The sequence below is a fragment of the Streptomyces sp. MS191 genome (assembly GCF_008042125.1).
In the GTDB taxonomy this organism is placed as follows: domain Bacteria; phylum Actinomycetota; class Actinomycetes; order Streptomycetales; family Streptomycetaceae; genus Streptomyces.
The window spans coordinates 1-53,384 of the sequence record NZ_RDBI01000032.1 but is presented as its reverse complement, the minus strand read 5'-3'; the positions used below and the strand labels follow the sequence as shown (position 1 = coordinate 53,384).

50 protein-coding genes and 1 riboswitch are annotated in these 53,384 nt (G+C 73.2%); of the genes, 28 read left to right on the top strand and 22 right to left on the bottom strand.

The window, feature by feature from the left end:
* The first annotated feature begins 411 nt into the window (after positions 1–411).
* Both EAO71_RS04040 and EAO71_RS04035 read left to right on the top strand, forming a co-directional pair.
* A complete protein-coding gene (locus tag EAO71_RS04040) occupies positions 412–2,106 on the top strand; it encodes a S8 family serine peptidase (protein WP_147976385.1) in 1,695 nt (564 codons plus the stop codon).
* A gap of 205 nt (positions 2,107–2,311) precedes the next feature.
* Positions 2,312–5,311, top strand: a complete 3,000-nt coding sequence (locus EAO71_RS04035) for a helix-turn-helix transcriptional regulator (RefSeq protein WP_261991983.1) — start codon at positions 2,312–2,314, stop codon at positions 5,309–5,311.
* A 60-nt stretch (positions 5,312–5,371) separates the two neighbouring features.
* On the opposite strand, the gene EAO71_RS04030 is transcribed toward EAO71_RS04035, so the two are convergent.
* Entirely contained in the window at positions 5,372–6,187 is an 816-nt protein-coding gene (locus EAO71_RS04030) for a caspase family protein (protein ID WP_147976383.1), read from the bottom strand.
* A 105-nt stretch (positions 6,188–6,292) separates the two neighbouring features.
* On the opposite strand from EAO71_RS04030, the gene EAO71_RS04025 reads away from it, so the two are divergent.
* The 3 genes from EAO71_RS04025 (at position 6,293) to EAO71_RS04015 (ending at position 13,774) form a co-directional block, all read left to right on the top strand.
* Complete coding sequence (locus tag EAO71_RS04025; RefSeq protein ID WP_147976382.1) at positions 6,293–7,189, top strand: DNA/RNA non-specific endonuclease; 897 nt, start codon at positions 6,293–6,295, stop codon at positions 7,187–7,189.
* 133 nt (positions 7,190–7,322) lie between these two features.
* On the top strand, positions 7,323–12,674 hold the full coding sequence (locus EAO71_RS04020) for a trypsin-like peptidase domain-containing protein (RefSeq protein ID WP_147976381.1): 5,352 nt from the start codon (positions 7,323–7,325) through the stop codon (positions 12,672–12,674).
* A 35-nt stretch (positions 12,675–12,709) separates the two neighbouring features.
* On the top strand, positions 12,710–13,774 hold the full coding sequence (locus tag EAO71_RS04015; protein ID WP_147976380.1) for a trypsin-like serine peptidase: 1,065 nt from the start codon (positions 12,710–12,712) through the stop codon (positions 13,772–13,774).
* A gap of 105 nt (positions 13,775–13,879) precedes the next feature.
* Here EAO71_RS04015 and EAO71_RS04010 read toward each other — a convergent pair whose 3' ends face one another.
* A complete protein-coding gene (locus EAO71_RS04010; RefSeq protein WP_147976379.1) occupies positions 13,880–15,325 on the bottom strand; it encodes a glyceraldehyde-3-phosphate dehydrogenase in 1,446 nt (481 codons plus the stop codon).
* Between the two features lie 354 nt (positions 15,326–15,679).
* Here EAO71_RS04010 and EAO71_RS04005 point away from each other — a divergent pair, with 354 nt between their 5' ends.
* Both EAO71_RS04005 and EAO71_RS04000 read left to right on the top strand, forming a co-directional pair.
* Complete coding sequence (locus tag EAO71_RS04005; RefSeq protein WP_147976378.1) at positions 15,680–16,921, top strand: glycoside hydrolase family 64 protein; 1,242 nt, start codon at positions 15,680–15,682, stop codon at positions 16,919–16,921.
* A gap of 151 nt (positions 16,922–17,072) precedes the next feature.
* The gene (locus EAO71_RS04000; protein WP_147976377.1) at positions 17,073–17,786 is read left to right on the top strand and encodes a CBS domain-containing protein; all 714 of its coding nucleotides are present in this window, start codon (positions 17,073–17,075) and stop codon (positions 17,784–17,786) included.
* An 81-nt stretch (positions 17,787–17,867) separates the two neighbouring features.
* Here the strand turns inward: EAO71_RS04000 and EAO71_RS03995 are convergent, their stop codons facing one another.
* Together EAO71_RS03995 and EAO71_RS03990 are read right to left on the bottom strand one after the other, a co-directional pair.
* Entirely contained in the window at positions 17,868–18,167 is a 300-nt protein-coding gene (locus tag EAO71_RS03995; protein ID WP_147976376.1) for a DUF1876 domain-containing protein, read from the bottom strand.
* Between the two features lie 127 nt (positions 18,168–18,294).
* Positions 18,295–19,116 (bottom strand): maleylpyruvate isomerase family mycothiol-dependent enzyme, encoded by an 822-nt coding sequence (locus tag EAO71_RS03990; RefSeq protein WP_147976375.1) that lies wholly within the window; start codon positions 19,114–19,116, stop codon positions 18,295–18,297.
* Between the two features lie 281 nt (positions 19,117–19,397).
* On the opposite strand from EAO71_RS03990, the gene EAO71_RS03985 reads away from it, so the two are divergent.
* Complete coding sequence (locus EAO71_RS03985) at positions 19,398–19,943, top strand: EF-hand domain-containing protein (RefSeq protein WP_147976374.1); 546 nt, start codon at positions 19,398–19,400, stop codon at positions 19,941–19,943.
* Between the two features lie 116 nt (positions 19,944–20,059).
* On the opposite strand, the gene EAO71_RS03980 is transcribed toward EAO71_RS03985, so the two are convergent.
* The 4 genes from EAO71_RS03980 to EAO71_RS03965 all read right to left on the bottom strand — a co-directional run bounded on the left by EAO71_RS03980 (position 20,060) and on the right by EAO71_RS03965 (position 26,010).
* Positions 20,060–21,316, bottom strand: a complete 1,257-nt coding sequence (locus EAO71_RS03980; RefSeq protein ID WP_147976373.1) for a DUF2254 family protein — start codon at positions 21,314–21,316, stop codon at positions 20,060–20,062.
* Positions 21,317–21,546: 230 nt separating this feature from the next.
* A complete protein-coding gene (locus EAO71_RS39610; protein WP_147976372.1) occupies positions 21,547–23,469 on the bottom strand; it encodes a glycosyl hydrolase family 8 in 1,923 nt (640 codons plus the stop codon).
* 154 nt (positions 23,470–23,623) lie between these two features.
* Positions 23,624–24,946, bottom strand: a complete 1,323-nt coding sequence (locus EAO71_RS03970) for an MFS transporter (protein WP_410093948.1) — start codon at positions 24,944–24,946, stop codon at positions 23,624–23,626.
* On the bottom strand, positions 24,943–26,010 hold the full coding sequence (locus EAO71_RS03965; protein WP_147976371.1) for an alpha/beta hydrolase: 1,068 nt from the start codon (positions 26,008–26,010) through the stop codon (positions 24,943–24,945). Before EAO71_RS03965 ends, EAO71_RS03970 begins: the two co-directional genes overlap by 4 nt.
* A gap of 425 nt (positions 26,011–26,435) precedes the next feature.
* Between EAO71_RS03965 and EAO71_RS03960 the strand changes: the two genes are divergently transcribed.
* Positions 26,436–27,446 (top strand): glutathione S-transferase family protein, encoded by a 1,011-nt coding sequence (locus EAO71_RS03960; RefSeq protein ID WP_147976370.1) that lies wholly within the window; start codon positions 26,436–26,438, stop codon positions 27,444–27,446.
* Positions 27,447–27,497: 51 nt separating this feature from the next.
* Here EAO71_RS03960 and EAO71_RS03955 read toward each other — a convergent pair whose 3' ends face one another.
* A complete protein-coding gene (locus tag EAO71_RS03955; protein WP_147976369.1) occupies positions 27,498–27,698 on the bottom strand; it encodes a hypothetical protein in 201 nt (66 codons plus the stop codon).
* A gap of 170 nt (positions 27,699–27,868) precedes the next feature.
* Between EAO71_RS03955 and EAO71_RS03950 the strand changes: the two genes are divergently transcribed.
* Positions 27,869–28,957: a mechanosensitive ion channel family protein gene (locus EAO71_RS03950; RefSeq protein WP_147976368.1), complete on the top strand. Its 1,089-nt coding sequence runs from the start codon at positions 27,869–27,871 to the stop codon at positions 28,955–28,957.
* Between the two features lie 201 nt (positions 28,958–29,158).
* Here EAO71_RS03950 and EAO71_RS03945 read toward each other — a convergent pair whose 3' ends face one another.
* The gene (locus tag EAO71_RS03945) at positions 29,159–29,434 is read right to left on the bottom strand and encodes an isoamylase early set domain-containing protein (RefSeq protein ID WP_147976367.1); all 276 of its coding nucleotides are present in this window, start codon (positions 29,432–29,434) and stop codon (positions 29,159–29,161) included.
* A gap of 264 nt (positions 29,435–29,698) precedes the next feature.
* Here EAO71_RS03945 and EAO71_RS03940 point away from each other — a divergent pair, with 264 nt between their 5' ends.
* Positions 29,699–30,433 carry a VOC family protein gene (locus tag EAO71_RS03940; protein WP_147976366.1) on the top strand — a complete coding sequence of 245 codons (735 nt, stop codon included), beginning with the start codon at positions 29,699–29,701 and terminating at the stop codon, positions 30,431–30,433.
* 244 nt (positions 30,434–30,677) lie between these two features.
* Positions 30,678–30,929, top strand: a complete 252-nt coding sequence (locus EAO71_RS03935; RefSeq protein ID WP_147976365.1) for a DUF6479 family protein — start codon at positions 30,678–30,680, stop codon at positions 30,927–30,929.
* Positions 30,930–31,086: 157 nt separating this feature from the next.
* Here EAO71_RS03935 and EAO71_RS03930 read toward each other — a convergent pair whose 3' ends face one another.
* The 8 genes from EAO71_RS03930 to EAO71_RS03895 are packed head-to-tail and all read right to left on the bottom strand — an operon-like array spanning position 31,087 to position 34,970.
* The gene (locus EAO71_RS03930; RefSeq protein WP_147976364.1) at positions 31,087–31,503 is read right to left on the bottom strand and encodes a gas vesicle protein K; all 417 of its coding nucleotides are present in this window, start codon (positions 31,501–31,503) and stop codon (positions 31,087–31,089) included.
* Positions 31,500–31,769, bottom strand: coding sequence for a gas vesicle protein (locus EAO71_RS03925; protein ID WP_261991982.1), 270 nt, complete (start codon positions 31,767–31,769; stop codon positions 31,500–31,502). The genes EAO71_RS03930 and EAO71_RS03925 overlap by 4 nt, the downstream gene beginning before the upstream one ends.
* Positions 31,750–32,640 carry a GvpL/GvpF family gas vesicle protein gene (locus tag EAO71_RS03920; protein WP_147976363.1) on the bottom strand — a complete coding sequence of 297 codons (891 nt, stop codon included), beginning with the start codon at positions 32,638–32,640 and terminating at the stop codon, positions 31,750–31,752. Before EAO71_RS03920 ends, EAO71_RS03925 begins: the two co-directional genes overlap by 20 nt.
* Complete coding sequence (locus EAO71_RS03915; protein WP_147976362.1) at positions 32,637–33,077, bottom strand: gas vesicle protein; 441 nt, start codon at positions 33,075–33,077, stop codon at positions 32,637–32,639. The genes EAO71_RS03920 and EAO71_RS03915 overlap by 4 nt, the downstream gene beginning before the upstream one ends.
* A 21-nt stretch (positions 33,078–33,098) precedes the next feature.
* Positions 33,099–33,344 (bottom strand): gas vesicle protein GvpG, encoded by a 246-nt coding sequence (locus tag EAO71_RS03910; protein WP_147976361.1) that lies wholly within the window; start codon positions 33,342–33,344, stop codon positions 33,099–33,101.
* Between the two features lie 45 nt (positions 33,345–33,389).
* Complete coding sequence (locus tag EAO71_RS03905; protein ID WP_147976360.1) at positions 33,390–34,109, bottom strand: GvpL/GvpF family gas vesicle protein; 720 nt, start codon at positions 34,107–34,109, stop codon at positions 33,390–33,392.
* A gap of 3 nt (positions 34,110–34,112) precedes the next feature.
* Positions 34,113–34,583 carry a gas vesicle protein GvpJ gene (gene gvpJ / locus EAO71_RS03900; RefSeq protein ID WP_147976359.1) on the bottom strand — a complete coding sequence of 157 codons (471 nt, stop codon included), beginning with the start codon at positions 34,581–34,583 and terminating at the stop codon, positions 34,113–34,115.
* Between the two features lie 27 nt (positions 34,584–34,610).
* The gene (locus tag EAO71_RS03895) at positions 34,611–34,970 is read right to left on the bottom strand and encodes a gas vesicle protein GvpO (protein WP_147976358.1); all 360 of its coding nucleotides are present in this window, start codon (positions 34,968–34,970) and stop codon (positions 34,611–34,613) included.
* Between the two features lie 210 nt (positions 34,971–35,180).
* Between EAO71_RS03895 and EAO71_RS37475 the strand changes: the two genes are divergently transcribed.
* The 12 genes from EAO71_RS37475 to EAO71_RS03835 all read left to right on the top strand — a co-directional run bounded on the left by EAO71_RS37475 (position 35,181) and on the right by EAO71_RS03835 (position 44,249).
* A complete protein-coding gene (locus EAO71_RS37475) occupies positions 35,181–36,245 on the top strand; it encodes a histone protein (protein ID WP_187282553.1) in 1,065 nt (354 codons plus the stop codon).
* Entirely contained in the window at positions 36,242–37,297 is a 1,056-nt protein-coding gene (locus EAO71_RS03885) for an SRPBCC family protein (protein ID WP_147976357.1), read from the top strand. The genes EAO71_RS37475 and EAO71_RS03885 overlap by 4 nt, the downstream gene beginning before the upstream one ends.
* Before the next feature lie 78 nt (positions 37,298–37,375).
* Positions 37,376–37,699 (top strand): plasmid stabilization protein, encoded by a 324-nt coding sequence (locus EAO71_RS03880; RefSeq protein ID WP_147976356.1) that lies wholly within the window; start codon positions 37,376–37,378, stop codon positions 37,697–37,699.
* Between the two features lie 344 nt (positions 37,700–38,043).
* A complete protein-coding gene (dhaK, locus tag EAO71_RS03875; protein ID WP_147976355.1) occupies positions 38,044–39,036 on the top strand; it encodes a dihydroxyacetone kinase subunit DhaK in 993 nt (330 codons plus the stop codon).
* A 190-nt stretch (positions 39,037–39,226) separates the two neighbouring features.
* Positions 39,227–39,793: a dihydroxyacetone kinase subunit DhaL gene (gene dhaL / locus EAO71_RS03870; protein ID WP_261991984.1), complete on the top strand. Its 567-nt coding sequence runs from the start codon at positions 39,227–39,229 to the stop codon at positions 39,791–39,793.
* Positions 39,790–40,194, top strand: coding sequence for a PTS-dependent dihydroxyacetone kinase phosphotransferase subunit DhaM (locus EAO71_RS03865; protein WP_147976353.1), 405 nt, complete (start codon positions 39,790–39,792; stop codon positions 40,192–40,194). Before dhaL ends, EAO71_RS03865 begins: the two co-directional genes overlap by 4 nt.
* 77 nt (positions 40,195–40,271) lie before the next feature.
* Positions 40,272–40,477, top strand: a riboswitch (cobalamin riboswitch).
* A gap of 29 nt (positions 40,478–40,506) precedes the next feature.
* Complete coding sequence (locus tag EAO71_RS03860) at positions 40,507–41,208, top strand: energy-coupling factor ABC transporter permease (protein ID WP_147976352.1); 702 nt, start codon at positions 40,507–40,509, stop codon at positions 41,206–41,208.
* Positions 41,205–41,609: an energy-coupling factor ABC transporter substrate-binding protein gene (locus EAO71_RS03855; protein WP_261991981.1), complete on the top strand. Its 405-nt coding sequence runs from the start codon at positions 41,205–41,207 to the stop codon at positions 41,607–41,609. Before EAO71_RS03860 ends, EAO71_RS03855 begins: the two co-directional genes overlap by 4 nt.
* 6 nt (positions 41,610–41,615) lie before the next feature.
* Positions 41,616–42,365 carry a cobalt ECF transporter T component CbiQ gene (gene cbiQ, locus EAO71_RS03850; protein ID WP_147976351.1) on the top strand — a complete coding sequence of 250 codons (750 nt, stop codon included), beginning with the start codon at positions 41,616–41,618 and terminating at the stop codon, positions 42,363–42,365.
* Positions 42,362–43,210, top strand: a complete 849-nt coding sequence (locus EAO71_RS03845) for an ATP-binding cassette domain-containing protein (RefSeq protein WP_147976350.1) — start codon at positions 42,362–42,364, stop codon at positions 43,208–43,210. The genes cbiQ and EAO71_RS03845 overlap by 4 nt, the downstream gene beginning before the upstream one ends.
* Positions 43,211–43,309: 99 nt before the next feature.
* A complete protein-coding gene (locus EAO71_RS03840) occupies positions 43,310–43,648 on the top strand; it encodes a YciI family protein (protein ID WP_147976349.1) in 339 nt (112 codons plus the stop codon).
* Positions 43,649–43,811: 163 nt separating this feature from the next.
* On the top strand, positions 43,812–44,249 hold the full coding sequence (locus tag EAO71_RS03835) for a glutaredoxin domain-containing protein (RefSeq protein ID WP_147976348.1): 438 nt from the start codon (positions 43,812–43,814) through the stop codon (positions 44,247–44,249).
* Positions 44,250–44,390: 141 nt separating this feature from the next.
* On the opposite strand, the gene EAO71_RS03830 is transcribed toward EAO71_RS03835, so the two are convergent.
* Together EAO71_RS03830 and EAO71_RS03825 are read right to left on the bottom strand one after the other, a co-directional pair.
* Positions 44,391–44,759, bottom strand: a complete 369-nt coding sequence (locus EAO71_RS03830; protein WP_147976347.1) for an ArsR/SmtB family transcription factor — start codon at positions 44,757–44,759, stop codon at positions 44,391–44,393.
* Positions 44,756–45,202, bottom strand: a complete 447-nt coding sequence (locus EAO71_RS03825) for an SRPBCC domain-containing protein (RefSeq protein ID WP_147976346.1) — start codon at positions 45,200–45,202, stop codon at positions 44,756–44,758. Before EAO71_RS03825 ends, EAO71_RS03830 begins: the two co-directional genes overlap by 4 nt.
* Before the next feature lie 197 nt (positions 45,203–45,399).
* Between EAO71_RS03825 and EAO71_RS03820 the strand changes: the two genes are divergently transcribed.
* From EAO71_RS03820 to EAO71_RS03810, 3 genes are all read left to right on the top strand, one after another.
* A complete protein-coding gene (locus EAO71_RS03820) occupies positions 45,400–47,424 on the top strand; it encodes an oxidoreductase (protein ID WP_147976345.1) in 2,025 nt (674 codons plus the stop codon).
* A 154-nt stretch (positions 47,425–47,578) separates the two neighbouring features.
* Complete coding sequence (locus EAO71_RS03815) at positions 47,579–48,127, top strand: PadR family transcriptional regulator (protein ID WP_147976344.1); 549 nt, start codon at positions 47,579–47,581, stop codon at positions 48,125–48,127.
* A gap of 139 nt (positions 48,128–48,266) precedes the next feature.
* Entirely contained in the window at positions 48,267–49,667 is a 1,401-nt protein-coding gene (locus EAO71_RS03810) for an FAD-dependent oxidoreductase (protein ID WP_147976343.1), read from the top strand.
* 121 nt (positions 49,668–49,788) lie between these two features.
* On the opposite strand, the gene EAO71_RS03805 is transcribed toward EAO71_RS03810, so the two are convergent.
* Complete coding sequence (locus EAO71_RS03805) at positions 49,789–51,126, bottom strand: DUF2252 domain-containing protein (protein ID WP_147976342.1); 1,338 nt, start codon at positions 51,124–51,126, stop codon at positions 49,789–49,791.
* Positions 51,127–51,297: 171 nt separating this feature from the next.
* On the opposite strand from EAO71_RS03805, the gene EAO71_RS03800 reads away from it, so the two are divergent.
* Complete coding sequence (locus tag EAO71_RS03800) at positions 51,298–52,050, top strand: GntR family transcriptional regulator (RefSeq protein ID WP_147976341.1); 753 nt, start codon at positions 51,298–51,300, stop codon at positions 52,048–52,050.
* Between the two features lie 40 nt (positions 52,051–52,090).
* Here the strand turns inward: EAO71_RS03800 and EAO71_RS03795 are convergent.
* The coding region (locus EAO71_RS03795; RefSeq protein WP_147976340.1) for an amino acid permease at positions 52,091–53,384 on the bottom strand (1,294 nt) is incomplete at its 5' end.

Here is a 53,384-nt window from a genome sequence, read left to right as displayed (position 1 = left end):
CCCCGTATCGGGTTCATCCCGGCTTTCCCTACTGTCTGCCGCACCGGCAGATCCCATCCCCCGAACCGCACCCCTCAGGTGCATTCAGGCCCTGTCAGGTGCATGCGGAGGGTGGGATCTGCCGGGGACGGCCTTGACCCGGGCCGTCGCGCCGGTGGCGGCGCATGGGCCCCCCAAGCCCAGGGAGCAGCGGACCGCGACCCCACTTCGCGCCCGAGGCTCCTGCGCCGCCGCCACTGCTCCGCACCTACGTCGTGCTCGAAAGGGAACACCTTGAACAGTTCCAGGCGGAGAGTCATATCCGTCGTGGTCGCGAGTGCCGCGATCATCGGCGCCGCTGCCACATCCACCGGGGCGTTCGCCGCCGCTCCGGTCGCCTCCACCCCGAAGCCGGCCCCGGCTTCGCAGGCGATGACCGCCCTTCCCACCGCCCCGGTCGAGAAGGTCATCGTCACCTACAAGTCCAAGACCGCCGAAGCCGGTTCCAACGCCGCCGCGAAGAGCGACGCGGCGGCGAAGGCGACCGAGACCGGCGAGGCCCTCTCCTTCGAGCGGCGCCTCGCCGGCGGCGCCGCGCTGGTCGACCTGGGCGACAGCGCCTCGAAGCAGGACGTGGCCGAGGTCATGGCCGCCTTCCGCGCCGACCCGCAGGTCGCCTCGGTGGAGCCCGACATCCGTGCCTACGCGATGGCGGTCACCCCGAACGACACGGACTACGCCAAGCAGTGGGACCTCTTCGAGGCCACCGGCGGCATGAACGTTCCGCCGGCCTGGGACAAGACGACCGGCACGGGCGTCACCGTCGCCGTCATCGACACCGGCTACGCCGCCCACTCGGACCTCGCGACGAACATCGTCTCCGGGTACGACTTCATCTCCACCTCCGCCGACGCCCGCGACGGCAACGGCCGTGACGCGGACTCGAAGGACGAGGGCGACTGGAACGCCACGGACGGCGAGTGCGGCACCGGCTCCAAGGCCAGCAACTCCTCCTGGCACGGCACCCACGTGGCCGGCACCATCGGTGCGGTCACCCACAACTCCAAGGGCATCGCGGGCATCGCGTACAACGCGAAGGTCCAGCCCGTGCGCGTCCTCGGCAAGTGCGGCGGCTCCTCGGCGGACATCGCCGACGCCATCACCTGGGCGTCCGGCGGCACCGTTCCGGGCGTGCCGGCGAACCCGACCCCGGCCAAGGTCATCAACATGAGCCTGGGCGGCGCCAGCTCCACCTGCCCGAGCGTCTACCAGAACGCGATCAACGGCGCCGTCTCGCGCGGTACCACCGTCGTCGTCGCCGCGGGCAACAGCAACGCCAACGCGTCCGGATTCACCCCCGCGAACTGCTCCAACGTCATCACCGTGGCGTCGACCAGCCGCGAGGGCAACCGTTCGTACTACTCGAACTACGGCACCATCGTGGACGTGGCGGCCCCGGGCGGCGAGACCCGCCGCGCCACCGACACTCCCGGCACCGTGACCACCCCCGAGAACGGCATCTACTCCTCGCTGAACTCGGGCACGACGACCCAGTCGGTCGAGAACTACAAGCCCTACCAGGGCACCTCGATGGCCGCGCCGCACATCGCCGGTCTCGCCGCGCTGCTCAAGTCGGCCAAGAGCACCCTGACTCCGGCCGAGATCGAGTCCGCGATCAAGACCAACGCGCGTCCGCTGCCCGGCACCTGCACCGGCGGCTGCGGCACCGGCATCGCCGACACGGCCAAGACCGTCGACGCCGTCACCACGACGCCGCCGGCCGGCACCGTCTTCACCAACGCGACGGACGTGACGATCTCCGACAACACCACCGTGTCGTCCTCGATCGCCGTCACCGGCCGCACCGGCAACGCCCCCGCCGCCCTCAAGGTCGGCGTGGACATCAAGCACACCTGGCGAGGTGACCTGGTCATCGACCTGGTCGCCCCCGACGGCACCGTGCGCAACCTGAAGGCGTCCTCCTCCTCGGACAGCGCCGACAACGTCCTGACCACCTACACGGTCGACGCGTCGAGCGAGCTGGCCAACGGCACCTGGAAGCTCCAGGTCCGCGATGTGGCCTCGGGTGACACCGGCTACATCGACTCGTGGAGCCTGACCTTCTGATCCACCCCTGAACCACCCCCCACAACAGCATTATTGCTGGTCAGCGACGCGTCCGTGGTCTACACCACGGGCGCGTCCTGGCATGTTGACACGTAATCGTTGTCCGAATGCCGGACAACAAGTCTGGACTGCGCGCGTACTCTCCGTATTCTCTGGGCCACAGGGGCTCACGGGGCCGCCCCGAGCACCGGAGGGTGGTGGACACGTGACGACTGCGCCGCACCGCCCTGCGCCGGTGGGCCGCGAGGAACTGCTCGCCCGTCTCGAGCGCGTGGTGCAGTCGCGAGGCCGCGCCCTGCTCACCGGACCCGCGGGGGTCGGCAAGACCGACGTCGCCCTGGCCGAGGCCGCCCTGGCGGAAGCCCGCGGCGAGACCGTGCTGTGGCTCTCGACCCTCCCCTCCGACCGCGACATACCCGGGGCGGTCGCCGCCGCCCTCGTGGCGTCGGTGGCGGCGACCGTGACGTGGCCGGGAACCGCCGCCCGGGCACCGGAGGACGACACCGCCGAAGCGGGTCCGGAATCCGGACACGGAGCCGACCCCGGGCCCGCCGCCGACCCCGGCGCCGCGCCCGGCTCCCCCGGGATCCCGGGCCAGGCCCGCGGCGCCCACCAGGGACACGGCGGCCAGAACGGCGTCCCGGCCCAGCCTCCCGCGTACACCGGGTCCGGCCCGCTCGCCGTCACCGCGTCCAGGATCTTCGACGCCCTGCCCGGTCCCCAGCGGACCGCGGTCGCCATGCTCTGCCGCGAGGCCCCGCTCCAGGACGGTGGCTGGGATCCGATCGCCCTGCGCCTCGGCATCGCACAGATCCTGCGCACGCTCACCGCCCGGGGCCCCGCGCTCCTCGTCGTCGACGGCGTCCAGCACATCGACGCCGACAGCGCCGATCTGCTCCGGTTCGCCCTGCACCTGGCGCCGCCCGCGCTCCGTGTCGTCGCCGTCGAGACGCCGGAGGCCTACGACACCGAGGAGACGTACGACACCCACCTGTGGGTGCCCTCGGAGGCCGACATCCTGCTCGTGCCGCCGCTGCAGGCCGACGAGATCGCCGAACTCCTCATCCACCACCGGCTGCCCTCCCGGATGGCCGGCCGCATCCACAAGGCGAGCGGCGGCAACCCGCGGCTCGCCCTGGCGGTCGGCCGATCGCTCGCCGACGCCCGCACACCCGTGCACCACGCCGAGGCGCTCACCCTCTCCGGCCGGGCCCGCGACCTGGCCCGCCAGCTCCTCGGCGCCGCCCCGCACGCGGTCCGCGAGACGCTGCTCCTCGCGGCGCTCGCGCTGCGGCCCTCCGCCACGCTGATCCGCCGGGCGGGTCGGCCCAACGCGGAGGCCGACCTCGCCGCGGCCGAGCGCGCCGACCTCGTCTCGCTCTCCGAGGACGGCACGGTCACCTTCACCGCCGGGCTGCTTCCCTCGACCCTCGTCCACGACGCCTGCTGGGCCGACCGCAGCGCCGGTCACGCCGCCCTCGCCGAGGTGGTGGACGATCCCGTGGAGGCCGTCCGGCACCGGGCGCTGGCCACCGACGTCCCCGACGAGAGGCTGGCCGCCGAGGTCGCCCAGGCGGCCGACCTGGCCCGGCGCCGCGGCAACAGCGCTCTGGCCGCCGAACTGGCCCTGCTCGCCGCCGAGTCGACCCCGGTCCAGCAGGGCACGCAGCGGATCTCCCGGCTGGTCGACGCCGCCGAGGAGGCCGCGCGCGCCGCCCGGGCCGACCTCGCGATGCGCGCCGCGACGGACCTGCTGGCCAGGGACGCGGCCCCCACCGACCGGGTCCGCGCGCGGCTGGCCGTACTCGACACCGCGGGCCAGGGGCTCACCGGACTCGACGACATGTACGTCCACGCCATGGAGGACTCCGAGGGCCACACCGCGCTCCGGGCCGCCGTCCAGCTCCGACTGGCCATCAAGTACGTGCTGGCCGACGGCGATCCGCTGCGCTCCCGGGCGGCGGCGGTCGAATCCGCCGCGCTGGCCGCCTCGATGGGCGATCCGCGGACGGCGACCCAGGCCCTGACCGTGCAGGCCCGCATGGACCGGGCGCTCGGGGTCCCGGACGCGGAGTCGATCCTGGCCCAGGCGCGGGCCCTGGAGCTGGCCGAGCGTCCGCTCGGCATCCGCAACGCCGCCCAGATCCTGACGATCCGTCATGCCCTGTTCGACGACCGGCTGTCCGACGCGCGCGACCAGATCCAGGCGCTGCTGCCGCTGGTGCAGAGACGCGGGTCGGTGGAGGACCGGATCGAGCTGTACCACACGCTGTCCGCGGTCGAGTCCCGGATCGGCGCGTGCGCGTCCGCCCTGGCGCACGCCGGACGGTCCCTCGCGCTGACCTTGGAGGCCGGGCTCTCCCCCGGGCCCGCCTGGTACACCCTCGCGCTCGCGGAGACCGCGGGCGGCAGCTTCGGCCGGGCGGCCAGCTACGCCCGGCGCAGTGTCCAGGCGTCCGAGGAGGAGGGCGACCGCGTCTTCCTCTCCCGCAGCCTCTACGCCCTGGGCCGGGTCCAGTTGGTCAACGGCGACGTCGCCTCGGCGCTGGAGACGCTGCGCCGGGTGCAGGCGGACGAGCGGGCCCAGTCGACCGTCGACCCCTCGATGCTGCGCTGGCACGAGGAGCTGGCCGAGGCGCTGCTGGCCACCGACGCGGCCGACGAGGCCGTGGCGCTGCTCGACGAGGTCCGCCCGGTCGCGGAGCGGCTGGGCCGGACGACCGTGCTGCTGGGCTGCGACCGCGCGTACGCCCTGTCGCTGGCGGCGGCCGGGAAGACCGACGAGGCGGCCGACCTGCTGACCGTCACGGCCGACCGGTTCGGCGAGGCCGGCCTGCCCCTGGAGCGGGGCCGGGCGCTGATCGCGCTGGCCCGCGTGGAGCGCAGACGGCGGCGCAGATCGGCGGCGCAGGGGGCGCTGCAGGCGGCGGCGTCGGTGTTCGAGCGGGCGGGGGCGGTCCCCTGGCTGGCGCTGACGAGCGAGACGAAGGCGGGCGAGCCCGGCGAGGACGCCCTGCCCGCGCTGTCCTCGCTCACCGAGGCGGAGCTGCGCCTGGCCCGGCTCGTGGGGCAGGGCGCGAGCAACCAGGAGGCGGCGGCGAAGCTGTACCTGAGCGTCAAGACGGTCGAGGCCCGGCTGACCCGGATCTACCAGAAGCTGGACGTCCGTTCCCGCGCCCAGCTGGCGACGGCGCTCAGGGGCTGAGGGCCGGTCCGCCTGGTTCGGGGCGCCCCGCGGGATCCGTGGGACACCAGCCGACGCCGGTCACACGGTGAACGGCCGCTGCCGCAGGAACGCGGGCGAAGGGCTGCCGGTCGTGTGGAGGTTGGGGCTCTGGGCGGGTGGCAGGCGCCGCTGGATCGCCCGGTGGAACGCGCGGTGGCCGCCGCGGAAGGCGCCGCCGTCCCAGACCTCCAGGAGCGCGCCGGTGAAGGCGCCGTTGACCGGGCCGTCGGAGGCGACCTGGTTGTCCTGGCAGGCCGAGATGAGGACCACGCCCGGTCCCGCGTCCTGGTCCGCCGGTGGGGCGCTCTTCTCCAGGGAGCGCTGCAGGTCCTCGAAGAAGGCGCGGTCCCGCTCGAGGATCTGCTGCTGCCGGTGGACGGGCATGAGCCGGACGCCCGGGTCGGAGGCGGCCGTGCCGGGGAGTTCGATCGAGGTGCCGCTGTGGCAGCAGTCGAGGAGGGTGAGGACGCGGACTCCGTCGGCGAAGCCCTGGAACTCGCGGTGCAGCTCGTCGTCGAGGAACTGGCGGTCGTAGAGGACGAGGGTCTCGTCGAGGGCGTCGGGTTCGTCGTCGGAGCCGGTGACGTCGGGGACCTGCCCGCCGTGACCGGAGTAGGTGAGGAGCAGGATGTCGTCGGCCGTCAGCTTGGCGGCGGCCTGCCGCAGCGCCGCGGTGAACTGGTCGACGGTACCGTCGGCGGTCATCAGGACGGTGTCGTCGAAGCCGGCGGACCGGGCGAGGGCGGCCATGTCACGGGCGTCGTTCTCACAGGCCACGAGCTCGCCGTCCCAGCCTTCGTAGCGGTCGGGGTCGACCTTGTTGAGTCCGACGTGGATGGACAGTCCAGCAGGCATGGGGTGCCTCCTTGAGGGGGTGGGAAGGAGCACCGGGGGGCGTCTGAACGAGTGGCCTGCGGCCCGGTGCCGAGCGCGACCCTCCATGCGCGGTACTTACATCCTATGAACGCTTCCGACCCTTCGCCTTCTCCGCCGCCCCCGCGTGCCGGGCAGCCGCGCCGCGACGCGCTCGACGACCGTGCCGGCTACGACGAGACGTTCCTCGGCCCCGCCGTGCCGCTTCCGCTGCCCGCCCGCACCTCGGTCGAGACGGTGATCCTTCCGTACACCCACTTCACGGTGGTCTTCCGACCGGACCGGAGGCTCGCCGCCTCGACCGCGGTCTGCATCGAGGGACGCCGGCTCCTGGAGGACGTGCCCCGCGACGACGTGTGGCTGTACGACCCTCGGCTGCCGCGGGAGCAGCAGACCGGCGACGACGTCTACCGGAACAACAGCCTGGACCGCGGCCATCTGGTGCGCCGGCTCGATCCGGTGTGGGGTGCGGTGGCCGAGGCCGGCCGGGCCAATACCGACACGTTCCACTTCACGAACGCCGCGCCGCAGGCCGACGTCTTCAACCAGGGCAAGCGGCTCTGGCAGGGCCTGGAGAACCATCTCCTGGACCACGCGGCCGAGTTCGACCGGAGGCTGACGGTGTTCACCGGGCCCGTGCTGCACGACTCCGACCCGCCCTACCGGGGGATCCAGGTGCCGCTGCGGTTCTGGAAGGTGGCCGCGTTCATGCAGGACGGGGTGCTGGCGTCGACGGGGTACGTCCTCGACCAGAGCCCCGACCTGAGCCGGGACGCGGACCGGGCACTGGCCGGGGCCACCCCGGGGGCGCCGCCGCCGCTCGGCCCGTTCCGCACCTACCAGGTGCCCGTCGCGGACGTCGCGGAGCTCACCGAGCTGGAGTTCGGGGCGCTGCCCGACGTCGACCTGATGCCGCCGTCGCGCGCGCCCGAGGAGCGCTGGCGGCGCCTGGAGTCGTACGACGACATCGTGCTGTCGGGGTGAGCCCGCCGGCGGGAGCGGGCGCGAAGAGGGGCGCACGACCGGCGCGTTTGCCACGCTCCCGGCCCGGTGAAACCATGAAGGACATCGGTCGGTTCCGTCCGACGCTGCGCAAGGACCGCCAAGCAGGTGCGGAATGCCGCTCACCGAAACGGAGTGGGGACTCGTCACCGGATGGGTGCGGGACCATCTCCTCGACACCCCCGATCCCGCGACCCGGCTGCGGCTCAGCGGGCTCCCGGCCGGCTTCGTCGAGGACCTCACGCTCACCCCGGACCCGGACGAGAACGCGCGCCTGCTGGTGCGGGCGGCCCGGCGGGACATCGCCCACCAGCGACGGCTGCTGGAGGCGCTGGCCGGTCTCGACCCGCTCGACGCCGGTGGCGGACCCGGCGGCGACGGACGCCCCGTCGGCCGCGGCGGGTTCGGCGCCCGCGAACGCGGCGCCGAGGCACGCATCCTGCTGGCGAGGCTGCGTGAGGACGAGCGGACCCACCGGGCCGCCGGAGACCCCTTCCGGGCCCTCGTGCTCCGCGGCGGCACCGAGGTGTTCATCGACCGGGCGGAGCTGCGCGAGAAGTTGCGCGGGTTCGTCGACGACCCCGAGCAGACGGTGCTGGTCGTCGACGGCGAGCCCGACAGCGGACGCTCCTACACCTACCGGCTGATCCGCCATCTCGGCCAGCACTGCGGCTTCCGGCCGGTGCGGGTCACGCTGTCGCGCACCTCCACGGCCGCGCGGCTGGTGGAGCGGCTGGCGCAGTTCACGGCGGGCCCCGGGGCCCCCGCACTGCCGTCGGACCCCACACGGTTGAACGATCCGCTGCCCTCGGTCGACGACGCCGTGCACCGGATCGTCAGCCGGGCGACCGCCGCCGAGGAACGCTTCTGGCTGGTCCTCGACGACTGCGACCGGCTCGACCCCAACGCGGACGTGTGGGACTGCATCGGCAAGCTGGCCCTGGCGATCTACGAGCACACGCCCGTCCAGGAGGACGCGGTCCCGCGGCTGGTCCTGCTCGGCTACTCCTCCACCATGCGCCAACTCCCCTACGACATCCGCAAGAACGAGTGCCGCGACACCGCGCGGGTGGTGGACGAGGACGATCTGCGGGTGTTCTTCCGGCAGTTCTTCGCCGAATCGGAGGCGGAGGCGGCGCACGAGCCGGACGAGGCGCGCGTCGGCGCGCTGGCGGACCTGGCGGTGGCGGAGGTGATGCGGGCGGTCGACGCCCCCGGATCGACGGACAGCCACATGCGCCGGGTGTGCACCGCGGTCGAGGAGACGGTACGCCTGTACCGTACGGCCGCTCCCGGCGGCGACGTCGCCGCGCTCCTGCGCGAAGGGCTGCGCGCGGCGGGCGCCATGGCCGCGCCCGCGCTGCCCGTACTGCGCCGGGCCTACCGCGAAGCGGCCTGTCTGCTGCAGGACTTCGACCCCGCCCGGCTGCGGCTGCCCGACGGGTCCGAGCCGCCGGGGCAGACCGCCGTCCTCGCGCTCGTGGACGACTGCACGGCGCCGGGCGGCCCCTCCGCTCCGGTCTGGGTCCTCAAGCCGGAGGTCCGCGAGGAGGCGCTGCGCGGTCTCCAGGGACCGCGGGCGGCGCTGCGGGCCCTGGAGGCCAACCTCGGCCTCCTCCCCGAAGGCCCCTGCCCCGAACGCACGGCGCTGGCGCTGCTCTCCGGCACCGCCCCGGGCCTGTCGACGCAGGGCGTCGAGGAGCTCTCGGACACGCTGCAGGCCACCCTGTGGCTGAGCCGGGTGCCCGGCACGAGCGGGCTGCCCTCGATCGACGACGTGCAGCACCGGCTGGAACGCGCCCGGCTGCTCCAGCCGATGGAGCGGCTGGTGCGGGGCACCTTCCACGGGCGGGTGCGGGAACTCGACCTCCTGCGCGCCTATCTCGCGCTGCCCGCCGAGCCGGCCGAGCCGCCCGTCCTCCTGCACGGGGTCGGCGGCATCGGCAAGAGCACCCTGCTCGCCCGCTTCCTCCTCGACAGCCTGCGCGAGGCGCCCGCCGGGTTCCCCTTCGCCTACATCGACTTCGAGCGCCCCACGCTCTCCGTCCACGAGCCCGCCACCGTGATCGCCGAGGCGGCCAGGCAGCTCGGGATCCAGTACCCGGACCACCGGGCCGCCTTCGACGCGCTGGCCGACGAGTGCGAGGAGACCGCCGCCGGGCAGCGCGGCGAGCGGACCCGGATCGACGAGTTCGCCCAGCTCTCCGCCACCCGCGCCACCCTCGGCCGGGACTACTCGGCGGGGTTCCACACCCGGGCCAGCGCGCGCGAGCAGGAACTCGCGCGCTCGGTGGCCGAGTTGGTGTCCGAGGCGGTCCGGACCCCGGAGGGCGGCACGGCCCCGCCGCTGCTGATCGCCGTGGACTCCTTCGAGGAGGCCCAGTACCGCGGCTCCCCGGTGCTGGCCCGCATGTGGGCCATCTGGACGGCGCTGCGCGCGGCCTATCCGCGGCTGCGGTTCATCGTGTCCGGGCGGGCCCCCATCGACCACCCCGCGAAGGTGCTGGCGCCGCGCACGATGGAGCTCGGCGAGCTCGACGAGCCGGCGGCCGTGGACCTGCTGATGTCCTGCGGCGTGGACGACGAGGCGGTGGCACGCGAGCTGGCCGGCACGGTGGGCGGCCATCCGCTGAGCCTGAAGCTCGCGGCCCGGACGGCCGTGATGCTCGGCACCGGCTCCGAACCGCTGAGCGACCTGCTGGACTCCCTTCCCTCGCGCCGGCGCTGGTTCCACCACAAGGTCGACCAGATGCTCATCCAGGGCACGCTGTACGACCGGATCCTCAAGCACATCGCGGAGGACGACGTCCGCGCGCTGGTGCAGGCGGGCCTGGCCCTGCGGGTCATCACGCCCGAGCTGATCGGCGACGTCCTCGCCGGGCCGGCCGGGCTGCGCGTCGAGACCCCTCAGCAGGCCCGGACGCTCTTCGGCCGGCTGGTCTCGCGCCTCGACCTGATGGAGTCGGCGGGCCCCGGGACGGTGCGGCACCGGGCGGACCTGCGCAGCATCATGCTGCGGCTGTCGGACAGCGCGCGGACCGACCTGATGCGGGCCGTCGACCGGAGCGCGGTGCGGTACTACGCCGCTCGCGAGGGTCCCGCCGCCCGGGCCGAGGAGATCTACCACCGGCTCCGGCTGGGCGAGGACCCCCGCACGGTGGAGCCGCGCTGGGAGCCGGGGGTCGAGGGCGCCCTCGCGGGCGCGGACCGCGACATGCCCCCACGGTCGGCGGCCTTCCTGCTGGCGCGGATCGGCGGGCACGTACCGGACCGGATCATGGCCGAGGCCGACCAGGAGGACTGGGAGCGGATCGCCGCGCGCGAGGTGGAGGACCTGCTCACCCAGGGGTACGTCGAACCGGCCGCGGAGCGGCTGACCGAGCGGCAGCCCTGGACTCCGTGCAGCCGGCTCCACGGGCTCCTGGTGGAGACGCTGGCCCGTTCCGGCCGGGCGGCGGAGGCACGGGAGAGCGCGGAACGGGCCGTGGAGCGGGCGGCGGAGGCGGGCTGCGCCGAGACCCGGCTCGAACTGCTCCAGCTCTCCGCGCGGCTCGCCCAGGACGCGGGCGACGTCGTCGACGCCGACCGCGACCTCCAGGAGGCGGAGGACCTCGCGCGGGGCCTCGGGCTGCCGCACGAGTCGCTGGGCGTCCTGGTCGCCAGGTCCCGGCTGGCGGCGCTGTCGGACGAGGGCTCGGCCGAGACGGACGCACGGCTGGCGCGGACGCTGCGGGGGCTGCCGGACGAGGAGGTGGCGCGCCGGCCGGCGCTGGCCCGCGCGGCGGCGGCGACCGCCGGCCGGTCCGACCCGGAGCTGCTGGAGCACACGCTCCGGCTGGTGGGCCTGCCCGCCGACGACGAGTCGGTGGTGGACGCGCTCGCCCACTGGATCGACGCCGCCATGACCGACGAACCGCAGCTGCGCGAGCCGCTGACGCGGATCCTGGACTCGGCGGCGGGGCCGGGCGAGGGCGGGCCCCCGACCGACGGACGCACCGCCTCGACCGGGGCCGTCGAGGCGCCCGTGGCCCCGGAGCCCGGCGGCGCGCGGACGCGGCCCGGGATGCCGTACGCCGAGGTGGAGGCGGCCCTGTGGGAGGCACGCCGGCGGGGCACCCTGGACAGCATCGCCTGGCGGGCCCTCATGCTCCGCGACCGCAGCGGGGACCTGCTGGTCGGGGTCGCCGCCGCCATGGACGTGGGCGCGCCGGACCGGCGCCCGGGCGTCGCCGGCACGGAGGCGGAGGACGCGGGGCAGGGTGCCGGTACCCGGTTGTGGACGCAGCCGCCGCCCGACTCCGCGGAGGGCTCGGTGCGCAGCGAGCCGTACCTGTCCCCCGAGGACGTGGTCAGGGTCCGCAACGCGGCGCTGGACGCCGGCCTCGCGGAGAGCGCCGTCCGGCCGCTCCTCTTCGACGGCACGACGCCGCGCTTCCGGGCGAGTCTGCCGGTGCTGGACAGCCCGCTGCGGCAGACGCACTCCGACCTGGTGGCAATGAACCGGGTCGAGCGCCTCATCGACGGCACGGTGCCGCTGGAGGTCTGGCTGCGCAACGCGATCGCCCAGACCCTGGAGGCCGGCCCCCTCACCGTCCTGCAACGTGCCCTGGACGACGTGGCGCGCGACGCCGCGGGCGAGCCGGACGTGCCGCCGGGCGCCCTGCCGGGCGAGAACAAGGAGGAGATCGTCTTCCGGGACGACACCGTGCCCTTCGAGTTCCTGCACGCCGGGGTGCTGGCCGGGACGGCGGTCGCCCGGCTGAAGGTCCCGCCGTACGAGTCGGGCGCGCCGCTCCAGCCCGCCTATCCGCACGCCGGCACCGGCTGGCTCATCGGCCCCGGCCTGCTGATCACCAACCACCACGTGGTGAACGCGCGCACCCGGACCCCGGGGGTGCGTCCGACGGTCGCCGAGGCCGACCTCCAGCTCCAGGTGCGCAACTCCCGTTCGCGTTTCGACTACGGCGCCGACGACGCGGAGACCGAGGAGGCGACGGCGGGCGCGCTGGTCGCCTGGGACGAGGCGCTGGACTACGCGATCCTGCGGCTGTCCGCGGGGCTGCCGCCCCGGCCGGTGCTGCGGATGGCGACGGCTCCGCTGCTGCTCACCGGCACGGATCCCGTGGCGGTGAACATCATCCAGCACCCCGGCGGGCAGCCGAAGCGCGTCGCGCTGCGCAACAACCTCGTCTACCAGGCGGACGAGCGCGACATCCGCTACTTCACCGACACCCGCAGCGGCTCGTCCGGTTCCCCGGTGTTCACGGACGACTGGACGGTGGTGGCGCTGCACCGCGGCACGCGCCGGGTCGACGACGTGGACTACCAGGGCAGGGCGACGGCGTTCGTGAACGTCGGAACGCAGATGAGTGCGGTCCTGGCCCATCTGCGGGAGACGAGGCCCGAGTTGTACGAGGAGATCATGTCGGCTCAGTCGGCCGGCGAGAGCCATGTGCGGGCGGCCTGAGTGCGCGGGGCGGCCCGAGGCGGAGGTGACGGAGGATGCGGTACGGATCACCGGTCGCGACCGACCCCGAGCGGGTCCTGGGCGACCTGACGGCGGTCGCCGCGCGGGTGCGGAAGAACCTGGAGGCGGAGATCTCCGAGTCGATGGCCGAGGCGCCGGCGGAGGAGGCCCCGGCGGGCCAGATCTCCCGCTTCGCGCAGGAGGAACGGGCCAGGGTCCTGGAGGCCGGTGCCGCCGGTCTGGAGAAGCTGGCCGACCACCGGGCGGACGAGATCGACGAGGACGAGTACTTCGGGGTGGAGGCGATCGTCCTGCTGGAGGGCCGCCCGGCGATCCTGGTGCAGGGCCGTGACTTCGCCCCGCAGGAGGGCGACTGGTCGGTTCTCGACGCGGGCCGGGAGGCGATCCGTGAGTCGATCGCCCGCGTCGGGCGGGTCGAACTCACCGGTCACGACAGTCTGGACTGGGTGGGCACGGCCTTCCAGGTGGGTCCGGAGACGGTGATGACCAATCGGCACGTGGCCGTCGAGTTCACGCGTGCCGAGGGCTCGGGCTGGACCTTCCGGCAGGGGGTGTCCGCCCGGGTCGATCCGGGCGAGGAGCTTCCCGCCGTGCCGTCGTCGCCGGCCGCCGGACCGCTCCCGTACGAGATCACCGGGGTGGTCGGCATCCATCCGGACGTCGACATGGCCCTGCTGCGGGTCGCCCCGTCCGCGGACGTGCCGCTGCCCACGCCCCCGGCGGTCGCGGCGGACGCCCCGCCGGACGTGCCGGGCCGGCCCGTGTACGTGATCGGCTACCCGGCCTGGGACGGGCGGCGCAACGAGCCGGAGTCGATGCGGCGGATCTTCATGGACGTCTACAACGTCAAGCGGCTCCAGCCGGGGACCGCGACGGAGTTCACCCCGGGCGCGCTGGTGATGGGGCACGACTGCTCGACCCTGGGCGGCAACAGCGGGTCCCCGGTCTTCGACCTGTCGGACCACCGCGTCCTCGGCCTCCACTTCGGCGGACGCTACGGCCAGGGCAACGTCGCCGTGCCGCTGTGGGAGCTGGTGGACGATCCGCTGCTGGCCCGCGCGGAGGTCAACTGGGTCTGAGCGGTCCGCGGCGGAGCGGGCGCCGCCGGCACGGAAACGGCGCGGGCCGTCCCCCCGTCSGACGGGGGGACGGCCTGCGTGCGCCGACGGACCGGGCGTGCCGGATCAGACGGCCGGGGCCGGGAAGGTCGGGTACTCGACGCCGGAGACGTGCTGGACGACCCGGATCACCTGGCACGAGTAGCCGAACTCGTTGTCGTACCACAGGTAGAGGATGGCGTTGTCGCCGTCGACCTTGGTGGCGCCGGCGTCGACGATCGAGGCGTGGCGCGAGCCGACGAAGTCCATCGACACGGCGTCGGGGGCCGTGGTGAAGTCGATCTGGCGCTTCAGCGGCGAGTGCAGCGAGACGTCGCGGAGGTACTCGAGGACCTCGTCGCGGGTGGTCTCGCGGCCCAGGCGCAGGCTCAGGATGGCGATCGAGACGTCCGGGACGGGGACGCGGATCGAGCTGCCGGTGATCGGGGCCTTCAGGTCCGGCAGCGCCTTGGCGACGGCCGAGGCGGCACCGGTCTCGGTGATCACCATGTTGAGCGGCGCGGAACGCCCGCGGCGGTCGGCCTTGTGGTAGTTGTCCAGCAGGTTCTGGTCGTTCGTGAACGAGTGGACGGTCTCCACGTGACCGCGCAGCACGCCGTACTCGTCGTCCATCGCCTTCAGCGGCGGGACGATCGCGTTGGTGGTGCAGGAGGCGCAGGAAAGGATCTGCTCGTCCGGCTTGATCGTGTCGTGGTTGACGCCGTGCACGATGTTCGGCACGTCACCCTTGCCGGGCGCGGTCAGGACGACCTTGTCGATGCCGGGGCGCAGGTGCTTCGACAGGCCCTCGCGGTCGCGCCACTTGCCGGTGTTGTCGATGAGGATGGCGTTGTCGATGCCGTACGCCGTGTAGTCGACCTCGGACGGGTCGTTGGCGTAGATCACCTTGATCGTGTTGCCGTTGGCGACGATCGTGCTGTTCGCCTCGTCCACGGTGATGGTGCCCTGGAACTGGCCGTGGATCGAGTCGCGGCGCAGCAGCGAGGCGCGCTTCACGAGGTCCTGCTCGCCACCGCCGCGCACGACGATGGCGCGCAGACGCAGACCGTTGCCCGAGCCGGCCTTCTCGATGAGGAGGCGGGCGACGAGGCGGCCGATGCGGCCGAAGCCGTAGAGGACGACGTCGCGACCCTCACGGCGCTCGATCTTGTTCTCGCCCATGGCGCCGGCGACGGCCTCGGCGGTGAACTCCTCGACCGAGAGACCGCGGTCGTCGGACTTGTACTCGGCGGCCAGCATGCCGATGTCGATCTGCGACGGACCGAGGTCGAGGGTGGTCAGCGTCTTGAGGAACGGGAGCGTCTCGGTGACCGAGAGCTCCTCGCCGGCGATCTGACGGGCGAACCGGTGGGTCTTGAGGATGCTCACCACCGACTTGTTCACCAAGGAGCGGCTGTGGACCAGGACGGTGACGTCCTGCTCGCGGTGCATCTTCCCGATGATCGGGATCATCGACTCCGCGATCTCTTCGCGGTTCTTCCAGTTGGTGAACGAGTCGTCTTTGACAGTCACAGGTTTATCTTTCGAGCTAGGCGGCGCTCATATGCTAACCCCTCGCTCTTTTGATCACTCAGACGGTGCCCCCGAAGACGGATCCGGCGCCGCGATCCCGGCCGTGTCGCACGCCGGAGGCCGCGGAAGACCGCGCCCCTGTCCCGGCTCGCGAGCGCGGACATCACGGGCGAAAATGACACATTGTGATCCGAGATGACTCAGGCGAACCCCCCGATCCGCGGGAGCGCCCGCTCCGGCGGACCGAGGGCCCCCCGTAGCGGCGCGCCACGGCCCCGCCCGGCACGCCGGGCCGCGCGGCCCGGCGGTCCCCGTCCGGTTCCGCAGCAGAGATCTCCCCCACACCCGAAACCCATGCCCTCCCCCCACCGGCGCAGGCTCAAGGTGTTCGTCCCGCTGTCGCTCGCCGCGGTCACCGGCATCACGCTCACCGTCGCCGGACCGTCCGCGGACGTCCAGGCCGGCACCGTCCGCGCCGACGCCGCGGCGGCCGCCGCCGTCCCCGCGACCATCCCGCTCACCTTCACCAACAACTCCGGCCGCACCGACCAGGTCTACGTCTACAACCTCGGCACCGAGCTCTCGACCGGCCGCCAGGGCTGGGCCGACGCGAACGGCACCTTCCACCCCTGGCCCGCCGGCGGCTCCGTCCCCTCCCCGGCGCCGGACGCCTCGATCGCCGGACCGGCCCGGGGCCAGTCCATGACGATCCGGCTGCCCAAGTTCTCCGGCCGGATCTACTTCAGCTACGGACAGAAGCTCGTCTTCAAGGTCGCGACCGGCGGGCTCGTGCAGCCCGCGGTCCAGAACCCGAGCGATCCCAACCGCAACATCCTCTTCAACTGGTCCGAGTACACGCTCAACGACGCGGGCCTGTGGCTCAACAGCACGCAGGTCGACATGTTCTCCGTGCCCTACGCCGTCGGCGTCAAGCGCCCCGACGGCAGCGTGGCCACCACCGGACGGCTCAAGCCCGGCGGCTACCGGGGCTTCTTCGACGCGCTGCGCGGCCAGCCCGGCGGCTGGGCCGGCCTCGTCCAGACCCGGTCCGACGGCACCGTGCTGCGCGCCCTCGCACCCGGCCACGGCATCGAGGCCGGAGCGCTGCCCTCGAGCGTGATGAACGACTACATCAACCGCGTGTGGAGCAAGTACGCCGGCTCGACGCTGACCGTGACCCCCTTCGCCAACCAGCCGGCGGTGAAGTACTTCGGCCGGGTCTCGGGCAACGTCATGAACTTCACCAACAGCTCGGGCGCGGTCGTGACCTCCTTCCAGAAGCCCGACTCGGACAGCGTCTTCGGCTGCTACAAGCTGCTCGACGCGCCGAACGACCAGGTCCGCGGCCCCATCTCGCGCACGCTGTGCGCGGGCTTCAACCGCTCCACCCTGCTCACCAACCCGCAGCAGCCGGACACCTCGTCGGCCGGCTTCTACCAGGACGCCGTGACGAACCACTACTCCCGCAAGATCCACGCCCAGATGGCGGACGGCAAGGCGTACGGTTTCGCCTTCGACGACGTCGGCGCGCACGAGTCGCTGGTGCACGACGGCAGCCCCCAGCAGGCGTACGTCACGCTCGACCCGCTCGACTAGGTCCTGTCCGGGCTCCCGTCGCCCTGATCGACAGGACACCCCTCGGGCCTCGTCGCCCTGATCCGGCGGAGCCCGGACACSCCCCTGGGGCGTGTCCGGGCTCCGCGTGGGGGATCATGGACAAAGGAGACGAGAAGGGACGTGACCGGGCATGAGGAACCGCAGTGTGGCCGATCTGATGACCCCCACCGCGGTGGCCGTTCAGCCAGGCACGTCGTTCAAGGAGATCGCGCGGTTGCTCGACGAGTACGGGATCACCGCCGTCCCGGTCGTCGACGAGGACGACCGGCCCGTAGGGGTGGTCTCGGAGGCGGATCTGCTGCGCCGGCACACGACCAAGGACGGTCCCAGCACGGCCGAGGCGATGATGAGCAGCCCCGTGGTGGTGGCCCGGCCGTCGTGGACGGCGATCGAGGCGGCCCGGCTCATGGAGCGGCACCGGGTCAAGCGGCTGCCGGTGGTGGACGCCGGCGGCCGGCTCATCGGGGTGCTGAGCCGCAGTGACCTGCTCCAGCTCTTCCTGCGGCGCGACCGGGCGATCCAGGAGGAGATCCTGGAGGACGTGGTGACCCGCATCCTCGGCCTCTCGCCCGCGTCGATCCACATCGACGTCGACGAGGGCCGGGTCACGCTGAGCGGGACGCTGGAACGCCGGAGCGTGGCCCCGGTCTTCGTGCGGCTCTGCGAGAGTGTCGACGGGGTCGTGGAGGTCGTGGACCGGCTGACCTACCAGGACCAGGACCGGGAGCCCGAGCGTGACCAGGGCATGGCCGGCGGCACCGACATCGTGCCCCGCGCCGCCCCCGAAGCGGAGGGCGGTGCGGGGCACGGGCCGCTCGCGGGGTCCGGCCCGGCGCGCGCCTGACCGGAGCGGGCGCCTCCGCCGGCGCCCGTCTCGGGACCCGCCTTCACGACCGCGGGCGGTGGCCGGAGCGGGTCCGCCCGGCTACGAGACCGCCTCGGGCCAGCCGTATCCGGGCCCGGTGTGCTGGGGCACCGTTCCCGCGCCGACCGCCTCCATGTCGCGGTTGGCCTCCCGCATCAGCTGTCCGGCCAGATCCTTCATGGCCCGGCCGGCGGCGAGTTCGTCGCCGATCGCCGGGACGTCCACGTCCGAGGGGTTGCAGCGGGCGCTGCCGCGGCCGGTGAGGTGGGCCGTCCCGGTGTCGAGACGGGCCTCGGCCCTCGTCCTGCCGTCCTCCTCGGTCAGTTCCAGGCCGACCGTCCACTCGAGTTGCCGTGTCATGGTCGTCCTCCTCGCACCTCGGGCCACGCGGAACCGCCGCACGGCCCTTCTCCTTCAAGAATCCCTCCATGCGGGCCCCGGCGCTCGGCGACGGTCGGCGACGACGTGCGCCGGCCCCGCCGCGCGCTCAAGGCGCGGTGAAGAGGAGGGGGAAGCGCGGGCCGAGCCAGGGCTTGCGTCCCCAGCTGAGCGCCCGCCCGCCGGCGATGGCGCGCCAGGGGTCGCAGCGGCCGAGGCCGAGCAGCAGGAAGGCGACCGGCTCGGTGAGGATGGTGCAGTCCGGGCGCTCCACGGGACGGGCCGTGGTGTGCACGGCGTCGTCGGCGACGGTGACGCCGAAACGGGCACCGCCCCACAGGCGGACGGTGAAGCGGGCGCTGAGTCCCTTGACGGCGGCGGGGTCGACGACCCGGGGCATGGCCGTGATCATGAACGGCAGCGTGAGTTCGACCCGGGCGCGGTCGATCATGTGCGGTCGGCGCAGCGCCTGGGCGAGGTCGTAGCCGTGGCCGAGCATGTGGGTGAGCAGGTACGAGCCGAGGACGGCCGGGTCCATCGGGCCGAGGGGCGTGTCCAGGACGTCGTCCGGCGCGCGCTCGTCGATCGTCCGGAGGAAGGCGGCGGCCTGGTCCGTGATCATCTCCGCGAGCGGGGCGGCGCCCCGTTCGGGGAAGGCGTCGAGGGCCCGCGCGTTGGCCGCGGCCAGGCCGGGCGGGGTGCCGTCGCCGTAGGGCCGGGCGCGGCCCGCGGCGATGTCTGCCATCAGTTCGTTGGCCTGGGCGAGGTGTGCGGCGGCCTCGCCGACGGTCCACTCGGACCGCGGTACGGGCAGCCCCGTGTCCGCCGCGGTGCGCAGCACGGCGGCGATGTCCTCGGCGGTGGTTCGTATCGCCTCTCCCAGCCCTGCGGGCAGCACGCCCTGTCCCTGCGCGGTCGGCTCCGTCTCCATGGCCCTCTCCCCTTCACCCGGTCCCGTGCCCCGCCAGGAGCCCTGACCGGGGCGCCTGCGCTGATGGCGCCCTGATCCTAGGGGGTTGTCCCGTGGATCAGGCCGGGGCCGGGAGCCCCGCGCGATCGGCAAGACTCCGGGAGCCGTCCCGGCGGCGGGATGAACCGTGGCGGGGGATCGTGCGTCTCAGAGATCGACCGGCTCGTACCCGCCCCGGGGCACGGTCGTCACGGGGCGGCGGCGCACCAGACGGTGCGTTCTCTCGGAAGGACTGGGGAAGCATGGCAGGACCCGATCCGATCTCGCGTCGGCTCCGACGGCTCTTCGCCGTACTGGACGGCGACGGGGACGGCAGTGTCACCTGGGCCGACCACCGCGGCGTCGTGGACCGGTACGCGGCCGGGTACGGCCTGGCGTCGGACGACGCCCGGATCCAGGCCCTGGAGCGGGCGTACTGGGAGCTGTGGCTCGGGCTGCTGGCCCGGGCGGAGCCCGGGCGCGACCGGCTGTCGGAGGAGGAGTTCGTCGCGGCGCACCGCTCGGCCGACTACGAGACGGACGGGCCGAACGTCCTGGAGCGGCTCGCCCGGGCGATCTTCCGCATCCTGGACACCGACGGCGACCAGCGGGTCGCCGCGGACGAGTTCGCGGCGTACCTCACGGTCTGGGGCGTCCCCGGCGACGCCGGGCCGGTCGCCTTCAAGCGCCTGGACCTGGACCGCGACGCGTTCATCTCCCAGCGGGAGATCGCCCGCTCGCTGCGCGCGTTCCACATCAACAACGACGATCTCGACACCCCCGGAGGCCTGTTCCTCGGCGTCCGCTGAGGTCACGGTCCCTCCGTCGGCGGCCCCGGGTCCACCGGAGCCGGCCGGACCGGGGCGTCGTGGTGCCCGCCGCCGTCGCGTACCGGCGGACCGCCTCTCGGGCCCGCCCGCACCGCTCAGGAGGCCGGCCTCCGCGGTCCGGGCGTCCACAGCCGTGGGTGGCGTTCCGCCCCCAGCTCCTCGACCCAGTCCAGCCGGTCGGCGACCACCGGGCGCCGCGCCTCCGGGCACGCGTCGAGCAGCCGGGTGAGCAGCTCGCGCACCCTGAGCAGGGCCATGGGGGCGCCCACGACCGCCGCGACGATCACGTCGTCCACGGCGGTGCGCACGTACCGCTCCCAGTCCGGTACGGGCACGATCAGCCGGACGCTGCCCTCGGGATCCGTGACGTGCCCGATCGCCAGGTCGCGGTCGGCGAGGTGGAGCAGCAGCTCCTCGACATGGTCGAGGGTCTGTACGGCCGTCGCGGGGTCGTTGACGGCGGCCGAGAGCGCCCGCAGGGCGATGTCGGCGAGCAGCCGGAACGGCAGCTCCGGGTCCTGGCCGAGGATGCGCTCCACACCGGTGACCAGCCCGCGGCGGACCGCCGCCTCGGGGAGGCCGCGGCCCCGGATCTCGCCCATGGGGCGCCCGCGGCCCAGGGTGTCGCCGATACCGGCGTACAGGACGACGACGGCGTCCGCCCGGCGCGCGGCCTCGACCAGACGGGGCACGTCGATCTGCTGGAGCACCGCACCCTGCCCGGTCCACCACAGCGTCACGACCTCCGCCGGCTTCTCGCCGGTCTCCACGACGGTTCCGGTCCCGTCGGCTCCTCCGGTCGCGTACGGCCTCGTGTACAGCACGTCCATCACGTGGTGGGCGCGCTCCGTGATCGCCGCGAGCGACGGCGCGAGCTGGATCGAGGTGAAGGCCCGCGCCTGGAGGGTGCGCATGAACCAGAGCGCCAGCAGGGACAGGACCACCGCGGCGGCGGGGAGGACGACCGAGACGTCCTCCTGGCCGATCGCGGCGAGCCCCGTGGTGACGCAGAAGACGAAGACCCCGACCGCGAAGGCGAACGTCCGCCAGACGATCGGATCGTCCCGGAAGAGACCCAGGCGCGGGGTGAAGGTGCTGGCCGAGAACTGCACGACGAGGAAGAGCACCGAGTAGATGATGCTGACCAGACTGATGACGCCGAAACCGAAGGTGAACAGCAGGCTCCCGACGCCGTCCGCCGCCACCTGCGGCCCGGCCTCCACCTGGGCGACGAGGAGCCCCAGGCCGAAGCCGACCAGGGCGCACACCAGCTGTGAGAGCTCCCTGCGCATCGCGCGGCGCGGCGGGTGGAACAGGCCGTGCGACCGTCGCGCACCGGGATGGTCGGACACCGCGGGCCCCTCTTCTCGCGCGCAGGACGGAGCCGCGAGCCCATCACACCGAGGGGGCGGCAGGGCGCATTGAGCGTCCGAAACGGGCGCGGATCAGCCGTTCGGAGCCCGGCCGGACCCCCGGTTCCGCCGCGGGGGCCCGGCACGGGCAGCGCGCCGCTCCGTGGGACGCCGGAGCGGCGCGGTGCCGGTGGTGCCGCGAGGTCAGCGGCGGGTGCCGGGGTCGCGGGTCACGGGACCCAGTGGTTGCCGGATGCCGTGATCATGACCTGGAGCTGGATGCTCGCCGAGAAGTAGCTGCTCGTGTCGATCGGGGTGCCCAGCATCTTGTTCCACAGGGCGTCCAGCCACGCCTGGCTGCCCGGGTCCGTCATCGCCGCCACGGCGAAGGGGGCGAAGTAGGCGGCTTCACTGCCCGCCGAGATCTGCGTGCCGTTGAGCTTGTAGCCGATGGCGATCCTGTTCGGGTCACCGCCCGTCTTCGTCTTGATCCAGCTGTTGAGTTTGCGGGCCGCCGCGAGCGACTTGGCGTCCCCGCCGGTCACGGCGTCGTCGCCGATGCGCCAGGGGGTGCGGCAGGCGTTCCACCAGTAGGAGCCGTCGTTCGGGTCCTCCAGGACCTGCCCGGGTGCGGGCTTGGGCGTGGTGTTGGTGGTGACCACGAAGTCGGGCAGGAGTCCGGTGCTCGGCGCGTACGTGGACTGGAGGTTGGCGATCTGGGTCTGGTGGGCGTTGCGGATGCCGTCCCAGGCGCTGTCGCCCGTGGCCGAGCGGAAGGCGCGGAAGTGGTCCACCATCCAGTCGGAGGTCCGGGTGATGTAGTAGTACTGGTCGCCGGAGCTGCTCCAGTCGCCGAGCTTCAGCAGCTGCGTCGTGGGGTTGACCTCGTCCTTCTTGATCGCGTTGATGTGCTTGATCGCGAGGTCCTTGTAGTTGTACGTGCCCGCGCTGCCCCACTGCTTGTCGGCGAGCAGCAGCCCGTACGCCACGTCCATGTCACCGTCGGTGGCGCCGTCCCCGCCGTTGACGCTGCGGCAGTTGACGTCCTGTTCGGCCGCCAGCAGGTTCGGGTTGACCGAGGACGGGTGGTCGATCTTCCACTTGACCAGTCCGTCGAAGATCTTCCTGGCGTCCGGGTCGGCGCCGGCCATCGTCGCCGCGATGACCATGCCGTAGCCCTGCGCCTCGGCGACGTACGGGTGGTCGGCGTCGGGCGAGATGATCTGGTACCAGCCGTTGCCGCAGTTCTGGCGGACGAAGGCGGACTTCCAGTTGTTGTAGTAGGCGACGACCTTCTGGTCGAGGGTCGCCTGCGTGCCGGACGGCTTGAGCGTGCCGGCGGCGTAGGGCCTGAGGTGGCTGCCGAAGGGAACGGCCGGTCCCGAACCTCCACCGGGTGTGGTGACGCCGAGCGCGGCGCTCGCGGCGGAGGCGTTCCCGGCCGCGTCGCGCGCCCTGACGGTGTAGCTGTACGCGGTCGAGGCGGTGAGTCCGGTGTCGGTGTACGTCGTTCCGGTGGTGGAGCCGACGAGGACGGTGCCGCGGTAGACGTCGTAGCCGGTCACGCCCACGTTGTCGGTGGCGGCGTTCCACGCCAGCGAGGCGCTGGTCGATGTCGTCGCCGTGGTGCGCAGGTTGCCCGGCGCGCTCGGCGCGGTGGTGTCGCCGCCGCCCGAGGCGGGCGCGCCGTAGACCTCGAACTCCCAGAGGGAGTAGCCGTACGGGGTGCCGCGGCCGGTCCCGTACATGCGGACGTAGCGTCCGGTACCGGAGACGGCGAGGTCGTCGACCGCCCCGTCGCCCGAGCCGGTGGAGTAGAGGTCGGTCCAGGTGGCGCCGTCCGCCGAGGACTGGATGCGGTACGCCTTGCCGTACGCGGCCTCCCAGTCGAGTCTCACGCGCGAGAGGGTGTGGGGGGATCCGAGGTCGATCCGCACCCACTGCGGGTCGACCCCTTCGGCGCTGGCCCACCGGGTGCTGGTGTCGGCGTCGACCGCGAGGCCCGCCGCGAAGCCGCTTCCCTCGACGGACGACGCCGTCGCCGGCTTCCCGGCGGAGACGAGGGAGTCGGCCGCGGCTGCCTGGGGCAGGCCGACGAGCGGCAGGGCCAGCAGTCCCGACAGCACGAGAAGAGTGGTGCCTCTTCGGCTCATGACAGTGGTGGTTCCTTTCGTGACGGACTTCCAGGGACCGGGCTCTGAGCCATGGCTAATGGTTAGGAAATATTCCTAACCATTGCGCCGGAGGTTAGAGAGCGGGCCGGGGTCTGCGCAAGACCCCCGTCACGAACGGATTCCTGACCCGTGTTCAACCACCTGTCCACGGGCCGCCGTCGGCAGGGTCCCGACGACGTCCGGGGCTTCGACTCCGCTGACGCCGAGCCGGTTCCGCCGCGGCGTCGCGCTCCGGGGGCTCGGGGCCCGAGCGTCCGGCCCGCGGGCAGAGCGCGCCCAGGCCGACCAGGAGGGAGGCGAGACCGCCGGCCACGAGGCAGGCGCGGGCTCCCCACTCCGCACCGATCCGCGCCACGAGCAGCGCGCCGAGCGGGGTGGAGCCCTGGAGGATGAGGGCGTAGAGGGCGAGGACCCGGCCGCGGAAGCGTGAGTCGCTGCCGAGTTGGACACGGTGGTTGGCGGCCTGGGCGAAGTAGAGGGAGGCCCCGCCGGTGAGGAAGAGCAGGACGACGGCGGCGGCGTACCCGGGCGCCCATCCGGTCGCCGTCTCCAGGGCGGCGAAGACGAGGGCGGCGACGGTGACCAGTCGCGCCGACGGCCGCGTCCGGCGGGCGGTGGTGAGGAAGGCGGCGACGAGCGACCCGGCGGCAAAGGCCGTGGTCAGCAGGCCGAAGGAGGCGGCGTCGGCGTGGAACACGGTCTTGGCCAGCAGCGGCAGGGTGAGCTGGAAGTTCAGCCCGAACAGGCCCACGCCGGCGACCAGAGCGAGCGGCACCATCAGGTCGGGGCGGCTCCGCACGTACCGCAGCCCGTCGGCGACCCGAACCCGCCCGGCCGGCTCGGCGCCGCGGTGCAGTTCGTCCGGGCGCATGCGCCGCAGGGCGAGCACCGTCGCCGCGTAGCTGAGCCCGTTGAGCAGGAGCACCCAGCCCGTGCCGGCGACGGAGATGAGCAGGCCCGCGACGGCGGGGCCCGCCACACGGGCGACACTGAAGTAGGCGGCACTCAACGCCGAGGCGTTGGGCAGTAGTTCGGGTCCCACCAGCTCACCGATGAAGGCCATCCGGGTGGGTACCTCGACCGAGTTGACCAGCCCGAGGCCGAGCGCGAAGAGGTTGATGTGCGCCAGGCTGACGCCGCCGCTCAGCACGAGGACGGCGAGCAGCAGGGCGAGGAGGCCCGAGACGAGGTTGGCCGCCGTGAGCAGCGTGCGCTTGTCGTGGCGGTCGGCCAGCCTTCCGCCGTACAGGGTGCACAGCAGCACCGGGGTGAACTGCAGGGCGGTGACGGTGCCGAGGGCGGTCGCGGAGTTCCCCGTCAGCCCCAGGACGAGCCAGTCCTGGGCCACGACCGACATCCAGGTGCCGGCGACGGAGACGACCTGCCCCAGGGCGAAGAGCCGGAAGTTGCGGACGCCCAGGGCACGGAACGGATGGGCGGCGGCAGCCGGGATCACGGTGCGACGGCGGGAGGGCCGGCGTGGGCGTGAGCGACGGCGGGGCGGAGGCCGGTCCGCTTCGCCACGGAGCGGGGGCCGGCCTCCGAAGGGTCGGCGCCCGGATGAGCGGGTGCTCGCCCTCCCTGGTCACGGAGGCATTCGTCGAGGAACGCGAGCGCCCGCAGGTGGTACGCGCGGGCGGCGGTCCCGAGGCTGATGTTGTGGCCGGCGCCGGGAAGCCGGTCGACGACGACACGGGGCGCTCCGGACAGCAGGCCGGTGAGGGCGCCGAGATCGGCGTCGGTGTGCCGCCACCAGGCCTCGTGCTCGGCGAAGGTGAACCGGACGGGGACGCGTACGCGGGGCAGCAGGCGCGGCGCGAGGGCGCCCCAGGCACCCACCGTGTCCCGCTCGCGCGGCGGCATCGGAGTCACGATCCGTTGTCCGACGTGGAAGGTGCCCGACGGGTAGAGGTGCAGCGGACCCCAGTTCAGGCGGCGCAGGGCGGCGCCGTCGGGGTGGCGCAGGAGGCGGACGACGTCGACCGCCGGCCGGTGCCCGCACCCCGAGACGTCGACGCCCAGGAACAGCCCGGGCGGCGCGTCCGCGGCGAGCGCGAGGGCGAGCTTGCCGCCGAAGGAGTGAGCGAGCAGGAAGAGCGGGCCCGTGTCGTGACGGGCCGTGACCTCGGCGAGCGCGGCCCGGACGGTCGTCGCCTGTTCGGGCAGCGACTGTCCCTCGGGCAGCTGCTGGGCGGAGGCGCCGTAGCCGGGCCGGTCGAGCGCGAGGACGGCGACGCCCAGGCGGGCGCCGAGCGTCATGAGGGAGACGTCGGGGTGGGCCTGGCCGTCGAAGTACCCGGCACTCATCCCTCCCCCGTGCAGGGCCACGATCGTCGCGCGGGGCGGGCGACGGTCCGCGGGCTCGCTCAGGAGGGCGGAGAGGGGCAGCCCGGCGGCGTCGAGGGTGATCCGCCGCACGCCCGGGGAGCGGGAACCGTCCGGGCGCCCGGGTGCCCCGGAGGCCGCGTGCGCCGTGGAAGCCGTGTGCGCCGTGGGAGTCTGTGCCGCCGTCTCTGCCATGTGACCGTCCTCGCTCGCGCGCCGAGGGGCGCCGGATTCTCGGGACCGGGCGCGCGCCCGGGGCGTTCACGGTGCCGTGACGTGTCACTCCTCCGGGGCGGTACGGACCCCGGCGACGGCCTGGGCCGCGCCGGAGGACTGCGCGAGGGCGCCGGCCGTCAGAGGACACCCCGGCCCTCGGTCACCCGCTCGACGGTGGGTGCCCGGGCCGAGCCCAGTATCGCCCGCCGTCCTCCGACTCGCGATCTCTGCGAGCGGGGGCCGGCGGGCGCCCGGAGGGGAAGGCCGCGTGGTCACCGGGCGCGGTCCCGGCGGCCGTGTCCGCCCACCCGGGGGGCCGCGGGGCGGGCACGGCCTCGTCGTCCGCCCGCCCCGTCCGGCGCTCCGCGACTTTTGCCGCCGCCGTGGGCGGGTACTGCGCGGGGATGAGCTACGTGCAGCACGACAAGGAGTACGCGCGCGACAGCCGGTACCTCACCACCCGGATCACCGCGGACGGCCGTGACGGCTTCCCCGTGGAACCCGGCCGCTACCGGCTCGTGGTCAGCCGGGCCTGCCCCTGGGCGAGCCGCGCGGTGATCGTGCGGCGGCTGCTCGGGCTGGAGGCGGCGCTGCCGATGGCGATCGCCGGTCCCGTCCACGACGAACGGAGTTGGACGTTCGACCTCGACCCCGGGGGCCGCGACCCGGTCCTCGGTATCGAGCGGCTCCGGGAGGCGTACCTCGCCCGCGATCCGGAGTACGACCGGGGAATCACCGTTCCGGCGATCGTCGACGTCCCGACGGGCCGGGTGGTGACGAACGACTTCGCGCGGATCACGCTCGACCTGTCGCTGGAGTGGACGGCGCACCACCGCCCCGGGGCCCCGCGGCTCTACCCGTCCGCGCTGCGCGAGGAGATCGACGCCGTGAACGGGCCGGTCTACGCCGACGTCAACAACGGTGTCTACCGGGCCGGGTTCGCCGGATCGCAACGGGCGTACGCGCAGGCGTACGAGCGGCTCTTCGACCGGCTCGACCGGCTCTCCGAACGCCTCCGCGGCAGCAGGTACCTGGTGGGCGACACGATCACCGAGGCGGACGTGCGCCTGTTCACGACACTCGTCCGCTTCGACGCCGTCTACCACGGCCACTTCAAGTGCAACCGGCAGAAGCTGAGCGAGATGCCGGTGCTCTGGGCGTACGCCCGGGACCTCTTCCAGACGCCAGGCTTCGGCGACACGACCGACTTCGCCCACATCAAGCGCCACTACTACACCGTGCACGACGACATCAATCCCACCGGTGTCATCCCGGTCGGCCCGGACCTCTCCGGCTGGCTCACGCCGCACGGCCGCCACGCACTCGGTGGGCGCCCGTTCGGCGACGGCACCCCACCCGGTCCGGTCGCCGCTGCGGAGCGGGTGCCGGCAGGTCACATGCCGGTCCGCCGCTGAGACGGCGGACCCGGCGCCGGACGCCGGGTCCCCTTCCGCGCGTTCCGCGGGTCAGTGGGCCGCCGCCCCGAACTCCGCGTGCTGCGTGCGCAACGAGTAGTCCGCCTCTCCCCCGGGCGGCGAGCCGAGCGAACGCCGTCGTGCCTCCGCTCTCGCCTCGCTCAGCAGTGCCCGGAACTCCTCGTCGGTGAGGCGGCCCGCCGCCCCCGTCGCCGTCCGCGACGCGGGTCTCCCGCCGTTGCGCCCACGCATGATCTGCCTCCTCCGCGTACTCGCTTTCGCCCGCGCGAGTACCCGAAGGACGGCGTCTTATCCGCCCCGTCCCCCGCGGACCCCGTCCGTGTGCACGACCGTCCGGTTCCCGGTACGGAAGCGGGGCAGGCGAGGGGGTGTACGCAGACCGACACCCTTGCTGAGGAGATATGGACAGCGTTCTTCGTCTGACGATCGTCGTGGGCGGCTCGGTGCTGCTCACGGTCGCCAGCGGCCTGCTCGCCGACTTCCTGCTGCGCCGGGCGGACCTCCGCCATCCGGAGACCCCGTTGTGGGGGCTGCTGCGCCGCTGTCGTGCCGCGTTCCAGATCGTGATGCTCGCGGGGCTGCTCCGCGGCTCCCACCGGGCGATCGACTGGCCCCCGCTCCGTGAGCGTCAGGCGCTGATCGGACACGTGCTGCTGCTCGTGCTGATCGCCGCGGGCGCCTGGCTCTCGATCCGCATCGTGGCCGCCGTGGTCGAGTCCAGCTACGCGCGCTACGCGTCCGGCAGCCGCGAGGCGGCCAAGGTGCGCCGCGTGCGCACCCAGGTCACGTTGATCATGCGGGTCGTGACGGTCGCGGTGGGTGTCGTGGCGGCCGCCGTCATGCTGGTGACCTTCCCGAGCTTCCGCACGCTGGGCACCTCGCTGCTGGCCTCGGCCGGCATCATCGGCGTCGTGGCGGGCGTGGCCGCCCAGTCGACGCTGGGCAACCTGTTCGCCGGCTTCCAGATCGCGTTCGGCGACATGGTCCGCATCGGGGACACCGTGGTGGTCGACGGCGAATGGGGAACCGTCGAGGAGATCACGCTGACCTTCCTCACGGTCCGCACCTGGGACGAGCGGCGCGTCACCATGCCCGTGTCGTACTTCACAGCCCGTCCGTTCGAGAACTGGTCCCGCGGCGGCATCGAGATGACCGGCACCGTCATGGTGCACTGCGACCACGCCACGCCCGTGCAGCTGATGCGGGCGCAGCTGCGCGAGATACTCGACACCTGCCCGACCTGGGACGGTCGGGGCTGGGACCTGTCCGTCACCGACACCACGCCCACGGGCATCACGGTCCGCGCCATCGTCACGGCGAAGGACCCCGACGACCTGTGGACGACCCGGTGCACCGTGCGGGAGCAGCTGGTCGCCTGGTTGTCCCGTCAGCACCCGTACGCCCTGCCCCGCGTCGCCACCGCGCCGGCGGACCGGCCGGCCCGGTCGACGAAGTCGCTCGGCGGCGAGCTGCGCAGCCCGTCGCGCTGAGCCCGGGAGACCGGGTGCCGTGTCCGGCGCTCGCGGCCGGGCCCGGGTGACGTCTCCCTCGCGGGCGGTGCGGTCGCTCGCGGCCGGAGACCGGGTGACGCGCCTCCCCCGCGGGCGGTGCGGGGCCCACGCACCGCCCGCCGGTGGCGCGCTCGGCGGGCGGGTGCGGTCATCGCGGCCCGGGGGCTCGCGTACGGCGGCTCAGGTGTGGACGCGGCCGTTGACTCCGTCGTGGGCGTCCGCCGCCTCGTCGTCGAACCAGTAGTCCCCGGCGGCGAGGTAGCGGAAGGCGTGGGCGCTCTTCAGGGGCAGGCCCACGGTCACGGCGCGCAGGCCGTCCCTGCGCGGCTGGAGGGTGTGGACACCGGGCTGCCAGCCGTTGAAGTCGCCGACGACGCTGACCGGTCCGGGCGGGGTGTCGGCCGGCAGGACGAAGGTGACCTCGGCACGGTTCTTACGCGTCTTGCGTTCGAGCATCGGGGGCTCCCGGCTTGTGAGTGGGGTGATCGGGCCCATCCTCGGCCTTGGAGGCGACGGCGGGCGGCGCGGCACGTTCCAGCGCGCCGGAGACCACCCGGCCGCCACACCGCCCTGCGTGTCACGGGGCTCCCCCAGGGCGGAAAACCGGATGCGGCTGGCGCGCGGCGGCCCCTAGGCTGCGCTCGCGCGAGGGGCCGGGACCCGGACCAGGGTCCGGGCGGGGCGCCGTATCGGTGGTCGGTGGATCGGAGACGTACGGGTATGACCAGTCAGCTGTTCGCGATCTGCTTCCACGCGACCCGGCCCGAGGACCTGGGGCGGTTCTGGTCGGGGGTCCTGGGCTGGGAGTCGGCCGGCGGTCCGGACGGCGACGTCGCGCTGCTGCCCCCTCGCCCGGGCGGGTTCCGCATCCGGTTCCTGCCGGACCGGACGCCGAGGGCCGGCCGGAACCGCGGGCACTTCGACCTGACCAGCGCCTCCCCCGAGGAGCAGCGGCGGACGGTGGCGAAGGCGCTGGGACTCGGCGGGACGGACCTCGACGTGGGCCAGCTGCCCGAGGAGGGACATGTGGTCCTCGCCGATCCGGAGGGCAACGAGTTCTGCGTCATCGCGGCGGGCAACACGTTCCTCGCCGACACCGGCCTCATCGGCGCGCTGGCCTGCGACGGTACGCGGGAGGTCGGCTACTTCTGGAGCAGGGCGCTGCGGTGGCCGCTGGTCTGGGACCAGGACGAGGAGACCGCGATCCAGTCGCCGGACGGCGGCACGAAGATCACGTGGGGCGGTCCTCCGGTGGCGCCGCACACGGGGACGAACAGGCTGTTCCTCGAGCTGGCGGTCCCCGCCGACGCCGACTGGCAGGCGGAGGTCGACCGCCTGATCTCGCTCGGCGCGACGCGCGCGGACGCGGGCGAGGGCCCCTCCGGCGGCGACGGCGGCCGCGCGTCGATGCGTGACCCCGACGGCAACGAGTTCTCCGTACGGAGGACCCGGTAGCGGGCACGGTTCCGCGGCCCCGGCAGGGGCGGGCCCGGTCCGGAGGAACCCGGGGATCGGCTCGCGTGGCGCATGACGGAGGTGAAAGCCGTGTGCGCCGATCACCACGGGGTACGCGCTCGCCAGGCGGACGAGCGTCGTCACCGGGCCACGGCGGCACGGTCGCGACCCGCCGGCCACGGTCCCCCGCGGGACCGCCGCATCCCCTCCCGGCCGTGTGCCGGGCCATCCGAAGGAGACGATCATGATCGCCGATCACCCTGCCGTCGGACTCGCCTCCGAGCTGGCCGCGGCCGGCACCAACGCCGTCTTTCTCGCCGTCGCGATCGGCATCGTCGTGGTGGGCGTGCTCCTCGCGAGCTTCTGGTGGGGCAGCCGCCGGGTCGCGCGTCGTCGGCGTCCGGTCGGTGACCCGACCCAGGCGAAGCCGCAGCCGGGCGGCGATTCGTGGACGACCCCGGACGACGACCCGAGCCTGGGCGACTCCCGCCGCTGACCCCGCCCGGCTTCCGACCTCCGGCGGCCCGCCGATCGCGAGCGATCGGCGGGCCGCCGGGGGTCGGGCGTCCGGGTCGGGCGACCTGCCCCGGCCGTCGGAGGTGCCTGCCCGGCCCGGACGCCCGGACCGTCGGGGAAGGAGCCGTCCCCGCGGGTCAGGGAAGGAGCCGTCCCAGCGGCCCGAGGTCCAGGTTCAGGTCCTCCAGTGCGTAGCCGTGCTGCCGGCAGAGGTCCTCCAGCCTGTCGTGCAGGGCGAGGAGCGTGGCTCCGAGCTCTTCCTCCTGGTCGTCGGTGAGGTCACCGGCGTCCACCCTGTGCAGGGCCTGCCGCTCGATGAGCTGCCGCAGGAGCTCCACGAGGGTGAGCACGAGCTTGAGGAGGTCCTCCTCCACCGTGTCCGAACCCGTGCGGACCCGGTGCGCCGGGTACCGGCCGTGGTCCTCGGGCGTGGGTGGTGACTGGATGAGGCGGTACGCGCGCGACATCGACTCACCGAGGCCCGTGAGGTCACCGTCGGGGCCGTCCGAGCGGTCGGCGCCGTCCCGCGCGGCCGCTCCGTCGAAGGCGCTCATGACGGCCGCCCGCCGTAGAGCGGCATCGCCGGCGTATCGGAGTCGACCGACACGATCAGGGCGCGCAGCGAGATGCGCACCAGGTCGATGTCGGCGATCGACAGGACGATGTCGCCCGCGAGGACGACGCCGCCGCTCAGCAGCCGGTCCAGGAGATCGACCAGCGCGACCTGGCGTCCGGCCAGCGGCTCGCCGTGGAGCGGCGCGGCCGGGGAGTCGCCGCGGAGCGGGACGGCCGGCGGATCGTCACGGGGTGGGACGGTCATCTGTCTGCTCCCTGCTGCCCTGTTCGGGTTCCGGAGGCATGGCGAACGAGTAGGGCGCCCATGGCCCCGTCAGCTCGATCCGGAGGGCGGTGTACGGCGCGGCGGCCTCCAGGACGGCGGCGCGGAACCGCTCGGTCTCCCCGTCCGGCACCAGGTAGGCGTTGTTGAGGATGTTCTCCAGCGGCCCGCTGAGCGCACTGCGCTGGACCGGGTGCCGGACCACGCCCGTGGCGTGGCGCGCACCGGCGGCCTCGACGTGTGCGGCGGCCTCGCCAGCCTGGACGTCCCGCGCTTCCCGGGCCGCGTGCTGGGCCCGGCGCTGCCGCAGGTAGGAGCGTCCGGGTGTGGCGGTGTCCGGCGACGCACCGGGCCCGGATCCGGGCGGCCCGTCATCCGGCTCCCCCTCGGAGGATGACGACGGCGACGGCGACGGTGCCAGGTAGATCTTGACCCCGTACTCCGTGTGGTCCCGCAGCAGCGCCAGCCGCTCGGCGAAGTACTTCCTGCGCCGGGACAGCGCCTGCCGGGCGCGCTCGGCGTCCTGGTACACCGTGGCCATCCGCAGCGGCAGGACCGCCGTGCGGGCGGCGAGCGCCTCGACGACGCCGTGATGCGCGCGGGCGGTGTCCTCCAGCCATCCCACGTCTTCGAAATGCTGCTTGAGAGCGCTTTCCCCGAAGTCCTCGGCGGGCACTCGGCTGGCCGCGAACGCGAGCTCGGGCCCCGACGCCGCGTCCTCGGTGAGCAGCAGGACCGCGGCCTCGGCCACGCCCCGCAGCGGCCCGACCGCCTCGGCCACCTCGTCGTCCGCGGGGACGACCGCGTACACGTACGTCAGCGTCGGCGGCGCGCCGGCGCGGTCGCCCGTCATGACGGCGGCCCTTCCTCGTCCTCCTCGGCCCTCTCCTCGTCCTCCTCGGCGGTCTCCCCGTCCGGGAGGCGGCGGCGCCTGGTCGGTCGGGCCCCGCTCAGCCCGCGCACCTCGCGCCGCAGGGAGTCGAGCTCGGAGCGCAGGCGCCGGTTCTCCTCCACCAGATGGTCGCCGCTGTGGCGGGACGAGAGCGACGGATCGTGCTCCCACCAGTCGATGCCCATCTCCTTGGCCTTGTCGACCGAGGCCACCAGCAGGCGGAGCTTGATCGTCAGCAGCTCGATGTCCAGCAGGTCGATCCGGATGTCGCCGGCGATGACGATGCCCTTGTCCAGGACCCGTTCCAGGATGTCGGCGAGGTTCGCCGACGAGCCGTACTCGGGTGGGGCCGCCCGCGAGGGATGGCCCTCGAATCGGTGGGCGAGCGGGTCAGTCACGGTGTTCGCCTCGCTTCTCGGTCAGGTGCCGCGCCGGAACGCCTCGATCTCTGCCAGCCGGTCCAGGAGCTCGTCCTCCCGGCGGTCGAAGGCCTCCTCGCTGATCGCGCCGCGGTCCCGCTCCTCGGCGAGCGCGGCGAGCTCCTGCCAGACCGGAGCCGGGTCGTAGTACTCGTCCTCCGCCTGCTCCGCCACGCGCTCGGCGGCCCAGGCGACCATGCGTACCGGGGCCAGCGGGAGCGTGGCCAGTGTGCTGAAGAGGCCCATCTCGGTTCGCCCTCCTTTCGGGCACCGCGTCCGGGTGACGGTGGCCTACCGGACGAAGCTGTAGGGAGGCAGGGGTCCGCTGAGGCGGAACCGCACACCGCCGTCGAGATGCTGCTGCGAGAGCGCGTCCTGCCGCTTGAGGAAATTCTCCTCCTCTTCCCGCGGAACGAGCAGCGAGAGGTTGAGGAAGTCCTCGCCCGCCGGGGGGTGGACGTTCTGGTCCTGGGCGAAGACCGCCAGCTCCCGTACGACGGTGTCGGCCAGCTCGTCCTGTCGTGCGCCCACCTCCCGGGCCAGCAGCTCCCCCAGCGCCAGAGGCAGGCCCGGATCGGACGATCCCGCCCGGATCCGCTGGTCGAGGTCCCACGCCTCGGGCACCTCCTGGAGGACCCTGCGCAGCAGCACGTCCTCCTCCTGCGAGGCCTTCAGGTGGTACTCCGAGCAGCCGGCCAGCCGGTCGAGCGCCGCCAGGTAGCGGTCGGCGTTCTCCTCCAGCACCTGCCGCACGGTGGACTCGTCGGGTGCGACGTAGCCGAACTGGAGCGGCAGAACCGTCCCTTCGTCCATCATTCGCTCCTGGACCTCGTGGTGGCGGGCCAGGTCGCGTTGCTTGGGGCGGATCTCCTCCGAGATCTCGCTGACGATCGCGTGGAGTTGGCCACCGGCCACACTGCGCAGGGCCTCGGGTGAGGAACCGACCCCGGAGAGTCCGTCGAGATCGCGGGGGTGGTCCGCACCGACGATCGAGTACACGTACAGAGCCATGGCCTACTCCTCTCGGCGGCGTGCCGCGCGCTTGGCCGGGCGCCGACGGCGCGGGGCGGGCTCTTCCTGTTCTTCCGGCTCCTCCTCGGATTCGTCCTCGTCGCTCCCGCCCTTCGACCCGCCACCGAGGGAGTCGGTCACGGCTTCGACGGCGCCGCTCAACGCGCCCTTCGACTTGCCGTGCGCACCCCCCTCGACCATCTTGCCCATGACCTCGGGCAACTGGGCGGGGGCCTTGCGGCCCGCTTCCAGGTCGAGTCGGTTGCATGCCTCGGCGAAGCGCAGATAGGTGTCCACACTCGCCACGACGATCCGTGCGTCGATCTTGATGATCTCGATGCCCACGAGCGACACCCGCACGAAGATGTCGATGACCAGACCTCGGTCGAGAATGAGTTCCAGAACGTCGTACAGGCTGCTCGAGGATCCTCCACCTCTGCTGACACTGCCGCCGCTCTGCGGCACCACCGTCATGACGCCTCCTTCCGGCAGGACCTGGTGTCAGGTCTGCCGATCGATCATTCCTCGCGTGTAACGCCGCGTCCGCTCGTACGAGACGAGTTCGCCGTTCTCGTCCAGGCTCACCCGGTAACTCGCCAGCACGCTGGTGGTGTCCGGGATGCGCTCCAGCTCGACGACCTCGACCTGTGCCTCCCAGCCGTCGTCGGTCGGGCGGAGCGAGGACACGCTCTCGGGCGGCCGCCCGAGCAGCTCCGACAGCTGCTCGGAGGCCGACTTCATGGCCGAGGCCGCGTTCGGCACGCCCGTACGGCGGCGCGGGGCACGGCGTCGCTCCTTCGGCTTCTCCTCGTCGGCGCCGCGCGTCGAGCGCCTGGCGCGAGCCGGTTCCGCTGCGGCCATAGCACCCTCCAAAAGGTACATGGATGCCATCTCGGGAGATTTCGTAAGCATCCACGCATAACGCCTGCCCAACTGAGCAGGTGGCATGTATATCCCGAGCAACGCTCCTGGATGACGAGGCGACCGGACACCGGACAGACAGCGCGGGCACCCGCACGCGACTCCCTGGCCGCCGAGCGGGCGCAGCCCGGTGGAGGGACGGAGAAGCTGATGCAGGACACCACGAAAATGGCGCTGGCAGCCGCCGTGGCGGGCGGTTACCTGCTGGGCCGGACCAAGAAGGGTCGCCTGGCGTTCACGCTCGCCACCTACATCGCGGGCCGGCGATTCGGCCTGGAACCCGGGCAACTCCTGACACAGGGACTCGCCAAGGTGCGCGAGATGCCCCAGGTCGCGGAGCTCGGCGAGCAACTGCGCGGCGAAGCCCTCGATGCCGGACGCCAGGCGCTCGGTGCCGCCGCCAACCGCAAGCTCGAAGACCTCGCCGGATCCCTCCGCGAACGGACTCTGAGCCTCACCCGCGGCGAGGACGGCGCGGGCGAGGAGGACGAGGAGGAAGAGGGATACGAGGACGAGTACGACGAGGAGCCCTACGAGGACGAGGAGGAGGGCGAAGAGGAGGAAGAGGAAGAGGAGGAGCCGGAGGAAGAGGAAGAGGAAGAGGAAGGGCCCGAGGCGTCCGACGAGCCGGAGGGCGCGAAGGACGAGGAGGAGGAAGAGGAAGAGGAGGAGGAGGAACCGGAGGAACCGAAGGACGAGGAAGAGGAAGAGGGAGGCGAGGAACCGGAGGAGGAGGCCGACGCGGAACCGGAGCCGGAGCAGAAGCCCCGCAGGAAGCGGGCCGCCCCGTCCACGTCGCGCGCCGCGAGCAGCGGTACGCGCGGTCGGTCGCGCTCCACCACGTCGTCGGCACGCGACGGCGGAACGTCCGGTCGGGGCACGAGCCGGACGAAGAAGGCGCCGGCCAAGAAGTCCGCCGCGAAGACTCCGACCAAGAAGACGGCCGCGAAGTCTCCGGCGAAGGAGACGGCCGCGAAGAAGACCACGTCCGGGGCGGCGAAGAAGACCGCTTCCGGTTCGGGGGCCAAGAAGACCGCGGCGAAGAAGACCGCGTCCAGGAGTCCGGCGAAGAAGACCGCCGCCAAGAAGTCCGCCCCCAGGAAGACCGCCTCCAGAAGCCCTGCGAAGAAGACCGCACCCAAGAAGTCGACGAGTTCGACGCGCAAGACGGCGGCCAAGAAGACGTCTTCCCGGTCCTCGCGGAGTAGGTCATGACAACCACAGAGAACAACACGAAGGACAGATCGGGACTCGACATGCTCCTGCAGGAGCTGGGCAAGTTCGTCAGCGCCCAGGCCGAGGGGCTGGCCGACAAGGCCTCCGACAAGATCGGCGATGTCACCGACCAGCTGACCGACGTCGCGCAGAACGGCGGGAGCCTGGCGGACATCGGCGGGCGCATGTTCCAGGGGGACTCCCCCCTCAAGGCCATCGCCGGCAGCAAGCTCTCGGGACTGAAGGACAAGGTCACGGATGCGGCGTCCGGACTGTTCGGCAAGGGGAAGGGCAAGGGCCGGAAGGGCGGCAGCACCAAGGCGACCAACATCATCGAGTTCATCGACGTGGGCGTTCCCCTGCGGACCGCGTACGACCAGTGGACGGAGTTCGAGGACTTCAGCGACTTCGCCAAGGGCGTCCGCAGCGTCTCCAAGGGCGACGACACCACCAGCGACTGGAAGGTGAAGGTCGGCCCTTCCACGCGCGGCTGGAAGGCCACCATCCAGGAACAGGTGCCGGACGACCGGATCGTCTGGACCTCGGATGGCGCCAAGGGCACCGTCCGCGGCTGCGTGAGCTTCCACGAACTCGGCCCGTCCCTCACGCGCATTCTGGTCGTCGTGGAGTACTACCCCTCCGGCTTCTTCGAGAAGACCGGAAACGTGTGGCGCGCCGGCGGCCGCCGGCTGCGTCTCGACCTGAAGCACTTCGACCGCCACGTGACCCTGGGCAGCGAGGAACCCGAGGGCTGGCGAGGCGAGATACGCGACGGTGAGGTCGTCAAGACGCACGAGGAGGCGATGGAGGAGGAGGAAGCCGAGGAAGGCGAAGAGGGCGAAGAGGACGAGGAAGGCCAGGAGGGCTACCGGGACGAGGAGGAAGGCGAGGAAGGCGCGTACGACGAGGACGGCGAGGCCGACCAGGACGAGGAGGACGAGGAGGACGAGGACGAGGAGGGGGCGTACGAGGACGAGTACGACGAGGACGAGCCGGAGGAGGAAGAGGAGGAGGAGTACGAGGACGAGTACGAGGACGCCGGCAAGAAGTGACCCCGGTGGCGCGAATGCCCTCGTCCCCGGCGGGTAGGCGCGGAACCGGCCGGAACCCGACCCGAGCAAGGAGACGCCATGCCTCGTGGTTCGAGCCCCAAACGCGAGCGGCAGTACGAGCACATCAAGGAGAGCGCCGAGGAGCGCGGCGAGAGCACCGAGCGGGCCAAGGAGATCGCCGCGCGCACCGTGAACAAGGAGCGTGCCCGGGCCGGCGAGTCCGAGACCGCCAGCCGCAGCTCCCTGGAGGACATGTCGTCGTCGCGTCGCGGCGGACTGAGGTCCCACCGGGGCGCGCAGGGCCCGACGAAGGAGCAGCTCTACAACGAGGCCCGGCAGCGCAACATCGAGGGCCGCTCGAAGATGGACAAGGCCGAGCTCAAGCGGGCTCTGGGCCGCTGAGTCCCGGTGCCGCGCGGGGCAGGCCCCGCGGGCGGTCCGCGGAGCCGTTCGTCCCCGCTCCTCCGATCGCCTGTCCGCACCCGAACCCGCGGTACCCGTGCGGACAGGCCCCGCGCCGTCGATAATCGGTGCGTGACGCGCACCCGCGAAGGACGTCCCGCCCCCTCCGCGCTGACTGCCGCTCAGGACGGTCGGCGCAGGGGCGCTTCCGCGCCGGCGCCGTACGGCCGTCCCCGGCCCGGCGGCCGGTGCGTTCCCGCGCCGAGCCCGCGGCACCGCCTCCGCGTCACGCCCTGCCCGGACCCGCTGGACGACTCGCCCGCTCCACTCCCCTGGAGGTACTCGTGCGGATGCTGATCAACGTGCCCGAGAGCGTCGTCGCCGACGCGCTGCGCGGCATGGCCGCGGCCCACCCCGAACTGACCGTCGACGTCGGGAACCGCGTGGTGCTGCGGCGCGACGCTCCCATGGCGGGCAAGGTGGGGCTCGTCTCCGGCGGCGGATCCGGACACGAGCCCCTGCACGCCGGGTTCGTCGGGCCGGGGATGCTGGCCGCCGCCTGCGCCGGCGAGGTGTTCACGTCGCCCGTGCCCGACCAGATGGTGCGGGCCGCCGCCGCGGTGGACAGCGGGGCGGGGGTGCTGTTCGTCGTCAAGAACTACACCGGCGACGTCCTCAACTTCGAGATGGCCGCGGAGCTCGCCGAGGACGAGGGCGTCCAGGTCGCCAAGGTCCTGGTCGACGACGACGTGGCGGTGACGGACAGCCTCTACACGGCCGGGCGGCGCGGCACGGGCGGCACCCTGTTCGTCGAGAAGATCGCCGGAGCCGCGGCCGAGGAGGGCGCGCCACTGGAGCGGGTCGAGGCCGTCGCCCGCCGGGTCAACGAGCGGTCGCGGTCCTTCGGTGTGGCACTGAGCGCCTGCAGTACCCCGACGAAGGGCAGCCCCACCTTCGAACTCCCCCATGGTGAGCTGGAGTTGGGTATCGGGATCCACGGCGAGCCGGGACGCGAGCGGCGCGCCATGATGACGTCGCGGGAGATCGCCGACTTCGCCGTGGACGCCGTGCTGGAGGACCTTCGGCCGTCGGGTCCGGTCCTGGCCCTGGTCAACGGCATGGGCGCCACCCCGCTGCTCGAACTGTACGGATTCAACGCCGAGGTGCAGCGCGTGCTGGCCGAGCGCCGCATCCCGGTCGCCCGCACGCTGGTGGGGAACTACGTGACCTCGCTCGACATGGCCGGCTGCTCGGTGACGCTCTGCGAGGTGGACGAGGAACTCCTGCGGCTGTGGGACGCGCCCGTGCAGACGCCGGCCCTGCGCTGGGGCCGGTGACGCCCCGGGCGACACCCGACGCCGAACTCCCAGGCCCCCGACTCCCCGTCGCAGCCGACCCAGTGAGGTGACCGCAGTGCCCGAGCCGACCGCCCCCGACTCCGCCGGATCCCCCGGCTCGTCCGACACATCCGGCGCGTCCTCCGACGCCTCGTCCGGTACGTTCGACGCCGCCTTCTTCGTCCGCTGGCTGACGATCGCCGCAGCCTCCGTCGACCGGGAGGCGGACCGTCTGACCGAGCTGGACTCCGCGATCGGCGACGCCGACCACGGTGCCAACCTGAAGCGGGGCTTCGCCGCCGTCACGGCCGTACTGGAGAAGGAGCCGCCTCCGACGCCGGGGGCCGTTCTCGTCACCGCGGGAAGCCGGCTCATCTCCACGGTCGGGGGCGCGTCCGGGCCTCTGTACGGGACGCTGCTGCGCCGGACGGGCAAGGACCTGGGCGACGAACCGGCCGTGAGCCGGGCCCGGTTCGCCGAGGCGCTGGAAGCCGGGGTCTCGGCCGTCTCACGGCTCGGCGGGGCACAGGCCGGCGACAAGACCATGCTCGACGCCCTCGTACCGGCGGCAGCGGCCCTGGGCGAGTCCTTCACCGCAGCGCGGGAGGCGGCCGAGCGGGGTGCCCTCGCGACCGTGCCCCTCCGGGCGCGCAAGGGCAGGGCCAGCTACCTCGGCGAGCGTTCCGTCGGACACCAGGACCCCGGAGCCACCTCGTCCGCGCTGCTGATGGCCGCGCTCGCCGAGGCGGCGGAATGACCGGGCAGGTCGGCATCGTCCTCGTCTCCCACAGCGCGCCGGTGGCGGCGGCCGTCGCCGCACTCGCCCAGGGCCTGGCCGGCGGCGGCCCGTGCGCGCCGATCCTGCCCGCGGGCGGCACTCCCGACGGCGGTCTCGGCACCAGCGCGGAGCTGATCGCCGAGGCGGCCGAGGCAGCGGACCGTGGCGCGGGTGTGGCCCTGCTCGTCGATCTGGGCAGCGCCGTCCTCACCGTCAAGGCCCTCCTCGCCGAGGGCGGCGAACTGCCCCCGGGGGCACGGCTGGTCGACGCGCCGTTCGTCGAGGGAGCCGTCGCCGCCCTCGTCACGGCGAGCGCCGGCGGGGACCTGGACGCCGTGGAGGCGGCGGCCTCGGAGGCGTACACCTACCGGAAGGCATGAGGCCCGGCGGGCGGCCCGGCCGCCCGTCACGGGCCGTACCGGTACCCCACCGTGTTGTGATGTACCTGGTCAACGCACTAATGTCGCAGGGCCTTGGTGTACGGGAAACCGGTGCAGTACCGGTGCGGCCCTCGCCACTGTGATCGGGAGGTCCGGCTCCACGCCCTGGGAGGTCGACAGGGAAGCCACTGCACCACCGCGGGCGACCGCGGGCGGTGTGGGAAGGCGGAGTCCGGGCGTCATGACCGTCAGCCAGGAGACCGGCCAAGGTGCGTTGTCCATCCACGAGGTGCTGGAGAGGGTCTCCCAACCATGCATATAGCCGAGGGGTACCTGCCCCCTGTGCACGCGGCCGCCTGGGGCGTCGCAGCCGCCCCCTTCGTCGTCCACGGTGTGCGTGCGCTCACCCGTGAGGTGAAAGCCAATCCCGAGTCCACCCTGCTGCTCGGCGCCTCCGGCGCCTTCACGTTCGTCCTGTCCGCTCTCAAGATCCCCTCGGTGACGGGCAGTTGCTCGCACCCGACCGGTACGGGGCTGGGCGCGATCCTCTTCCGGCCGCCCGTGATGGCGGTCCTGGGCACCATCACCCTGCTGTTCCAGGCGCTGCTCCTGGCGCACGGAGGGCTGACCACGCTGGGCGCCAACGCCTTCTCGATGGCGATCGTCGGCCCGTGGGCCGGGTACGGGACGTACCGGCTGCTGCGCCGGTTCGACGTCCCGCTGATGGTGAGCGTCTTCTGCGGCGCCTTCGTCGCCGACCTCTCCACCTACTGCGTCACCAGCGTTCAGCTGGCGCTGGCGTTCTCCGACCCGGGCAGCGGCTTCGTCGGTGCGCTGGCGAAGTTCGGCGGCATCTTCGCCGTCACGCAGATCCCGCTCGCGGTCAGCGAGGGTCTGCTGACGGTGCTCGTGATGCGTCTGCTCGCGCAGTCGAGCAAGGGGGAGCTGACCCGGCTCGGCGTGCTGCTCCCCGCGGGACGGAAGAGCGGGACCACGGAGGCGGTCGGCCGATGAGCAGGAACGCGAAGATCAACACGCTGCTGCTGCTCGTGGTGGCCGCGCTGGCGGTACTGCCCCTGCTGCTGGGGCTGGGCGACCACAAGGAGGAGCCGTTCACCGGCGCCGACGCCGAGGCGGAGACCGCCATCACGGAGCTCGAGCCGGACTACGAGCCGTGGTTCAGCCCGCTCTACGAGCCGCCCTCCGGCGAGATCGAGTCGGCGCTGTTCGCGCTCCAGGCCGCGCTCGGCGCCGGTGTCCTCGCGTACTACTTCGGCCTGCGCAAGGGCCGCAGGCAGGGCGAGGCCCACTCGGCGGCGACGGCGACGGCGACGGCGACGGACGGTACGACGCCCGCCGGCACCACGGCGGGATCGTCTGCGGCGGCGACGGTCGCGCCGGCAGGCGACGAGTAGTCACGGATGCTGCCGATCGACGCGGCGGCGCACAGCAGTCGCTGGCGTCGCCGTCATCCCGCCGAGAAGGCCGTTCTCGGCTTCGGTCTCACCCTGTGCGCGGTGTGCCTGCCGCCGTGGCCCGGCGCCGTGCTCGTCGCCGCGGCCACGCTGGCCGTCCTGCTCGGACCGGCCGGCGTGCCGCGACGTCAGCTGTGGCGGGCGTTCCGGATCCCCCTGGGCTTCTGTGTGACGGGCGCCGTCCCCCTGCTGTTCGAGGTCGGCGGGGCCCGCGGGCTCGTCGCCCTGGCCCCGGACGGTCCTGCGCACGCGGGCGAGTTGCTGCTGCGGACGTCGGCCGCCTCGCTGGGGGTCCTGCTGTTCGCCTTCACCACGCCGGTCTCGGACGTACTGCCCCGGCTCGTCCGGGCGGGGGTACCGGCCCCGGTCGTGGACGTCGCCCTGGTGATGTACCGGATCGGCTTCCTGCTCCTGGACGCGATGGCCAGGATCCGGCAGGCGCAGGCGGCCCGGCTCGGGCTCACCACCCGGGCGGCGACCTGGCGTTCCCTGGCCGGGCTCGGCGCGACCGCGTTCGTCCGCGCCTTCGACCGCGCGCAGCGGCTGCAGACCGGGCTCGCGGGGCGCGGGTACGACGGCACGCTGCGGGTCCTGGTGCCCGAGGCCGCGGTCTCGCGCCGGTTCCTCACCGCGTCGGCCGGCCTGCTCGCCGGACTCGTCGCGCTCACTCTCGTACTCGAAAGGTCCCTGCGTTGAGTTCTCGGTCCGCGGTCGTGGAGCTGGTCAAGGCGGGATTCGCCTACGAGGACGGTCCCGCCGTCCTGGACGGGATCGACTTCGCCGTGCCCGAGGGGCGGGCGACGGCGCTGCTCGGCCGCAACGGCAGTGGCAAGACGACCCTGATGCGGCTGCTCAGCGGCGGGCTCCGGCTCGGCGGCGGCACGCTCCTGCTGGACGGCGAGCGGGTGTCGTACGACCGCAAGGGTCTGACCCGGCTGCGGACGACGGTGCAGCTCGTGGTGCAGGATCCGGACGACCAGCTCTTCGCGGCCTCGGTCGGCCAGGACGTGTCCTTCGGGCCGATGAACCTGGGCCTGCCGGAGCAGGAGGTACGGCTGCGGGTGCGTGAGGCGCTGGAGGCGCTGGACATCGCGGTCCTGGAGGACCGGCCGACGCACCTGCTGTCGTACGGGCAGCGCAAGCGGGCGGCGATCGCGGGAGCCGTGGCGATGCGCCCGCGTGTCCTGATCCTGGACGAGCCGACGGCCGGGCTCGATCCGCACGGACAGGAGCGGCTGCTGGAGGTGCTGGGCCGGCTGCGGGAGTCCGGTACGACCGTGGTGATGGCCACGCACGACGTGGATCTGGCGCTCCGGTGGGCGGACGACGCCGCGGTGCTGTCGCCCGAGGGGCTGCGGACCGGGCCGATCGCCGAACTGCTCGGCGACGACGCGCTGCTCGCCGCGGCCCGGCTGCGCCGCCCCTGGGGCATGGCCGTGTCCCGGCTGCTGCGGGGCCACGGCCTGCTGGCAGCGGACGCGCCCGGCCCGCGGACGGCGGAGGAGCTGGACGCGTGGGCGGAGGTGCCGGGGCGGGCCTGACGGGTGCCTCGGAAGCCGGGAGGAGCTTCGGTTCCGAAGGGAGACGTTCGTCGTAGGGTGAGAAGGGTTCGAAGGGGCCGACGGCCGAGGGAGCCATGCATGACGCGGTACCTGATCTCGTTCGACGACGGCGCGATGACCTTCCCCGAGGAGGAGTTGCCCCAGGTGGCCGAAGCCTCGCTCGAAGTGGTGCGTCAGGCTCGGGAGGCCGGCGTGTGGGTCTTCGGCGGCGGACTGGAAAGGCAGCGGGCCAGCGTCGTGGCCACCGACGGGGTCGTCGCCGACGGCCCGTACCCGGAGACCAAGGCGGTGCTCGGCGGGTTCTCGATCATCGATGTGCCCTCACGCGAGGACGCGCTGGAGTGGGCCGCCAGGATCGCCGCCGCCTGCCGCTGTGCGCAGGAGGTCCGGGAGATCATGCCCGATCCGACCGACTGACCGAGAACGGCCGGCTGCGGCCGGGGCCTGGTGCGGAGATGGTGCGACCTCCGGGACCGGCACGCGCCGGGCCTGCCGTCGACGCGGCGGGAGCGTCCGGCCAACGCCCGGGTGAGCGGCCCGCTCCGCGGAGAGCCTCGGCTCACCGATAGCCTGGACCATCATGACGCGCCTGTGGATCCTGCCGATGCTGCTCGTGTCCTGCGGCTCGGTCGTCGCGACCGGGCTGTTCCTCCGGGGGAGCCCCGGCGAAGCCGCGGCACTCCTGCTGGGGTTCGTGCTGCTGGCGGGCGTGAACTCGCCGCTGGTCTTCCCGAGGTCCATCGGTGCGACGGAGGCGCAACGCCGCAGCGCGGTCGACGGCCGGCCGGTCGTCTACTGGCGGCCGGGCTGCGCGTACTGCCTGCGGCTGCGCATCCGGTTGGGCCGCAGGGCCCGCCGGTTGCACTGGGTCGACATCTGGCGTGACCCGGCTGGAGCGGCCGTGGTGAGGGCGGCCAACGACGGCAACGAGACCGTACCGACCGTCGTCGTGGCGGGCCGGCCGCACACCAACCCCGATCCTGCCTGGGTGCGCGAACAGCTCTCGTCCTCCGCGTGATCGGGAGCGCTGCCGTGCGGGTGGCGCCCGCGGACCACCGAGGGATCGGCGGACCGCCGCACGCCGGCGCCACCGTCTCGTTGCCGGGCCCGGCGCGCGCCTCCCGGCCGGCCGGCGGACTCCCGTCGGCCGGCCGGTCGCTCAGACGCCGTGCGACCCGCCCTCGTCCCGCTCCGCCGCCTCGGCCACGCTCTTGATGCGGGCCAGGCGCCGGTCCCAGTCGGCCGCGAGGGTCGACATCCAGCGGGCCGTCGTGTCCAGGGCCGCGGGCCGGACCGCGTACCGCACCTCGCGTCCGACCCGGCCGCCGGACACGAGTCCGGCGGCGTCGAGGACGGCGAGGTGCTTGACCACGGCCTGCCGCGAGACGGGGAGCTCCGCGGCGAGCGTGGTCGCGGTCGCCTCCCCCCGCGCGGCCAGCAGGTCGAGCAGCCGCCGCCGCATCGGGTCGGCCAGCGCGCCGAGGACGACGTCGACGACCTCGGGGGCGCCGGGCGCCTCCTCCGTCACGGGGAGGGCTCCTCCGCGCGCTTGCGGAGCGCGTCGAGCTCCAGCGGCCAGCCCTCGGTGTGGTCCTTGTGGTTCCGGCTGCGCAGGTCCTCGGACCCGGCCAGCGCGGTGAACCCGCTCTCGACGACACGCAGGCGGGTCCTGCCCCCCTCCGCGGTCAGCGTGAACTCGACCAGCGTGCTGTTCTCCTCGCGCAGCTCCTCCCCGGGGAAGGCGCTGGTCCAGCGGTACGCCAGGTAGCTCGGGGGCCGCACCTTCTCCACGCGCACGGGGAAGTCGCCGTGCTCGGGGTTCCTCGCCACCATCGTCACGCCCTCCTCGGCCACCGTGCCGGGCAGGCTCGCCTTGTCGGCCACCCAGAAGCCGGGCTGCGCCACCAGGGTCCAGACGCGCTCCAGGGGCGCTTCGATCAGGGTCTCGCGTTCGATCCGGTCCTCGCTCATGACGGACTCCGTTCCTCGACACCATCAGATGCAACTCCAGGGTTGCACGTCCCGACCCGAGGTGCAACCTGCCGGTTGCGCGAACCACGGTGTCCCGCGTTGCGCACATCACGCGCCGCTCGTTATGCAACTAGTTGCACAAGCGCCCTCGGGTCGTCTACAACAGACGGTGACGACCCTGCGCGAGGAGGCGCCCGATGGCCCCGACCACCCCGTACCCGCACCTGCTGAGCCCGCTCGACCTCGGGTTCACCACCCTGCCCAACCGGGTGCTCATGGGTTCCATGCACGTCGGTCTCGAGGAGGCCGAGCACGGATTCGAGCGGATGGCCGCCTTCTACGCCGAGCGCGCCCGGGGCGGAGTCGGCCTCATCGTGACCGGTGGCATCGCCCCGAACGAGGCCGGACGGCCCTGGGACGGCGGCGCCAAGCTCACCACCGACGAGGAGGTGGCCGAACACCGGCTGATCACCGACGCCGTGCACGAGGCCGGCGGCCGTATCGCGATGCAGATCCTGCACTTCGGCCGGTACGCCTACCACCCCGGCCTCGTGGCGCCCAGCGCTATCCAGGCGCCGATCAGCCCCTTCGTCCCCAACGAGCTGACCGACGCCGAGGTGGAGCGGACCGTCGAGGACTACGTCCGCTGCGCCGAGCTGGCCAGGGCCGCGGGCTACGACGGCGTGGAGGTGATGGGGTCCGAGGGCTACCTGATCAACGAGTTCATCGCGGCCGCCACCAACCGGCGCACCGACCGCTGGGGCGGCAGCTACGAGAACCGGGTCCGCTTCCCGCTGGAGATCGTCCGCCGCATCCGCGAGCGGGTCGGCGAGGACTTCATCCTCGTCTACCGGCTCTCCATGCTGGACCTGGTCCCGGGCGGCTCCACGCTGGACGAGGTGGTCGCGCTCGCCAAGGAGATCGAGGCCGCCGGCGCCACCATCATCAACACCGGCATCGGCTGGCACGAGGCCCGCATCCCCACCATCGCGACCTCGGTCCCGCGCGGCGCCTACACGTGGGTGACGAAGCGGCTGATGGGCACGGTCTCCGTCCCGCTGGTGACGAGCAACCGCATCAACACCCCCGAGGTGGCGGAGCAGATCCTCGCCGAGGGACGCGCCGACATCGTGTCGATGGCCCGGCCGTTCCTCGCCGACCCGGACTTCGTCCGCAAGGCCGCCGCCGACCGCGCCGACACCATCAACACCTGCATCGGCTGCAACCAGGCGTGCCTGGACCACACCTTCAGCCTCAAGATCACGTCCTGCCTGGTCAACCCGCGCGCCTGCCACGAGACCGAGCTGGTCCTCTCCCCCACCCGCCTCGCGAAGCGGCTCGCCGTCGTCGGCGCGGGCCCGGCCGGCCTCGCCTTCTCCGTGTCCGCCGCCGAACGAGGCCACCGGGTCACGCTGTTCGACGCCGCCGGCGAGATCGGCGGCCAGCTGAACGTCGCCAAGCGCGTGCCGGGCAAGGAGGAGTTCAACGAGACCCTGCGCTACTTCCGCACGCAGCTCGACGCCCTCGGCGTCGACGTCCGGCTGGACACCACCGTGGCGGCCGCCGATCTCGACGACTTCGACGAGGTGGTCGTCGCCACCGGCGTGACCCCGCGCGTCCCCGAGATCGAGGGCATCGACCACCCCAGCGTCGTCAGCTACCTCGACGTGCTGCGCGACGGCGCCCCGGTCGGCGAGCGGGTGGCCGTCATGGGCGCCGGCGGTATCGGCTTCGACGTCGCCGAGTTCCTCACGGACGGCGGCGAGGGGGCGAGCCAGGACCCGGAGACGTACTTCCGGCAGTGGGGCGTCGACACCTCGTACGAGTCCCGCGGCGGTCTGCGGACCCCCGAGCGGCCCCGCCCCCCGCGCCAGGTCCACCTGCTCCAGCGCAAGACCTCCAAGGTCGGCGCCGGCCTGGGCAAGACCACCGGCTGGATCCACCGCGCCGAGATGAAGCACCGCGGCGTCACCATGGTCGCGGGCGTGACGTACGAGCGGATCGACGACGAGGGCCTGCACATCAGCCTGGACGGCGAGCCGCAGGTCGTCCCGGTCGACACCGTCGTGCTCTGCACCGGTCAGGAGCCGCGCCGCGGCCTGTACGAGGAGCTGGTCGCCGCGGGTCGCACCGCGCACCTGATCGGCGGCGCCGACGTCGCCGCGGAGCTCGACGCGAAGCGGGCCATCGACCAGGGCACCCGCCTGGCGGCGACCGTCTGACCGCGGGCGCGGGCCCGGCACGTCCCTCCGGGCGGCCGGGCCCGCGCCACCCTTGTCCGCCCGCCGGCCGGCGACCCCGGGGACGCCTCGCCGATCGGGCCGGTCCCGCCGCAAGCCCGGCAGGACCGGCGAGACTCCCTCCTAGGATGCGTCCATGTCCCTCCCGCACGCGATCCTGACCGCGCTGCTCGAGAAGCCGTCCTCGGGTCTCGAACTGACGCGCCGCTTCGACCGGTCGATCGGCTACTTCTGGTCCGCCACCCACCAGCAGATCTACCGCGAACTGGGCAGGCTGGAGCAGGCGGGCCACATCCGCGCCCTGCCGGCCCCCGTGCCGGCGCGCGGGCAGAAGAAGGAGTACGAGGTCCTGCCGGCCGGCATCGGGGAGCTGACGGCGTGGGTGGCGCGCACGGAGGACCCGAAGCCGCTGCGGTCGGCGCTGCTGCTGCGGATGCGGGCCGCGGCCGTGGTCGGGGCGTCCGGCATGAGGGCCGAGCTGGAGCGCCATCTCGACCTGCACCGGGCACAGTTGGAGGAGTACCGGGCCATCGAGGAGCGGGACTTCCCGCCCGCCCGCCGGGAGAGCGAGCCGGACCGTCTCCGGCACCTCGTGCTGCGGGGCGGGATCGATCTGGAGCGGTTCTGGGTCGAGTGGCTGACGCACGCGCTCAGCGAGCTGCCGGCGGAGCCCCCGGAGAGGTGACGGCGGTGCCGGGATCCGTTGGTCCGGAGGGACGCGCCCGGCGGCGCGGGAGTCGGTGGCCGGCGGCCGGATCCGGCGGGTCCGCCCGGCCGGATGTGGATACTGGGCGGTAGGAGATCCACGACCGGAAAGGGCGGGCATGGCCGACGACTTGGGGCACCGCGCGACACGTCACGCGGTGGTCATCGGGGGAAGTCTCGCGGGCCTGCTGGCCGCGCGGGTGCTGAGCGAGCACGCGGAGAGGGTCACGGTCGTCGAGCGCGACCGCTTCCCCGAGGGCCCGGACGCCCGGCCCGGCGTCCCGCAGAGCCGGCACACCCATGTACTGGTGGAAGGCGGACAGCGGGCCCTGGACGAACTGCTCCCGGGATTCACGAAGGAGCTGGGCGAGCTCGGCAGCCCGGTGGTGGGGATGCCGGCGGACATGATGCAGCTGCAGGACGGCCGGTGGTTCCGCCGCACGGCCGCCTCGACGTCGCTCTTCACGGGGCCCCGGGCGCAGCTCGAATGGCTGGTGCGGCGCCGGGTGCTGGCCGACCCCCGCATCGAGACCGTGCAGGGCACCGAGATCGTGGGGCTGGTCGGCGACTCCTCGCGCGTGCGCGGGGTGCTGCTGCGCGAGCGGGGAGCGGGCGCGGACCGGGAGACCCGGTCGCTGGCGGCCGATCTGGTGGTGGACGCGTCGGGCCGGGGCTCGGGCGCCTCCGACTGGCTCGCCGCGATCGGCGCCGAGCCGCCGCACGAGGAGACCATCGACACCGGTCTCGGCTACGCGACCCGGGTCTACCGGGGCGCGGACGACGCGTCGTCGGACGCGCTCGGCGTCAACATCGTGCCCAACCCCCGGCAGGTGTACGGCGCCGTGGTGGTGCCGGTCGGCGAAGGCCGTCACCTGGTGACGCTCTCCGGGCTGCGCGACGACCTGCCCCCGTCGGACGAGGCGGGCTTCGAGGAGTTCGCGAAGCGGCTCCCGCATCCGCTGGTGAGCGAGTGGCTGGCGAAGGCCGAGCCGGAGTCCGCCGTGTTCGGCTTCCGCAACACCTCCAACATCCGGCGCCGCTACGATCTGCCCGGTCGCCGGCCGGCCGGCTTCCTCGCGACCGGCGACGCGCTGTGCGCCTTCAACCCGATCTACGGACAGGGCATGGCGGTGGCCGCGCTGAGCGCCGTGGCGCTGCGGCGCGCGCTGGGTGACACACGTCGTACGCCGACCACGCGGACGGTGCAGAAGGCGCTGGTCGACGCCTCTCGGCAGGCCTGGGACATCTCGGCGGGCGCCGACAGGAAGATGCCCGGGGCCACGGGCAACGCGACGGGCTCGCGCGCGGTGGACCGGCCCGTCGGGTGGTATCTGCGGCGCCTCCAGGAGCGGTACGCCGGGGATCCGCAGGTCGGTGCCGCGTTCCGGTCGGTCCTCACCCTGTCGGCGCCGATGTCGGCGCTGTTCGCCCCGGCTGTCGCGCGGGCGGTGCTCTTCGGGCCGGTCCGGCGGACGCCGGCCGGTCCGCCCCTGCGGCGCGAGGCGCCCGCGGGGCACTGAAGCCGGTCGGGGCTGCCGGGAGCGCGCCTCGGGGCGGCTCCGGTGGCCCCCCGGGGCCCGGCGCAACGGGCTTGGCCCTCGCCGCACGGGCCCGCGCGCCGGCGGTGACCGGCCCGTGGGGTCACACTCCCGGCGCGGCGGCGATCACCCCGGCCGCGATCGCGGCGCTCAACTGCGCGTAGTCGTCGGCGTTCTGGCCGGCGTAGCGGAGGGCGAAGTCGGCTATCGCCCGGTCGAAGACGTCCGAGGAGCCCAGGTAGCCCGCGATGGCGATGCGGTCGCCCGAGCGGGCGTGGGCGCGGGCCAGCGCGACGCCGCAGAGGCGGGCGTATGCGCGCAGCATGGACGGGGACATCGTCTCGACCTCGGCCGAACCCTTCATGTCGCGCAACTGGCGCCAGTAGAAGTGGCGTTGTTCGGGTCCGGTCATCCAGCCCAGGAAGATGTCGCTGGCGGCCTGGGTGAGGCGCTGTCCCGCGACGACGCGACGGCCCTGGTGGGCGTGGACGCTCGGCGGCAGGTACGGCTCCAGGACCGAGCGGCCGGCCTCCTTGACCTGGAGCATCAGCGGGTCGCCGTCGTCCCGGCCCTGGAGGAGCAGGACGAAGCACCGGGTGCCGACGCTTCCGACACCGACGACCTTGCGGGCGGCGTCGACGAAGTGGAACCGGTCGAGCAGCAGACGGCGCTCCTCGGACAGCGAGCTGCGGTAGTCGCTGAAGATCTTGCCCAGGCCGACCCGGTCGAGGTCCCCGGCGCGTTCGAGGAGCGGCGGGTCGTCGACGATCCGGCGGGCTCCGGACTCGTCCGTCTCGGTCATCTTGGCGAGGGCCTGGAGGCTCGTGCGGCGGCGGGCGCGGGCGAGGCGGCTCTCGACGCGGGCCCGCCCGCTCCGGACGAGGGGGGCCAGCTCGTCGGCGTCGATCCGCTCGTACCAGACGGCGAGCTCCCCCAGTCCGGCCAGGCGTCGCATGGCGGTGCGGTACGAGCCGGCGGCGGCCAGGGCGGCGTGGTGGGCCTTGGCCTTGGTGTTGCCGTTCTGGAGGGCGGCGGCGACGACGCTGGCGGCGAGCCGCTTGACGTCCCATTCGAAGGGTCCGGGCAAGGTCTCGTCGAAGTCGTTCACGTCGAAGAGGAGGGCCCGTTCGGGTGAGGCGTAGACGCCGAAGTTGAGCAGGTGGGCGTCGCCGCACAGCTGCACGGTGAGGCCGGTGTGGGGCTGGGCGGCGAGGTCCGCGGCCATCACGGCGGCGGCGCCGCGCAGGAAGGCGAAGGGCGAGACGGCCATCCTGCCGTACCGGATCGGCACGAGTTCGGCCAGGCGGTCGACGGACTGCCGCTCCAGGACGGTCAGCGGGTCGGGCCGCTGCGAGGAGGGTATCCAGCGGCCGTGCGAGGAGCGCGGCACACGCTTGCGGGCCGCCCGGCCGATCCCGGCCCGCTCCGACGGTGTGGTCATCCGGCATCACCGCCTCGTTCGCCGCCATCACCAGTGGCTTCATTAGAAGCGCAGTCGCTCGTTTCGGCCACTCTCGCCGACCCCCCTTCCAAAGTGGTTTAGACCAATGATAGGAATTGATCACCGACGCGACCCACGCGGTCACGCTGAGCAAGCAGAGAGGGTCTGATCATGGCCGAGCCCGATCCCGAACAGATGGCGGCGGTTCCGCTCTACCTCCGGGTCGCCGGCGCCCTGCGGGACGACCTCGCCGACCGCCGCATCTCCCCCGGCAGCCGGCTGCCGTCCGAACGGTCCCTGGCCCACCGCTACCACGTGAACCGGCAGACGGTGCGCAGCGCGCTCCAACTGCTGCGCGAGGAGGGGCTCGTGGTCACGGACCGGCGGGGCACCTTCGCGGCCGGTGCCGGACAGGCGGCGGCCGCGCCCGCCCTGACGGTCCGCCGGCAGCACTTCCCCGGCGGCACGGAGGCGGCCGACGCGCTGGTCCGCGCGGCGCTCGCGTGGGAGGTGCCGCCCGCCGCACTGGCGGGCCGGCTGACGCTCGTGCCGGGCGAGCCCACCCTCGTCCACCGGCATGTGGTGCTCAGTCCGGGCGGAGCCCCGCTGCAGCGCTCCGTCTCGTGGTTCTCCCGGTCGGCCCTGGCGGAGATCCCGCAGCTCGGCCGGTACCGGCGGGTCACCGGCTCCGTGCGGCAGCCCGACCTGCGACTGCTCTACCACTGGATGCACCAGGCGGGCCTGCGCCTGACCCGGCGCGAGTCGATCGCCGTGCCGCACGGGCCCGCCACCGGCGTCGGCGCGGACGACGCCCGGCTGGTCGTCCACCGGGTGGTGAGCGACCAGCACGGGCACGCGCTGGAGGTCACGGACATCGACTTCGCGGCCCATGCCGCGCCCTGGACCTACGAGTTCTCGGCCTGAGGCGTGGACTCCGCTCCGGGACGGGCCCGTTCGCGGGGCGTCAGACGATCCCCTCGGCGATCTCCGCCTCCTCGCGCGCGCTGCCGTACGCCGACGGCGTGCCGTACGAGCGGCGGGCGACGTACCACCACAGGGTGGCGAGGACGAGCACCACGGCGAGCGCGATGGCCGCGTAGTTCATCGAGTCGATGGTCACCGGGGACTTCTGCGGCAGGCAGAAGAGGACGGTGACGAGAGCCACCCAGATCACGGCGGTCCAGCCGATCGGTCGGCTCCAGCGGCCCAGACTCCACGGGCCCGGTGTGAACCGCTTGCCCGCCCGCAGCCGCAGGTAGATCGGAATGGCGTAGGCGGGGGTGATGCCGATGACGTTGATGGCCGTCACGGCTCCGTAGGCGGTGGCGGAGTAGAGCGAGGGCACCGCGAGCAGGGCGGCGACGACGACCGAGAGCCACACGGCCGGCACCGGGGTCTGCGTACGGCTGCTGACCTTGCGCCAGAGAGCCGACCCGGGAAGGGCGTTGTCGCGGCTGAAGGCGAAGACCATCCGGCTGGCAGCGGCCACCTCGGCGTTGCCGCAGAACAACTGGGCCACGATCACCACGAGCAGCAGGGCGGTGGCGCCGCCGCTGCCGAGCGCGTCGAGCAGGATCTGCGCGGGCGGCACGCCGGTGGCGCTGTTCTGGGTGCCCACGTAGTCCTGGATCGCGAAGGTCAGCCCGGCGAGCAGCGCGAAGCCGGCTATCCAGGAGACCCAGATGGCCCGGACGATGCCCTTGGCCGCGCTGACCGAGGCGTTGGAGGTCTCCTCGGACAGGTGGGCGGAGGCGTCGTAGCCGGAGAAGGTGTACTGCGCGAGGAGGAGCCCGATCGCGGCGACGTAGAGCGGGTTGGCCCAGCCGGTGTCGTTCACGAACTCGGTGAAGACGAACTCCGCCGACTGGTGGTGGTCCGGGACGATGGCGAGGGCGCCGACGATGAGCGCCACGCCGCCGAGGTGCCACCAGACGCTGACCGAGTTGAGGAGGCTCACCAGTCGGACGCCGAAGAGGTTGAGCACGGCGTGCAGCAGCAGGATCACGAGGAAGATCACGAAGGTGCCGCCGGGCGTGGGCACGATGCCCCACTGGAGGTTGAGGAAGGCTCCGGTGAAGAGCGCGGCGCCGTAGTCGATGCCCGCGATCGCGCCGAGCAGGCCGAGCAGGTTGAGCCAGCCGGTGTACCAGCCCCAGCGGCGGCCGCCCAGCCGGTCGGCCATGTAGTAGAGCGCGCCGGAGGTGGGGTACGCGCTGGTGACCTCCGCCAGCGCCAGGCCCACGCAGAGCACGAAGAGC

Bases quoted from the DNA above. Each gene is read 5' to 3' on its own strand.
- EAO71_RS04040 (WP_147976385.1), top strand. From the start codon at position 412: ATGACCGCCCTTCCCACCGCCCCGGTCGAGAAGGTCATCGTCACCTAC.
- EAO71_RS04030 (WP_147976383.1), bottom strand. From the start codon at position 6,187: ATGCCTGCTGGACTGTCCATCCACGTCGGACTCAACAAGGTCGACCCC.
- EAO71_RS04025 (WP_147976382.1), top strand. From the start codon at position 6,293: ATGAACGCTTCCGACCCTTCGCCTTCTCCGCCGCCCCCGCGTGCCGGG.
- EAO71_RS04020 (WP_147976381.1), top strand. From the start codon at position 7,323: ATGCCGCTCACCGAAACGGAGTGGGGACTCGTCACCGGATGGGTGCGG.
- EAO71_RS04015 (WP_147976380.1), top strand. From the start codon at position 12,710: ATGCGGTACGGATCACCGGTCGCGACCGACCCCGAGCGGGTCCTGGGC.
- EAO71_RS04005 (WP_147976378.1), top strand. From the start codon at position 15,680: ATGCCCTCCCCCCACCGGCGCAGGCTCAAGGTGTTCGTCCCGCTGTCG.
- EAO71_RS04000 (WP_147976377.1), top strand. From the start codon at position 17,073: ATGAGGAACCGCAGTGTGGCCGATCTGATGACCCCCACCGCGGTGGCC.
- EAO71_RS03995 (WP_147976376.1), bottom strand. From the start codon at position 18,167: ATGACACGGCAACTCGAGTGGACGGTCGGCCTGGAACTGACCGAGGAG.
- EAO71_RS03990 (WP_147976375.1), bottom strand. From the start codon at position 19,116: ATGGAGACGGAGCCGACCGCGCAGGGACAGGGCGTGCTGCCCGCAGGG.
- EAO71_RS03985 (WP_147976374.1), top strand. From the start codon at position 19,398: ATGGCAGGACCCGATCCGATCTCGCGTCGGCTCCGACGGCTCTTCGCC.
- EAO71_RS39610 (WP_147976372.1), bottom strand. From the start codon at position 23,469: ATGAGCCGAAGAGGCACCACTCTTCTCGTGCTGTCGGGACTGCTGGCC.
- EAO71_RS03965 (WP_147976371.1), bottom strand. From the start codon at position 26,010: ATGGCAGAGACGGCGGCACAGACTCCCACGGCGCACACGGCTTCCACG.
- EAO71_RS03960 (WP_147976370.1), top strand. From the start codon at position 26,436: ATGAGCTACGTGCAGCACGACAAGGAGTACGCGCGCGACAGCCGGTAC.
- EAO71_RS03955 (WP_147976369.1), bottom strand. From the start codon at position 27,698: ATGCGTGGGCGCAACGGCGGGAGACCCGCGTCGCGGACGGCGACGGGG.
- EAO71_RS03950 (WP_147976368.1), top strand. From the start codon at position 27,869: ATGGACAGCGTTCTTCGTCTGACGATCGTCGTGGGCGGCTCGGTGCTG.
- EAO71_RS03945 (WP_147976367.1), bottom strand. From the start codon at position 29,434: ATGCTCGAACGCAAGACGCGTAAGAACCGTGCCGAGGTCACCTTCGTC.
- EAO71_RS03940 (WP_147976366.1), top strand. From the start codon at position 29,699: ATGACCAGTCAGCTGTTCGCGATCTGCTTCCACGCGACCCGGCCCGAG.
- EAO71_RS03935 (WP_147976365.1), top strand. From the start codon at position 30,678: ATGATCGCCGATCACCCTGCCGTCGGACTCGCCTCCGAGCTGGCCGCG.
- EAO71_RS03930 (WP_147976364.1), bottom strand. From the start codon at position 31,503: ATGAGCGCCTTCGACGGAGCGGCCGCGCGGGACGGCGCCGACCGCTCG.
- EAO71_RS03925 (WP_261991982.1), bottom strand. From the start codon at position 31,769: ATGACCGTCCCACCCCGTGACGATCCGCCGGCCGTCCCGCTCCGCGGC.
- EAO71_RS03920 (WP_147976363.1), bottom strand. From the start codon at position 32,640: ATGACGGGCGACCGCGCCGGCGCGCCGCCGACGCTGACGTACGTGTAC.
- EAO71_RS03910 (WP_147976361.1), bottom strand. From the start codon at position 33,344: ATGGGCCTCTTCAGCACACTGGCCACGCTCCCGCTGGCCCCGGTACGC.
- EAO71_RS03905 (WP_147976360.1), bottom strand. From the start codon at position 34,109: ATGGCTCTGTACGTGTACTCGATCGTCGGTGCGGACCACCCCCGCGAT.
- gvpJ (WP_147976359.1), bottom strand. From the start codon at position 34,583: ATGACGGTGGTGCCGCAGAGCGGCGGCAGTGTCAGCAGAGGTGGAGGA.
- EAO71_RS03895 (WP_147976358.1), bottom strand. From the start codon at position 34,970: ATGGCCGCAGCGGAACCGGCTCGCGCCAGGCGCTCGACGCGCGGCGCC.
- EAO71_RS37475 (WP_187282553.1), top strand. From the start codon at position 35,181: ATGCAGGACACCACGAAAATGGCGCTGGCAGCCGCCGTGGCGGGCGGT.
- EAO71_RS03885 (WP_147976357.1), top strand. From the start codon at position 36,242: ATGACAACCACAGAGAACAACACGAAGGACAGATCGGGACTCGACATG.
- EAO71_RS03880 (WP_147976356.1), top strand. From the start codon at position 37,376: ATGCCTCGTGGTTCGAGCCCCAAACGCGAGCGGCAGTACGAGCACATC.
- EAO71_RS03865 (WP_147976353.1), top strand. From the start codon at position 39,790: ATGACCGGGCAGGTCGGCATCGTCCTCGTCTCCCACAGCGCGCCGGTG.
- EAO71_RS03860 (WP_147976352.1), top strand. From the start codon at position 40,507: ATGCATATAGCCGAGGGGTACCTGCCCCCTGTGCACGCGGCCGCCTGG.
- EAO71_RS03855 (WP_261991981.1), top strand. From the start codon at position 41,205: ATGAGCAGGAACGCGAAGATCAACACGCTGCTGCTGCTCGTGGTGGCC.
- cbiQ (WP_147976351.1), top strand. From the start codon at position 41,616: ATGCTGCCGATCGACGCGGCGGCGCACAGCAGTCGCTGGCGTCGCCGT.
- EAO71_RS03840 (WP_147976349.1), top strand. From the start codon at position 43,310: ATGACGCGGTACCTGATCTCGTTCGACGACGGCGCGATGACCTTCCCC.
- EAO71_RS03835 (WP_147976348.1), top strand. From the start codon at position 43,812: ATGACGCGCCTGTGGATCCTGCCGATGCTGCTCGTGTCCTGCGGCTCG.
- EAO71_RS03825 (WP_147976346.1), bottom strand. From the start codon at position 45,202: ATGAGCGAGGACCGGATCGAACGCGAGACCCTGATCGAAGCGCCCCTG.
- EAO71_RS03820 (WP_147976345.1), top strand. From the start codon at position 45,400: ATGGCCCCGACCACCCCGTACCCGCACCTGCTGAGCCCGCTCGACCTC.
- EAO71_RS03815 (WP_147976344.1), top strand. From the start codon at position 47,579: ATGTCCCTCCCGCACGCGATCCTGACCGCGCTGCTCGAGAAGCCGTCC.
- EAO71_RS03810 (WP_147976343.1), top strand. From the start codon at position 48,267: ATGGCCGACGACTTGGGGCACCGCGCGACACGTCACGCGGTGGTCATC.
- EAO71_RS03805 (WP_147976342.1), bottom strand. From the start codon at position 51,126: ATGACCACACCGTCGGAGCGGGCCGGGATCGGCCGGGCGGCCCGCAAG.
- EAO71_RS03800 (WP_147976341.1), top strand. From the start codon at position 51,298: ATGGCCGAGCCCGATCCCGAACAGATGGCGGCGGTTCCGCTCTACCTC.